The organism is Sporomusa sp. KB1, assembly GCF_007830295.1.
Lineage (GTDB): Bacteria > Bacillota > Negativicutes > Sporomusales > Sporomusaceae > Sporomusa.
On record NZ_VLKC01000002.1, the window covers coordinates 3,925,699 to 3,979,084 of the forward strand.

A 53,386-nucleotide genomic window follows, 5' to 3' on the forward strand; every position below is an offset into this window, starting at 1 on the left:
TGAAAAAAAGAAAAGGTGTAGAGGTATTAATTGAGCAACCTAAAGAAGCTTATATCCAAAGTGTTTTGGCGCGAGGCGATCGCAGGTTAGGGCAAGTACTGCTTACCGCTGCGGCTAATGGTGGTGTCAAGGGGTGGAAACAGGCTCTTAAAGTTCATAAAGTTAATGAAGAGTTCTACTTATATCGTCCAAGAGGTGAGGCTGAGGTTTTGCCATGGGATAACTTGAGCATGGGTTTCGACACAGCATATCTATTAGCTGAATATCATCAGGCGCAAGCAGAAAAATACACCCCGCCATGTAGTGCAGGGTGTAAAAGATGTGGTGTGTGTCAAGAATAAGGATTAATAAACAAAAAGCAGAGCGGTTCGCTCTGCTTTTATTACTGCTGTTGTACCAATATAATTATGTTCCTATATAATATTGTGGTGGAGGGAGGTGGATTCGAACCACCGAAGTCGAAGACGGCAGATTTACAGTCTGCTCCCTTTAGCCACTCGGGAATCCCTCCAGAGGATAACTGGCACGTTCAATAAGGCATATTTTATCATGTCTATTCAACAATTTCAAGCCCTAATGCAGCAACAATATGATAAATTGTTATGTTATGTTTTATGGCTGCCTGTCTGGTTCATCCCTGGCAGCCGTTTTTTCATTTTCATTTGCCAGAAATAAAGGTTTTTGGAAAAGAATGTAGAAATGAAATAAAATTATAGAAATAATTATTTATTGATAAGGGGATGATTTTATGATTAAGGTGCTTGGTCGTATACTATTTTTGATTATTTCAATGATCAATCCCCGTTTTGGGCACACTAAGAAAAAAGTTAAAGAAGTTGTAAATGTAAAATATCCCGTATATAAGAAAGCAGGCTAAATAGATGCTCTATCATCAGGGATGGGCGGATTTGTTTGTGTAGCCCACTCTCAGCTTCGGTTGGGGGTGGCTTTTTGTTTCTCTGCAGGACTCGAATGGCAGATGTACTTGTATTTACATATAATAATAAAGAAGGAAACATGAATAAATAATAAAACAAACCTCTTAAAATAAGAGGTTTGTAAATAGTGTTAAAATGCTTACTTTTACTTTATTGTTAGAAGTTTATTCCTATTATGCTTTTTTAGGCTTATCAAGGCTTCGGGATGCCTGATAGTACTAGATTTAACTGGTCGGGGCGACAGGATTCGAACCTGCGGCCTCTTGGTCCCGAACCAAGCGCGCTACCAAACTGCGCTACGCCCCGGCTCACATTTATTAAGTATACACACTCATAATACTGTTGTCAACAGTGGAAAAGTGTAAATTTGGTTTGTTGGAATGGTACATTATGAGTCTTAAGTCCCGCAGGAATTTTATAGAAAATGTCGAAATCGAGAAAAGATAAAATCAAAGCAAATGGAGGTATGTTTTTGAAGTTAGTCAAAATTACGCTTTTTATGGTTGTTTTTGTAGTTGCATTGCTATTAACTCCTGGCAATTCAGCCTTTGCGTCAGGCCAGGATATGCCGGTATTAAGGGTAGGAGACGCTAATGATGCTGTTTACACCTTACAGAGAGAACTTAAAAAAAGAGGTTTTTATCAGTCAGATGTGGATGGCAAATTTGGCTCAGATACTAAGGGCGCTGTTCTTGAGTTCCAACAGATGAGTGGAATTAAAGTTGATGGCATTGTTGGTTTCGAAACCTGGCAGGCGCTTCGCAGCTTTACAGGTACTGCTGAATCAAGTCGTGGTAATTATAACGGAAAACTTGGACGGCAACTTGCTACTTTTGCCCAAGGATTCCTAGGCGTGCCTTATACTTGGGGGGGGGCAGCTCCCGGTGGTTTTGATTGCTCTGGCTTTGTTTACTATGTGTATAGCCAATATGGTATCTCGTTGCCAAGGGTTGCAGATGAACAATATAATTATGGGCACAGGGTGTCAATGAACGACATTCAGCCTGGTGACTTAGTTTTCTATAGTACCTATACCCCCGGTCCTTCACATGTTGGCATATATGTGGGAAATGGGCAATTTATCCATGCTAGTTCTGGTGCTAATGAAGTAACCTTGACTGCGATGTCTAAGGACTATTACCAGACGCGATTTTTAGGAGCTTTCCGTATTGTTAGATAATATATATTCCGCTTGTCTGTTATATATAGCGGTAATAAAAATAGCCGGTTATCCGGTTATTTTTTGTTTGCCTGCTATTGAGGCGGGCATACTAGAAGACAAATATTATTTTTCACAAAAAGTGCTGTGGTTGTTTAAATTGTGCTAAAATACTAATGTTAAGTGAATCTAAATTACAATTCGAGGTATGTATGCGGATTATTACAGGAGTTGCCAAAGGAATCAAGCTTAAAGTACCAAAAGGACTTGATGTGCGTCCTACGGCTGACCGGGTTAAAGAATCTATATTTAATATTCTTGCAAACTTAGAAGTGCAAGTTGGTCGAAATGCAATTATCGGTGCAAACGTATTGGATTTATTTGCTGGAACAGGTAATTTGGGATTGGAGGCCTTAAGCCGCGGGGCAGCCCATGCGTTATTTGTAGACCATAGTATGGTAAGTCTGGCGACGACAAAAGAAAATATTAATCATGCTGATTTAAGTAAGGTGTCTGAAGTTCACCGTGGTGACTCTCTTAAAACATTGGATAAATTAGCCCAATCAAGGCGGTCATTCACGCTTATATTTGTAGACCCTCCGTATAATCAGGGACTGGTAAATGTTGTGCTGCAAAAACTTGATAATATTGATGTTGTTGAAAACGGCGGATTAATTGTTGTTGAATACTCCAAACATGAGCAACTAAATGCGGATTGGCAACACCTGAAGCTAGTTCGTAACGAACGTTATGGGGAAACATTGGTGACTTTTTTGTCCAGATGGAAGGGTTAACTTTCCCTGGATTGAACGACTAAGGCTTCTGCCGGCGTCCTAAAGGACTTGGCACAAGCCCAGTCTTAATCTTAACGCGATATTACGAAATTACTTCAGGAGGAAGTTGATATGCGGATAGGGGTTTGCCCTGGAAGTTTCGATCCGGTTACTAACGGGCATGTGGATATATTCTTGCGGGCTAGTAAAATGTTTGATTTAGTCATTGTAGCTGTTTTTCATAATCCTAACAAAAAACCACTGTTTACCATGGAAGAACGGGTGGAAATGTTAAATCTGGCAGCCAAGGATATTGCTAATATCAAGGTTGATAGTTTTTCCGGTCTTTTATATGATTATGTGCTGCAGCAAAATAGTAATTTTATTGTTCGGGGCTTACGAGCTTTGAGTGACTTTGAATATGAATTTCAACGCGCTTTGCTCATAAAAAAAATAGTTCCGGAAATAGAAACAATTTTTATGATGACAAGTAATGAGTATTCATTCGTTAGTTCAAGTGGTATTAAAGAATTGGCTAAATTTGGTGGACCAATTACTGGTTTGGTACCTGAATGCTTAGAAGAAAAAATTACAAAAAGAATTCGTGAACAAAGCTAGAATTGTTTGAAGGGGAAGGGAGAAGATTATGAGTATTGACAAGCTGTTAGATGAGATGGAAACTATACTGGTTGAGGCGACCCGCCTACCCTTTACGAATAAGCGGGTCCTTGAAGAAGATGATTTGGCAAAATTTTTAGATGACTTCCGTGAGCTGCTCCCTAAAGAGCTTGAGGAAGCAAAACGGATTATCGCTGATCGCCAGCGTATTCTTGAAGAAGCACAAAAAGAAGCACAAAATATCGTAGAACAAGCTAAAACCTATGTTATTAAGCTTACTGATGAAAATCTTATTAATAAACAGGCCCAGGAGCAAGCAAATGATCTTATGACGCAAGCTAGTTTAACTGCTAAAAACCTGCAAATTGATGCTGTCAATTATGCAGATGAAGTATTTAAGCATGTTTTGAATAACCTGGAACAAACACTAGAAGTAGTTAGGCAAGGACATCGGGATTTGCAACAAAATAAAAATAACTTAACAAAATAGAAAAGGAGCTAGGCTCCTTTTCTATTCGCATAGCGATAAATTCCCCTTAGCAAATGAACTGCAAATGACATTACAATCAGGATGCTAAGCAATATCCCGATTTGATACGTAGTCTGCTCAATTCTAGTTAACCAGAAACTTAAACTATTACTTTGGCTCATAGTCATGGAGGCGGGAATAACCATTAGTGTGGTAAAGCGTTGTCCTGATCCGAGCAGTAATACGGTGAGGATAGCTGCAAGCACGGCGTGTAGCAGTCTGCCTACCATGTAAGGCGTCATGCGAATGCCTGATTCAATAACAATGCTGGCTACCTGGCCGTGCACGCAAAGACCGCTCCAAGCAATGATGGCACTGGCAATCGCGACTTTTTCAACAAGAGGAGCCGCTACTTGACTGACTGCTAGGGTTCCTAAATCAATTTCAAGGAAACCGCTTACCAATGCCGGAGCCAGGTTGGTATTATAGTTGATCAAGCTTAGGCCTGCTGCAAATATGTCAGTCAGGGTATCGGTAATGCCAACTATCGTCATGATGCGAATAAATACGGAGAACACAATGATAAAGCCACCAATCAATATAATGGTATTCATGGATAATTTTACAGCATCACCAAGTAATTGTCCTGGTGAGCGCTTATCTTCTTGACGGGCATTATATAAGGCCCGAAAGGCACGAGTAATGATATTGCCGCTTGCTACTGGAGTATCGGGGGAATAGCTATCCCTGCTCCGGCCATGAAATCGGAAAGCAACCCCAACGAGAAAACTTGATATGTAGTGAGCCAGGGCAATGGTTGCTCCTAATTCCGGCATACCAAACATACCTACTGCTACGGCCCCAAACATGAATAGTGGATCAGCAGTGTTAGTAAAAGATAGGAGGCGCTCAGCCTCGACAGCTGTACAAAGTTGGTTTTTTCGAAAGCGGCAGGTTATTACAGCATCCATGGGGTAGCCTGATGCAAGTCCCATGGACATGGCGAAAGCACCAACGCCGGGGACATTGAAAATAGGCCTCATCAACGGTTCCAGTAAAACACCGATGAAGTGAACAACACCAATTCCCATAAGTATCTCGGACAAAATAAAAAAAGGCAGCAGAGCGGGAAAAACTACATTCCACCATAGGTTCAAGCCCATGATGGCCGAATCAAAGGTTTCTTTAGGATACGTAACCATAGTAATGGTAATAAATACAGTACAAAAGGCCATAAAATATACTAGTAGTCGTGAACGATAACGCCTGCCACTGCCCCAAGTCCGCATATATTAATCTCCTCCTCCAAGCCGTGCGGTTTGATAATATATATATTGAAAGGTCAGAGGTAATATAACTAAAATGAAGGATCAAATACACTTAGTTGTATTGGAGGAGGATAAATTGTGTTACCAAAAATAGGTTTGGCGTTAGGATCTGGCGGTTTACGGGGGATTGCGCATATTGGGGTGTTAAAGGTACTCAGAAATCATCAGATACCGATAGATTATATTGCTGGTTGTAGTATTGGCAGCTTGATTGGCGCGCTATATGCCGCAGGGCTTGACCCGGAAACTATCCTGAAATTAGCCAAAAACTTAAAAAAACGTCACTGGTTAGATTTTGTAATCCCTCAGATGGGGATTGTTGCCGGTGAACGGGCGCTAGCGACAATTCGTTTATTAACAAAACAAAAGACGTTTGCAGACTTAAAAACTCCGCTTGCAATTGTTGCAACCGAACTAAACAGTGGACAGGAAGTTGTCTTCACCGAAGGAGATGTCGCCAAGGCGGTAAGGGCTAGTATTTCTGTACCGGGAGTGTTTATTCCCTTCGCTATTGATGATGTACTTTTCATAGATGGTGCAGTTATCAATCCGACCCCTATTGATACGGTGAGGAATATGGGCGCAGATGTTGTGATTGCTGTTGATTTGGCGCATGCAGGTACGGTATGCAATATTAGCAACATGTTTGATGTAATCATTCAATCCATTGATATTATGGAACGAGAATTATGCAGGCAGCGCCAACCTCATTGTGATATTCTTATTCAGCCTGATGTGGGCAACCTGTCACCCAGTTCTTTTGATGCAATGGATGAGTGTGCTTTAGCAGGAGAATTGGCTGCTGAAGCAGTCATTCCGGAAATTAAGAAATTTTTGTCTAGCCAGGAATATAGTGCGGCGAAGTCTGATAATCCTGACCACCTGATCGCCACTGATCATTAGGTGATCCAAGTACATAGGTATCTGTTGTCACAATGTCATAAGCCAACATAGCTTGCAAAGGCGGTAAGTTGCTATGTTGCCGCTGCTTACTAGTGAGGAACTGAGATGTTTTTGTTATTATAGGCACAGTAGCTTGTTTACTGATTTCTTTTAGTAGTTTTCGCCCATTGCGGTTAAATGCCAGTACGCGAGCATAGAGTGGGCCTAACTGGTCAAATTGTGTAAGCTTATCTTTGGTTATCCCTAACAGCGCATAGATAATAATTCGTTGTAAGCGGGTTAATGTGTAGCGCTTGCTTTTGCTATAAAGTAGTAATTCTTGAACCGTTGTTGCCTTAAGGGCAGCCTCGCTTATTCTATTGTGCAGTCCTTCGGTAACCTCTGGTAAAGCAGCCAGCTCATTAAGGCTCATAGTCCTGAGTTTTGCCAAAATCATGTTGCTGAAGGCCTGTAATGTAACCGGCACTCTGCCAATCGAAACTAAATAATTAATTTGGCTGGCACACACTGGCGGCAGTGATTTCCAGGCCATACTGCCGGGAGAAAGCGTGCTGCTTTCTAAAAGGGCTGTTCTAACGGCAGTGGCACTGGCAATAGTAGCGGTAACCTGATTATCATGATAATTTGCACCCAAGCGTTGTATCGGCAGAGGTTTAAGCTGAGGAGCATAGGCTGTGATTGCCCGTAAGTATTCGATGGCTAAAAGGTTATTTGGGGTTTGCAGCAGACTTGCTGCAACACCTGATTCTGTCGATAGTGCTGCCGCCAGGCTGGCGGCATAGGTTTGACCTGTTTTCATTTGTTGGCGCATCCTGTCGATAACATCTTGGTTATTTAAACCATTGGCGACCGAAGTCAGCAGAGATAAGTCTGGCGTTTCCGTTCCAAAGCAGACATGGCTGACAACTCCCAGACGACTGAGCAGCTGAATACCTCCTGTTGCAAAGTATTGTGCGCTGCGTACAGAAAAGACGGTAGGCAGTTCGATTATCAAATCAGCACCGGCCTGAACGGCCATCGCCGCTCGTGACCATTTATCAGCTATTGCCGGTTCGCCGCGTTGTAAAAAGTTACCGCTCATAATACCAATAGCGAATTGTGCGCCGGAAATTCGTTTCGCTTCGTTCAAATGCCATAAATGCCCATTATGGAAAGGATTATACTCAACGATCATACCTACTGTGTTCATTACACTTCACCCTATGTTATTTTACCCTATATTCGCTATTTGTGAAATTTTTTATTAAATAATGTTCCTGAATGAAGGGAAAATTAGTCAGGCGTCGAAAACATAAAAATTGGTTAGTAGATCAAGAAGAAAATTGATTGCTACTATGTACCCCAAAAATAAGGAGGATTTTGCTGTGAAAGTTTTAGTTGTTAACTGTGGAAGTTCTTCGATTAAGTATCAGCTAGTTAATATGAATGATGAGTCCGTTTTGGCTAAGGGTTTAGTTGAGCGTATTGGTTTAGACGGTTCGGTATTAACTCATCAACCGGAAGGTAAAGACAAAGTAATTATTAATGCTGATATCAGCGATCATAGTATTGGTATCAAACTAGTTATTGAGGCGTTAACTGATGCTAAACATGGTGTAATTGCCAGCATGAAAGAAATTGCCGCTGTTGGTCACCGGGTTGTTCATGGTGGAGAAAAATTCGCCGATTCCGTATTAATTACGCCTGATGTTATGAAAGCTTTGGAAGAGTGTATTGAAATGGCACCGCTGCATAATCCGCCTAACATTATGGGGATAAATGCCTGCTCCAAAATTATGCCCGGTGTTCCGCAGGTGGCTGTTTTTGATACTGCTTTCCATCAAACAATGCCTAAAGAGGCGTTCCTTTACGCTATTCCCTATGAAGCGTACGAGAAATATGGCGTTAGACGGTATGGCTTCCATGGAACATCCCACAAATTTGTGTCGCAACAAGTGGCTGAGCTTATGGGCAAAAAATTATCCGATTTGCGCATAATCACTTGCCACTTGGGAAATGGTGCCAGTATTGCAGCTATTAAAAATGGTAAATGTATTGATACCAGCATGGGATTTACTCCGCTTGACGGTCTTGTAATGGGAACTCGCAGCGGTGGTCTTGATCCAGCTATTCTTCCTTTCCTGATGAAAAAAGAAAAAATGACTGCCGAGCAGATAGATAACTATCTGAATAAAAAATCGGGTGTACTTGGTGTTTCTGGTGTATCCAGCGATTTCCGTGATATTGAAGAAGCCGCTAATACAGGTAATGAACGGGCGGCTCTGGCCCTTGACATGTTTGCTTATAGAGTTCGTAAATATGTTGGTTCCTATGTTGCTGCTATGGGTGGCGTTGATGTTATTGTATTTACTGCTGGTCTTGGCGAAAACTCGATTACTATGCGCGAGAAAATTTGTAATGGTCTTGAATATTTGGGCACTAGCATCGACCCTGCCAAAAACAATATTCGGGGCAAAGCGCAAGAAATCAGTGCCGACGGTTCTGAAGTCAAAGTTTTTGTCATTCCGACCAACGAAGAACTTGTTATCGCCCGCGATACCAAGGCAATTTGCGGCAATCTTGCATAACTGCTAAAGAGTCTTCGCAGGATAGGCAGGGGACATTTCGTTCCCTGCTTTGTTTATTCCAACAAAGCATAGTTTTCTTAAAAACAGGATAAAGAAACATCGGCTTGCGCTGTCACCAAAGGCTCGGCGCAAGCCGTGTTTTCTATATTTCTTGACAAACATTCGGCGTGTCGATATAATAGATGAAGGTTGGTGGAAAATGATGAAAATTAATATAGCTCAACTCAAAAAAGAGCTTGGCAGTACCCAATCTTTTTCTTTTAGAACTTCAGCCGAAGAACTAGGTCTTGGTAAAGAGCAGCTTTTTTTGTCAGAGCCTGTAATAGTTGAAGGGCTGGTTACCAATAAAGGAATAGTTTTTGAGGTAACTGGCGAAATTAATACTCGCTTAAAGCAATGCTGTAGCCGTTGTCTGGAAGAGATGGTTACCTCACTTACTGCTATGTTTAGTGAAGAATACCGCGAAGTTGATTTCAAAGAATCAAGAGATGTTTCAGATTCGGAAATTGACTACTTTAAAGGCGATGAAATTGATATTACTGACCTTGTTCGCGAAACTCTTTTGTTGGCCGAGCCTATTAAACCGGTGTGCAGCGAGACTTGTCGCGGCTTATGCCCCAAGTGCGGAGTCAACCTAAACTTAAATACCTGCGGCTGCAACCTAGTTAAAACTGATCCAAGGCTTGCGGTTTTAGAAAAACTCTTGTCGAAGGACTGAGATATGCAGGTTAGCCAATTTTGTTAAGGAGGTGGAAACAAATGGCAGTACCTAAGCGCAAAATGTCCAAAGCCCGCCGTGATAAGCGTCGTGCTAATTGGAAACTTACTATTCCTGGATTAGTAGAATGCCCCCAATGTCACGAAAAGAAAATGCCTCACCGTGTTTGTCCTGAATGTGGTCATTATAATGGTAAAGTTGTGGTTCAAGCAGAATAAAAAAATAAGCAGTGAGCAAGATAAAAGACGATCAATTTTATCTTGCTCACTTTTTTTGCTTGCATAATTAGTAGTAACTAGCTATAATTAATGCTAGCATATGGTATTAAAACTTGTTGATAAAACTAGGTGATGTTATGGCGCGAATTCAAAAAAAAATACGTCAGGAGCATTTGCAAGAAAAGCTGATAAACACACCTTTTCTTACTGATGAGGAATTGGCTGCACATTTGAATGTTAGTGTGCAAACTATCCGGCTTGACAGGCTGGAACTTGGTATACCCGAACTTAGGGAGCGTACTAAGCTAATGGCGGAAGAAGCACGAAACAAGCTCAAGTCTATTTCCAGTGCTGATGTCGTTGGTGAACTGATTGATCTTGAACTAGGCAGATCAGGTATATCGCTAATGACAGTAACACCTGACATGGTATTTGAAAAAACAAAAGTTGCACGGGGACATTATGTTTTTGCCCAGGCCAATTCGTTAGCACTAGCAATTATTGATGCACCCATAGCTGTTACTGGGGTCGCAAATGTCAAATATAAGATTGCAGTACATGAAAGCGAAAAACTGGTAGCTAAAGCTGAAATTATAAAAAAAAGAGGCAATAAATATTTTATTTGGGTAAAAACTAGAAATGATAAACAGGAAGTATTTCGTGCCAAATTTATTATGGTATCGCTTGAAGCTGATTTGCATAAATAGCAATAAAGATTAATAGTTTGTATTTTGTCAGTTGTGTGAGGGGAGATACCGAATGAGGGTTGCCGTTGATGCTATGGGTGGAGATTATGGGCCTGACGAGATTGTTCTAGGCGCATTTCAAGCTGCTCAGGAATATGAACAAGAAGGCATTGAAATTGTTTTAGTCGGCGACCAAGCTCAAATTATTCAAGCGCTTGACCGTCATGGTAAGTGGAAAGAGAGAAATATTACTGTTCAGCATGCCAGTGAAGTTATTGATATGCACGATTCACCGGGCGCCGCTGTAAGAAAAAAAAAGGATGCCTCAGTAGTTGTTGCCACTGGATTAGTGAAACAAGGACATTGTGATGTAGTAATATCAGCTGGCAGTACTGGTGGTGCAGTGGCGGCTGCTTTATTTGGATTAGGCCGCATAAAAGGTATTGAGCGGCCGGCTATTGCGACACCGATACCTAACCTTATTGGTACAACTGTTCTTTTAGATTCAGGGGCCAATGTTGATAGCAAACCCAAGCATTTGGTGCAAAATGCTATTATGGGATCTATTTATGCTGAGTATGTACTTAACATTCCAAGGCCGAGGGTAGGTCTTTTAAATATTGGTGAAGAAGAAAGCAAAGGGAATGAACAAGCTTTTACTACATATCCACTATTAACACAGCTTAATAGTGTAAATTTCATTGGTAATGTTGAAGGGCGAGACATTCCGAAAGGAACTGTCGATGTTGTGGTTTGCGATGGGTTTGTAGGGAATATAGTCTTAAAGTTTGGTGAAGGCTTAGCTAGTGCTATCTTGCAATTGCTTAAACAATCAATCAAGTCCAGCAGCCTTTGGACAAAAATGGCTGCTATGCTTATAATGCCTACTTTGAAGGGACTAAAGAAAAAGCTTGATTATGCCGAATATGGCGGTGCGCCGCTTTTAGGTGTTAACGGTGGCTTTATTATTTGTCATGGCAGCTCGCGGGCAAAGGCGATAAAGAGTGCGATTAGAGTAGCTAAAGAATTTACCGAACAAGAAGTTGTTGCCCATATTCGCGAAACCATTGCTAAAGAGGGGATTGTGACTAATGAGTGAAAATAAAGCAGTTGGTATTATAGGTATTGGTACTTATGTACCTGATAAGATAGTAACAAATAAAGATTTAGAAAGCATTGTAGAAACTTCTGATGAATGGATTGTCGATCGAACTGGTATTCGTGAGCGGCGAATAGCTGCTGCTGATATCGCAACCTCAGATCTAGCCAGCCAGGCGGCACAAAGAGCTCTTGATGATGCTGGTGTTACTGCCGAAGAAATTGATCTTATTATTGTTGCTTCAGCTACACCGGATATGTTTTTTCCGTCTACAGCTTGTTTGGTACAGGCCAATATCAAGGCTACTAACGCTGCTGCTTTTGATTTGGCAGCAGGATGTTCCGGATTTGTATATGCAATGGTAACCGGCAGTCAATTTATTAAGACCGGTTTATATAAAAAGGTATTAGTTATTGGTGCTGAAACCCTTTCTAAAATACTGGACTGGACAGATCGCAATACCTGTGTTTTGTTTGGGGATGGCGCTGGTGCGGCCGTACTGGCTGAGACGGCACCAGGCTATGGTATTTTAGCCTCACAGCTAGGGGCTGATGGTGCAGGTGGCGATTTGTTAAAGCTTCCTGCTGGTGGTTCACGTAATCCGGCAACAGATGAAACTGTCTCACAAAGAATGCACTTTATTCATATGAGTGGTAATGAAGTATTTAAATTTGCCATTAAAATAATGGGGGAAGCTGCTACTAAGACTTTGGAGGCGGCTGGTCTTAGTACTGACGATATTGATTGTTTAATCCCCCACCAGGCCAATATTCGTATAATCCAGTCGGCGGCGAAACGGCTTAAATTGCCGATGGACAAAGTTATAGTCAATGTTGATAAATATGGCAATACCTCGGCTGCATCTATTCCCATTGCGCTGGAAGAGGCTGTACATAGTGGCAAAATCAAACAAGGTGATCATGTCGTGCTTGTTGGCTTTGGTGCTGGATTAACATGGGCATCTGCGGTTATGAAATGGGGCAAGGAGGCCAACACTAATTGTTAAATAACAAAATTTGCCAGCTGTTAAATATAAAATATCCAATCCTGCAAGGCGGAATGGCTTGGGTAGCTACAGCTGAATTGGCGGCGGCAGTGTCTAATGCCGGTGGTTTGGGGATAATTGGTGCGGGACATATGCCTCCTGACGCACTTAAAGCAGAGATTGTAAAAGCCAAAAATTTGACAAACAAGCCTTTTGGTGTCAATATTATGCTCATGTCGCCGTTTGTCAAAGAGGTAATGCAGGTTGTAATTGAGGAACGCGTTGCCGTTGTTACTACTGGGGCAGGTAATCCGGGAGAATATATCCCAGCCTTAAAGGCAGTAGGAACAAAGATAATTCCTGTTGTTGCCTCCGTAGCGCTTGCCAAACGATTAGAACGGGTAGGTATTGATGCGATTATTGCTGAAGGAATGGAAAGCGGCGGTCATGTAGGTGAAGTAACAACAATGGCATTAGTGCCATTGGTCGCTGATGCTGTTACTGTGCCGGTTATTGCTGCCGGCGGCATTGGTGATGCTCGCGGCGTAGTTGCAGCATTAGCTCTGGGAGCTCAAGGTGTTCAGATGGGGACGGTGTTTGCAGCTTCAACTGAATGTACTGCTCATCCTAATTATAAGGCGGCCATTATCAAAGCCAAAGAACGTGCTACAGTAGTTACTGGTGCCATAACAGGCCATCCTGTTAGAGTTATTGCCAATAAGTTAACCCGTGATTTCGCTGAATTAGAAAAGTGCGGTGCATCAACAGCAGAATTGGAACGTCTGGGTGCCGGAAAGCTAAAAGCAGCTGTGCGCGACGGTGATGTGGATTATGGTTCAGTAATGATTGGGCAGGTGGCTGGTATGATTACTACTATACGCCCGGTAAATGAAATTATGCAGGATATAGTTCAGCACATTCCTGAAGTAATGACTGAACTTTCACAGACAATATAGATAGATACATAGGGAGGGAAAGAAATGGGAAAACTGGCTTTCGTTTTTCCTGGACAAGGTTCTCAAACCGTAGGTATGGGGAAAGGCCTATATGAACAGTTTGAATCGGTTCGGGCCGTATTCAAGTCAGCCGATGAGGCACTTGGCTTTTCAATTACCGACATGTGTTTTGATGGTCCTGAAGAAGAACTTAAAAAGACATATAATACACAACCAGCTATTTTGACAGTTAGTGTAGCTTGCTATGAGGTACTAAAGGAACAAGGTATTAAACCGGATATTGTCGCTGGTCATAGCTTGGGAGAATACTCAGCCTTGGTGGCTGCAGGGGCGTTAGCGTTTACTGATGCTGTGAGGTTGGTAAGAAAACGCGGCCAGTTTATGCAAGAAGCAGTGCCGCTGGGAGAAGGCAGCATGGCAGCTATCCTGGGACTGGAACGCAGTAAGGTTGTTGAGATTTGTCAGCAAGTGGAAGGCGAACTTGGTGCTGTGCAAGCAGTAAACTTTAATTGCCCAGGTCAAATTGTTATCGCCGGTACGACGCAAGCTGTTGATAAAGCGAATGAGTTGTTAAAAGCTGCCGGCGCTAAACGGGCAATATCCTTACCTGTAAGTGCTCCCTTTCACAGTACACTCATGCAACCGGCAGCCAAGAAACTGGAAACCGAGCTTGCTCAAGTTAGCATTAAAGATGCACAAATTCCGGTTGTTGTAAATGTTAATGGGCAGATTGTAACTCAAGGTGGAAAATTACGGGAATTGCTAGTCAAACAGGCAGCTAGCCCAGTGCTTTGGGAAGACTGTATTGCCCAAATTGTGGATTTTGGCGCTACTACTTTTGTTGAGGTTGGTCCTGGTAAAGTTCTTACCGGTTTTACTAAGAAGATTGTTAAAGAAATGGCAACCTTGAATATGGAAGATGTGGCTTCTTGCGAAAAAGTGCTTGATTATTTCAAGGAGGTTCGCTAAAATGCATTTAGATGGACAAGTGGCAATTGTTACCGGGGCTTCAAGAGGAATTGGCCGGGCAGTAGCTATTGCTTTAGCGAAGGTCGGCGCAAAGGTTGTTATCAATTATGCGGGTAACGCTAAGGCTGCTGAAGAGGTTTGTAAAACCATTACTGATGCTGGCGGTCAAGCAATTACATTTCAGGCTGATGTTGCAGATAATGGGGCGATTGAAGCGCTTGTAAAAAAAACAATCGAAGCTTATGGAAAAATTGACATTTTGGTAAATAACGCGGGTATAACCCGAGATACACTGTTAATGCGCATGAAGGACGAAGATTGGGACGCGGTAATAAATACTAACCTTAAAGGCATATTCTATTGCACGAAGGCAGTAGCTAAGATTATGATGAAGCAAAGAAGTGGCAGAATAATCAATATGACGTCAGTTGTTGGGATTACTGGCAATGCCGGACAGGCAAACTATGCCGCTGCCAAAGCTGGAGTTATTGGTTTTACTAAATCTATGGCCAAGGAATTGGCATCACGGGGCATTACCGTTAATGCCATTGCACCAGGTTTTATTGCTACAGATATGACCAATACCTTAGCTGAACAAGTTAAGACTGATTTGATCGCCAAAATACCTCTTAATCGTTTAGGTGCTGCGGAAGATGTTGCTGCCGCTGTAGTATTTTTAGCAACAGAATCTGCAAATTATATTACCGGACAGACTTTAAATGTTGACGGTGGTATGGTAATGTAATATATGACTTTAAAAAATTAAGCTTACATGCCTTGGAAGGAGGTGAACACCATCATGACAACTTTTGACAAGGTTAAAGAAATCGTTGTTGAGCAACTTGGCGTTGATGAAGCTGATGTAGCCATCAATTCTACTTTCATTGACGATCTTGGCGCTGATTCACTGGATATTGTTGAACTGATTATGGCCTTTGAAGAGGAATTCAGTATCGAGATTCCGGATGAAATAGCTGAAAAAATCAAAACAGTAAAAGACGCTGTGGAGTACATAGACAAGGAAAAACAAGCGTAACACTGCTTTGCTGGTGTCATAATTAATGACATTACCTTATGAAAATGAAGAAAGTCCCGTGGAAACTTTTTTCGCGGGACTTTCTTAAAGGTAATGGCAGGATGTAGCTAAGGGTATGGTTATTGATTGGAGGAGTTGTTACTTGAAACTTCCGGAGCTTAAAATTGGCCAACATGTTGCTAAGATTCCTATTATCCAAGGCGGTATGGCCATAAGACTATCAACTGCGCGATTGGCAGCAGCAGTGGCTGAAGAGGGTGGGATCGGACTTATTGCGGCATCTGGCATGGGCTTTGATGAGTTGCGTTATGAAATCCGTTTGGCACGTAGCTTAACTAAGGGAATCATCGGTATAAATATTATGGTAGCAGCAAGAGAATTTGCACGTTATGTCAATACTGCTATTGATGAAGGAATTGATTTGGTAGTAGCAGGAGCTGGTTTTTCTCGCGACGTATTTCCTATGGGGAAAAAGTCTGGAACTCCAATCGTGCCTATTGTGTCAACAGTTAAAGGGGCCAAAATTTCGGAAAAACTAGGTGCTGCTGCCATCATTGTCGAAGGCAAGGAAGCTGGTGGGCACTTAGGAACAGACCAATCGCTAAGAGATATTTTACCTGATATCAAAAAATCAGTGAGTATTCCTGTTATTGGAGCTGGTGGAATAATGTTTGGCCGGGATATTGCTGAAGTAATAAAACTTGGTGCAGATGGTGTGCAAATGGGCACAAGATTTGCTGCTAGTGATGAGTCAAATGCCGCTCCAGCATTAAAGGAGTTTTATTTAAAAGCTAGACCGGAAGATGTGGTATTAATCAAAAGCCCGGTAGGATTGCCAGGGCGGGCGATAAAAAATCCTTTTGCTAAGAAAATTCTTGAATGTACTGCTGATGAACCTGAAACTTGCGGGGCCTGTCTAAAACATTGCGCAAGGAACTTTTGCATAATCAGCGCACTGATTCGGGCCCAACAGGGCGATGTTGACACCGGGCTGGTATTCACTGGCGAGTATATTCATAAAATAGATAAAATACTACCTGTTAAAGAAATTTTTGCAAGACTTCTTAAAGAAGTTGAAGAAATAAACTAGTGAGGTGACCTTTTTGAAGAACCGAGTTGTAATTACAGGCATGGGAGCCGTTACACCCGTAGGTATTGGAACAGCTGCCTTTTGGCAGTCTTTGATTGCTGGAAAATCAGGTATTGGCCGTATTACCCGTTTTGATCCTAGTGAATATACTACGCAGATTGCGGGAGAAGTAAAAGATTTTGATTCTACCCAATATATTGAGAAAAAAGAAGCAAAACGGATGGATCGATGCACTCAATTTGCTGTTTCAGCTGCTAAAATGGCGTTTGAGGACGCTGGTATTGACTTTGAAAAAGAAGACCGTAGTCGTATGGGTACGCTGATCGGTACTGGCATTGGCGGCATGGATACGCTGCATGACCAATTTAAAACTTTATTTGATAAAGGTCCTGGACGAATTAGCCCATTTTTTGTACCGATGATGATTGCCAACATGCCTGCTGGCCAAACATCAATTACTTTTGGCTTAGAGGGCCCTTGCAGTTGTGTAGTTACTGCCTGTGCCACCGGGACTAATGCGATTGGTGACGCTTTTAAAATTATTCAGCGCGGGGACGCAGACGTTATGGTCGCAGGCGGAACCGAAGCGGCAATATCGCCGGCAGCTGTAGCTGGTTTCTGTGCAATGAAAGCGATGTCTACTCGCAATGACGAGCCGCAAAAAGCTTCAAGTCCTTTTGATGTTAGCCGTGATGGCTTTGTTATGGGGGAAGGTGCGGGCATAATTGTTATGGAAGCACTTGACCATGCTGTAGCACGTGGGGCTAGAATTTATGCTGAGATTATCGGTTACGGCTCAAATGCGGATGCTTACCATATTACTGCTCCGGCTCCCGAGGGTGTTCAAGCAGCTAAGTGTATGGCTATGGCACTTAAAGATGCTGGAATTGAGCCCAGCGCAGTGGACTATATAAATGCTCATGGAACTTCGACCCCTCTTAACGACAAAAATGAGACATTGGCAATAAAATCATTGTTTGGCGAGCATGCCAAACAACTTAAGGTTAGCTCAACAAAATCAATGACAGGGCATCTTTTAGGGGCGTCTGGCGGTATTGAAGCAGTTGCAACAGTACTTGCTATTGTAAATGGAGTTATTCCACCAACGATTAACTTGGAGAATCCAGATCCTGAGTTGGACTTGGATTATGTACCAAATAAAGCACAGGAACAAGTTGTTAACGTGGCGCTTTCAAACTCATTCGGATTCGGCGGCCATAATGCAACTATCCTGGTGAAAAAATACCAGGCGTAAGCGCTTTTATGAAACACACTAAAGGAATGCTGGATGCCAATCGCCTACAGGCATTATCCGAGTTGTGCCAAACGCTAGAATTTGTGTTCAGCGATTACAAATTATTACACCAAGCCCTTATCCATACCTCTTATGCCAATGAAACCAAAGGTGCTACTATTAGGCATAATGAACGTTTGGAATTCTTAGGCGATGCTGTTTTAGATTTAATTATTAGTTCCTATTTATTTAGCCAGTGTCCACAATTACCAGAAGGCGAACTTACCAAGGCCCGGGCTCAAGTTGTATGTGAACATACATTGGCCAAACGGGCATTGGAATTAAGATTAGGAGAATACCTTCTCTTAGGTAAAGGGGAGGCTCTGTCAGGTGGTCGGGAACGGATATCAATTCTTGCCGATGCGTTTGAAGCTGTTATTGGTGCTGTATATCTTGACGGCGGCTTTAGAAGTGCTGCCAAATATGTGTTAAATCAACTTAAGTCAGAATTATTTCTTGTTGAACGCGGTGATTACTTAAAAGATTATAAAACATGGTTACAGGAAATAGTGCAAAAAAATAATGACAGCAAAATTGCGTATGAAGTGATAAGCGAACGCGGTCCGGATCATGATAAATCGTTTGAAGTAGCTGTACTAGTTAATAGTGAACGTATGGGTTCGGGTTGGGGTAAAAGTAAAAAAGAAGCTGAACAGCATGCGGCTAAGCAGGCATTAGTAAAGCTTGGAACGTTAGTACAGTGAACTTGTTTCAGCATAGCTGAAACAGCGGCGGGTTCAGGTGAGGAGCTACCCCACCTGAACAAACGCCGCCTGCAGAGGCGGGAGTCTTAACTCGCCGCAAAAGATAACAATAGATTCGGACGGCCAGCTGGCCGTCCTTTTTTGTAGAGGTTATTATGAAACATTATATTATCCCTGTATTTATTCCCCACCTAGGTTGTTTACATCAGTGCATTTTTTGTAATCAAAAAAAAATAACTGGTTGTCAAACACCGGTTACGGCTAGCCAGGTAAGTACTATGATTTATGAACGGTTGAACACCATTAACCAAAAACGCTGGATTGAAGTGGCTTTTTATGGTGGCAGTTTTACGGCTTTGCCCGAAAATATTCAAAACGAATTGCTGGCTCCAGCCAGTCAGGCCCTGCGAAATGGAGCTATTCATGCTATTCGCCTTTCCACAAGACCTGATTGTATTACTAAAGATAGTATTGCCAATTTAATTCAGCATGGAGTAACTATTGTTGAATTAGGTGTTCAATCACTGGACAATCATGTACTTACTAATGCCAGACGCGGACATGATAGTCAAACTGTGACTAATGCGGTAAAATTATTAAAAGCGTCAGGAATACATTGTGGTTTGCAGCTTATGCCAGGTTTACCAGGCGAAGATTGGGTCAGCCTAATCAAGACGGTACGTCAGGCGATTATGTTGCACCCTGAATTTGTTCGTATTTATCCGGTCATAGTTATTGCTGATACTGTGCTTGCCAGATTATATAGTCAAGGGAGCTATCAACCGTTGTCTTTGCAACAGGCAGTGGCGCGTTCGGCTTATATGAAGCTGGTATTTGAACAGCAAGGTATTGAGGTTATTCGTACAGGACTGCAGGCTTCAGCGGAACTTGATAACAATACTAATGTTATTTCCGGGCCATATCATCCTGCGTTTGGCGAACTGGTAGACTCGTATATCTTCTACTTAATGTTAGCCGGATTTATGGAACAAAAATGGGGAGCTTCAAAAGATGAGTTAATTATTCGCCATCATCCACAGGATTGTTCTAAAGTGAGAGGGCAATACAATAATAATATTAATAAGCTTACGGCTGCTTATAATATAACCAAGGCTACCCTCTATGCTGATTCTGCGGTAAAAAAAGACTGCTTGTTGCTTGAATATCATGGCCAGGTAGTTCTATATAATAAAAATTTGATAAAATGTATTTAAAAATCATGTAAAAGAAGGAATTTTTAGGAAATACGCAGAATACCTTTATAATATAGGCCCTGGAATTCAAAGGAGGAGAGCGAAAAATGGAAGTGCTTAAAGTATCTTCACAATCAAATCCCAAATCCGTAGCAGGCGCTCTGGCAGCAGTTTTGCGGGAAAAAGGAACCGCAGAAGTGCAGGCAGTAGGTGCAGGGGCGGTTAATCAGGCTATTAAGGCTATTGCGATTTCACGTGGTTTTGTCGCTCCCAATGGCATTGATTTGGTCGCCATACCCGCTTTTGCGGAAATTTCGATTGACGGGGAAGAGCGTACTGCAATTAAATTTATTGTTGAGCCCCGGTAATTAGAGGAATTTTAATGTGAAGAAGCCTGTTTGCAAATGCAGCAGGCTTTTTTATATTACTTGTATTACCCTACTGCTCGTGGTAAAATTTTGATTGACCTAAATAACGGGTAAGGGTGATTATTGTGCTATTGCGCAGACTTGAGGCCTATGGCTTCAAATCGTTTGCCGAGAAAATTGAATTGGAATTTGGACGGGGCATTACAGCCATCGTAGGCCCGAACGGCAGTGGTAAAAGCAATATTTCTGATGCTATTCGTTGGGCGCTCGGTGAGCAGAGTTTGCGTACTTTGCGGGGTACAAAAATGGAAGATGTTATCTTTGCCGGTAGTACTAAACGTAGGCCATTAGGAGTAGCCGAGGTGTCTTTGGTTTTTGATAATAGTGATGGACAATTACCGCTAGAGTTTAATGAAGTTATCATTACCAGACGTGTATTTAGATCAGGGGATAGCGAATATTATCTTAATAAGACTGCCTGCAGATTAAAGGATATTCATGAAATTCTGGCTGATACAGGATTAGGCCGCGAGTCAATGACGGTAATTGGTCAGAATAAAGTGGATGAAATATTGAGTAGCAAGCCAGAGGAGCGACGGTTGTTATTTGAAGAGGCTGCAGGTATAACAAAGTATAAGCAACGTAAACGGGATGCATTACGTAAACTCGAGGATGCGGAACAAAACCTTACCAGGGTGCAAGATATTATTGCAGAACTGCAAACCCAGCTTGAACCCTTAAAAGAAAGTGCCGCCAGGACTGTTACTTTCAATAAATTAAGTGCAGAACTAACAGCCTGTCAGGCGACTGTGCTTTTGGAACGGTTAGAAAAAGCCAACAAGATGGTTGAAAGTGCTAATCTTGAGCAAACCCATTTGACCGATCAGAGTATTGCCATTACTACCCGGCTAACCTCAGCCGATAATGGGAAAGAGTCGTTGACATTGCAAATTGCTCAAGCGGAAGAGCGACTTATCTTTAGTGACCAGGCAATAACGGCAATGACTACCGAAAGTGAACGTATAGACAGTCGAAGCGGAATACTAACAGAACGAATTGAGCAGGCTCATAAGGCTGAAGCAAGAATTATTGGTGAGGTTGACCGAATAACAAACGAACATGTGACGGCAGGTTCGAAGCTTGTTGACTTGCAAAGCGAAATAGAGGTCAAGCAGCAACAAGTTCTAAGTATTCAGGGATGGGTAGCTGAGAAGAGTATTCGTAATGATGAGCTGCTTACCAGTATTAAGCAAATGGAAAATCAATTAGAAGCCGGACAGGAGCAGACCTTCGATCATTTACAGCAGGTAGTTAATGCGCGCAATTCGTTACGTATGTTTGAACGTGATGCAGTCGCGTTGATGGGAAAACAGGATATTCTTGCTAAAGAATATAATGATTATTTAAAGCAACAGGCTGAATTTCGTACTACGGAAAGCCAACTGCAAAATGAGGCTGAATATTTGGCGACAGAGCAAAAAGAACTGCAAGGACAGACTGTACTTCTACGTAAGGATGCAACTCAGTTGGAAAACCAGCTTGCTACTATAAGCGAGAGGGAGCGGCAAATTGCCGGTATCATACAGGAACAGTCATCCAGGTTAACTGTTTTGTCAAGTATGCAGCATGAGTTAGAGGGGTTTGGCCGGGCCATTAAGGGAATACTAAAGAGCCAGTATTCTTGGAAAAGTGGTATTTGTGGTGCGATTGCTCAGTTATTCTCTGTTCCTGATAAATATGTCAATGCGATTGAAGTAGCATTAGGCGGCGCTCAACAGCATATTGTTACTGATACTGACCAAACAGCCAAACAAGCGATTACTCTTTTAAAAACACAAAATTTGGGGAGGGCAACGTTTTTACCCTTAAATACAATTAGAATAACTAAACCCAGAGATGCAGAATTGTTGGCGGCTAGCCAACCAGGCGCGTTGGGTTTTGCTGCAGAGGTAGTTAGTACTGATGAGCGGTATAAGCCTGTAGTTAACTATTTGCTGGGACGGGTAATTATTGCCCAAACCATTAATGCGGCTCTTGTAATTGCTCGTAATAGTGGCTTTTCAGTGAGAATTGTAACTTTGGATGGTGAGTTGGTGAATCCCGGCGGGTCATTGACGGGAGGAAGCAGGGGAAGAAAAGAAGCCAGTTTTATTGCTAGAACCAATGAAATAGATACACTTAAACACAGCTTAGAAAGAGTAAGCGAAAAACGGATACATTTTGAACAGGAAAAAAACGTTAGTAGTACTGCGATGACTGAAGTTAATTCCAAGCTTGGCTGCGTTGAAGCTAGACTAAAAGAAATAGAACTTCGTCAAACCGAACTTGCAATTCATATTGATAGAAATCAAGTTGATGCCAAAAAATGTGAGTTGGCACTTAAAACAATTAGCAGCGAGATAGCCGAGTGTCAGCAGCAGGCTGCTGAGTTTCAGAATAAAATTATGCAAGGTAAGTCAGCTCTTGCTCTTTTGGAAAACCAGGAAATTAGCCATAAGTCTCAGGTTGTTGACTGGCAAAACCAAGTTAAGTCGATGAAATATGAGCAGCAGGTATTGAATGCAGAGTTAACTGATGCCAAGATTAAACTGAGTGCAGCTACCCAAGAGATAACAGTTACTGATTCAGCCTGCCAGCAAGTTAAAGATACGCTAGTATCAATGACTACGCATTTGTCTCGTCTCCAAAATGAGAAAAAACAAATTCAAGCTGAGGCTGGCCAGGCGCAAACCGAGCTTGCCTCATTGGCAGAATGCAAGGAAAAGCTGCAGCGTGATAAATGTCAATTAACTGATACTCGCCAGGCACAGTATGCTGCCAAACTAGAGCTATTGTCAGGCATGCAAAAAGTAGATAAAGAAACTAAAGAGTTACGCCGTCAGAGTAATGAGCTTCAGGCACGGCTTCATGAAATAGAGCTGCTTATCGCCAAATATGGTTATGAAGCAGATAATTGCCGTGAACAACTTGCCGGACAGCTTGCTTTGTCTATTGAGGAGGCTCGTGCTTTAAAGAGAACAGACAGTATCGATGAACTGCTCAAGACAATAACTTATTTGGAAAGTCAAATTGCGGCTCTTGGTTTTGTGAATCCGGCAGCTATTAATGAATACAATAAGGTTCAAGAAAGGTATTCATTTTTACAAGCGCAGACAGGTGATTTACTGCGAGCTAAAGAGTCTCTGACATCAATAATAAGCGATATTGATACAACTATGTCCAGGCAGTTTACTATGGCATTTAAGGCCATTAGCCAATCTTTTGGTGAAGTATTTGTCCGGTTGTTTGGTGGAGGACGAGCAGAACTTGTGCTTATTGAGCCGGGTAATATTCTTAGTACAGGAATCGATATTATTGTGCAGCCGCCAGGAAAGAAGTTGCAAAACCTGGCACTTTTGTCAGGTGGCGAGCGTTCGCTTACTGTAATAGCGCTGCTATTTGCTATTTTAACGGTTCGCCCAGCTCCATTTTGTGTAGTTGATGAAATTGACGCAGCACTCGATGAGGCCAATGTAGAGCGGTTCAGCGAATTTTTGCAAGACTATGCCCAAAGTACACAATTTATTGTTGTTACCCATCGAAAGGGCACTATGGAAGCGGCAAGTGTATTACATGGTGTAACCATGGAGGAATCTGGAATATCCCGATTAGTTTCAGTGAAATTTATTGACAAAGCAGGATAAAATATACTATCAGTTTGGGGGAAATGACAATGGGGTTTTTTGATAAATTGAAAGCTGGATTAGAAAAGACGAGAAAAAGTTTTACGGAAAAAATAGAACAATTGGTTATCGGTTATGCTACCATTGAAGACGAATTACTGGATGATTTGGAAGCAGTCCTGCTTTCTGCAGATGTCGGTGTACCAACCACCACCAAATTAATGACAGAAATTCGTAATGGAATTAGAAATAAGCAGATTAATTCTCCTGATGATTTAAAACCATTTTTACAAGATAAAATTAATGCTATGTTGCTTTGCAAACACCATCCAGAACCAATAGAATATGATCCACCGACTGTTATACTGATTGTTGGTGTAAATGGAGTTGGAAAAACAACAACTATTGGTAAGCTAGCCAACTATTATCATGAATCCGGGAAAAAGGTACTTATTGCGGCCGCAGACACCTTTAGGGCAGCGGCAATTGATCAACTCGAAATCTGGGGACAACGGGCCGGTACGGAAATAATTAAGCATGCCGAAGGATCAGATCCGGCAGCAGTGGCTTTTGATGCTGTTCAGGCTGCCAAAGCCCGGAAAGTTGATATCGTAATGATTGATACTGCCGGACGTTTGCATACCAAAGCAAATTTAATGGAAGAATTGAAGAAAATCAATAGAGTAATAGCAAAAGAGATACCAGCGGCGCCGCACGAAACCCTACTTGTGCTAGATGCTACTACCGGTCAGAATGCCATTAGTCAGGCAAAGCTGTTCGGTGACGCGGTTGCCCTTACAGGTGTAGTACTAACTAAATTAGATGGTACCGCAAAGGGTGGAGTAGTAATTGCAATTAATAATGAACTTAGTCTGCCAGTCAAGTGGATAGGAGTGGGTGAAGGGGTCAATGACCTTCGGCCATTTGCTGCTGCTGAATTTGCCGCTGCTTTATTTTCCGACAAGTAATTTTACTTGACACAGCTTTTTGTTTTTGATATAATCTGCCGTGTAAAGGATTTTTACTTGCCAGGTAAGCAGGTGAATGTATGGACAGTATGTTAAATAAAGTTTTACGCGTGGGACAGTTGTACGATTTTTACAATGCCCTGTTAACAGAAAAACAGCGTGACTGTCTTAATATGCATTATCTACAGGACTTATCGCTGGCAGAAATCGCTGCAGAATTCAATGTATCAAGGCAAGCAGTACATGATATTTTACGGCGAGCTGAACAAACCTTGGAAGAATATGAACAAAAGCTAGGTTTGGCTGCTCGTTACAGGCAAGAACGAAAACTACTGGTTGAGGTAGTTGACAGCTTACAACAACTGCCATATTCTGTAAAAAAAATACCGGAATTAAATCAAGCAATCATTATGTTAAATTCGTTGCTAGAAGACACCCGGGAGGTGTGACATATATATGGTCTTTGAAAGTTTGGCTGACAAACTTCAGCAGACTTTTAAGAAGCTGCGTGGCAAGGGAAAATTATCAGAAAGTGATGTTGCAGAGGCCCTTAAAGAGGTGCGAATGGCCCTCTTAGAGGCCGACGTAAATTTTAAAGTAGTAAAAGATTTAGTTGCTAAAATCAAAGAGCGGGCTATTGGCCAGGAAGTGCTGGAAAGCCTGACACCTGCTCAGCATGTGGTAAAGATTGTAAATGAAGAGTTAACCAATCTAATGGGGGGGACCCAGAGTCGTATTGCTATTGCATCACGGCCGCCGACAGTTATTATGTTGGTTGGTTTGCAAGGGGCAGGTAAGACGACAACCGCCGGAAAGTTGGCAAATCTTCTAAAACGTCAAGGGAAACGACCGCTTATGGTAGCGGCTGACGTCTATCGTCCGGCCGCCATAAAGCAGCTGGAAGTATTAGGCGAGCAACTTGAGATTCCCGTATTTACTATGGGGCAGGACAATCCGGTCAACATTGCCAAGAAAGCTGTCGACCAGGCATTGATGATGGCTCGTGATATCGTGATTATTGATACGGCAGGCCGTCTGCATATTAATGAAGAACTTATGAATGAACTCAAATCCATTAAGCAAACAGTTAAGCCTCACGAAATACTGCTGGTAGTTGACGCTATGACTGGTCAAGACGCAGTTAATGTTGCTGAGTCCTTCAACAATGATCTGGGTATTGATGGTATTATCCTGACTAAGCTTGACGGTGACGCCCGTGGTGGTGCTGCTCTCTCAATCAAGGCCGTTACCGGCCAGCCAATCAAGTTCGCTGGTATGGGCGAAAAGCTGGATGCGTTGGAACAATTTCATCCTGATCGTATGGCCTCGCGAATTTTGGGTATGGGCGATGTTCTCAGCCTTATTGAAAAGGCTGAATCAACCATTAACTTAGAAAAAGCACAAGAAATGCAAAAGAAGCTTCGTAAAGAAGAATTTACATTAGATGATTTCTTGGAGCAAATCGAACAAGTTCGCAAATTGGGGCCACTTGATCAAATCCTGGGTATGTTGCCAGGCATGGGTAAGCTCAAAGGGCTGCAGGGATTGGATATCGATAATAAAGAAGTCAAGCATATCATCGCCATTATTCACTCTATGACAGCTAAGGAACGTCGTGACCCAGCTATTATAAATGGCAGTCGTCGCAAGCGCATTGCTGTCGGCAGCGGTACAAGGGTTCAGGATGTCAATCGCCTGCTAAAGCAATTTGTTGAGGCTAAAAAGATGATGAAACGGCTGAAAGATATGCAAAAAAGTGGCAAAAAACCAAGTTTTAAACTTCCCTTTATGCAATGATTTTTCTTAAAATAGTTAGATATTCTGTAAAGGAGGTGACTTATAATGGCAGTTAAAATTCGCTTAAAGCGTATGGGCGCAAAAAAACGTCCTTTCTATCGTGTAGTAGTATCTGACTCTCGTTCGCCGCGGGATGGAAGATTTATTGAAAATCTGGGTCATTACGACTCGACTACTGAACCAGCAGTAATCAAGATTGACGAGGAAAAAGCCATCGCATGGCTCCAAAAAGGTGCTCAACCTACTGATACTGTTAAAAATCTATTCAGCCAAACCGGCATCCTGAAAAAATGGGATGAAGTAAAGCGCTCTAAGAAAGAAGCATAGAAACGAGGCGTGATAACTACATGAAAGAATTAGTCGAAGTTATCGCCAAAGCATTAGTGAAAAACCCGGAACAAGTCAATGTTAACGAGACAAATGATAATGCAGGTACAGTCTATGAACTGCATGTGGCCCCTGAAGATATGGGAAAGATAATTGGTAAGCAGGGGCGTATCGCCAAAGCTATTCGCACTGTGGTCAAAGCTGCGGCCACCCGGGAAAACAAACGAGTAATGGTAGAAATATTATAAGTAAACTGTTAATCTGATGACCGAAGGGGTGGAGCAAATGGCTAATATCGAAAGCTTGACAATTAAGTGTCCGGTGACCATTAAAGCAAAAGTAACCGAAGATCTTAAAGCACAAGTGGCAGCTGAAATTCAGGAAGCCATTAAAAAGGCGGATCTGGAACTTCAGCAAATTGATTTTCATGCTAAACGTATGATGAGTGAACAGGCAAAGCAAGATGCTCAAGGTCTTGTTGGTCTCCGCCAGCAGATTGATGCTGAGCGGCAAAAACGCCTTGAATTTAAAAACCATATGTTGGATAAGTTGAAAGACACAGCCCAACTGGAAATCGGTGCGGAAATTGTTCAGGGTACTATGGATAGAGTCGTTACTATAAATATTGGCGATGATCTTCATAAACTGATGGCAACTGAAATTTTGCTTGAAGATGGCAAAGTCATTGCTTTTCGTAGCTAATATGCCTAAAACCGAGTTGATTACCATCGGTAAAATTGTTGCCCCGCACGGTGTGCGGGGTGACGTTCGTATAGTACCGCTGACCGATTTTCCCGACCGATTTTATGATCTTACTAAGGTGCTTGTTGATGATGTTGGTGAGCTTGCATTAGAGTCGGCCAGACAACACAAAAAGTTTATTTTACTAAAATTTGCCAAGCTTGATTCTATCAATGATATTGAGCACTTACGTGGCAAATTGATTAAAATCAGGCGTGAAGATGCAGTTAAACTGCCTGAAGGCCGCTATTATATTTTTGATATTATTGGGCTCAATGTATTTACTGAAGAAGGCCTTTTATTGGGAACGATAACTGATGTGCTGCAACCAGGCAGCAATGATGTTTATGTTGTTAAGCAACAAGACAAGAGTGAATTGTTAATCCCTGCCATTAAAGAAGTTGTTAAGAAAATTGACATTTTAGGTAAGCAAATGATAGTAAAACTGCAGGAAGAAATGGACTAAACAGAGGACAGTTATGCGTATTGACATTATTTCACTATTTCCCGAAATGTTTACAGGTCCGCTAGGTCATAGCATTTTAAAACGAGCGCAGGACAATGGACTTATCTCTATTCATGTAACAAATCCCCGGGATTTTACTTATGACAAACATCGTATTGTAGATGATGCCCCGTTTGGTGGCGGGGCAGGCATGGTCATGAAGCCTGAGCCAATATTCCGTGCCGTGGAAAGTGTAGTAAATGCCAATAACACTTTACGCAGGCGGATAATTCTTATGTGCCCAGGCGGACAGTCATTTGACCAGGCGAAAGCCCGGGAACTTGCAGGGTATGAACAGCTGATATTTCTTTGCGGCCACTATGAAGGTATTGATGCCAGGATTCGTGAACATGTGGTTGATGAAGCAATTTCCATTGGCGATTATGTACTAACAGGTGGCGAATTACCTGCTATGGTAATTACTGATGCCGTGGCTCGTATGATCCCAGGGGTTCTTGGCGCTGACGATAGTGCGCAGCACGATTCTTTTTATAATGGTTTGCTGGAATATCCGCACTATACACGACCGCGTGAATTTAACGGTTGGGAAGTACCGGAAATACTGCTTTCCGGAGATCATGCTAAAATTGAAAAATGGCGACGTAAAGAATCACTGCGGGCAACTCTGGAACGTCGGCCGGATTTAATGAATAACGTTGAGCTAAATCCTCTTGATGATAAACTTTTGCAGGAAATAAAGTCTGAACAGGCGGGAGGCTGAATATGGCAATGCCTGTATATTTAGGTTTAGTACATTATCCGATATATAATAAAAATAATGAGATAGTTACGACTGCTATTACTAATTTTGATATCCATGATATTGCCCGAACGGCTCGAACGTATAATGTGCTAAAATATTTTGTTATTCACCCCCTAGAGGCCCAAAAGGCGTTAGCTGAAGAAATTATTAGTTATTGGCAAGAGGGGTATGGGGGACAGTATAATCCTGACCGTAAAGAAGCGCTAAGCATACTGGAAGTTATTCCAGATATTGCGGCGGCAGTTGATTATATTGCAGCAAAGGAAGGAATGCCGCCCATAATAGTTACTACCGATGCTCGTAGCTATGACAATACTGTTTCCTATGCTAAACTTCGCCAGCAACTTAGTGATACCGATAGACCATTTTTACTCTTGTTTGGTACTGGTTGGGGCATTGAGAATTCAGTAATGAAGCAATTTGATTATATATTAGAACCTATTTATGGACCAGGAAATTATAATCACTTGCCTGTTCGTGCCGCTGTCGCGATCATTCTTGACCGCCTATTAGGTGAATACTGGTGGAAAAACCCGTAAATCACAGTATTTTAGTTTGAGTTGCTGGTTAATATGTGATATAATACGTTTTGTGAAATACGGACGGTCCTCTGCCTATAGTACGAACGTCTGATATAAGGAGGAAAATCAAATGAATATTATTGAAATTTTGGAACAAGAACAATTGCGTCAGGATATCCCGTCCTTTAAGCCAGGTGACACCGTGCGCGTACATGTAAAAGTTGTTGAGGGCACTCGTGAACGTATTCAGGTTTTTGAAGGCGTGGTCATTAACCGTCAGGGCTGCGGTGTACGAGAAACTTTCATTGTAAGACGCGTTTCCTATAATGTTGGTGTAGAGCGTACTTTCCCAGTACATTCTCCCCGTATTGAAAAAATTGAAGTAATGCGTCGCGGTATTGTTCGCAGAGCAAAGTTATACTATCTGCGTAATCTTACTGGTAAAGCTGCACGTATCAAAGAAAAACGCTAATTCAATGTGTCTAGGGACTGATTTCAGTCCCTTTTCTTAATTCTCCTAGTAGAAGTTTTAGATCTCCACAGAGTGACAGTGACCATACCTGTTTCAAAGGAGGAACGCTGTGAGTAACACGAATTTGGGTGAGGAAATAAAAGACTGGGTAATATCTATTCTCATAGCCGTATTGCTGGCGTTTTTTATCCGGTATTTTATTGTAGAACTATATATGGTCGAAGGACCATCGATGCGACCAACGCTGGTAGATGGCGAACGTCTTGTTGTCAATAAGTTTATTTATCGTTTTAAGACACCCGAAAGAGGCGAAGTACTGGTATTTCGCTATCCTCGCGATCCCAGCCGCGATTTTATTAAGCGGGTAATAGCAGTAGCTGGAGATACTGTCGAAATAAAAGACGGCAGAGTATTTCTTAATGGACAGCTTTTAAATGAGCCTTACATATTAGAACGGATTAAGGGGTCTTATCCTGCGGCAACTGTTCCCGAAGGGCATATCTATGTAATGGGCGATAACCGCAACAATTCAGAAGATAGTCGTTTTAAAGATGTCGGTTTTGTACCGCTAGAACTCGTAAAGGGAAAAGCAGTTACTATTTTTTGGCCTCTTGACCACATAAAAACATTGCCGTAACTATACACTATAGATAGTATATGTTTCTTAGTAAGGAGTGTGACACAATGCACATTCACTGGTTTCCCGGTCATATGACCAAAGCGCAACGTATGATTCGCGAGCAGCTGAAGCTGATTGATGTAGTAATAGAACTATTAGATGCCCGTATCCCTTTAAGCAGTGCCAATCCTATTATTGCTGAACTTGTGGCGGGTAAACCTAGAGTGGTGGCACTAAATAAAGCCGACCTTGCTGAGCCGGCACGGACAGTCGAGTGGGTTAGGCATTTTTGCAATTTGGGTTTTACAACGGTAACTCTTGATTCTGCCAGTGGTAAAGGAACCAAAGAACTGGCAAATAAAGTTGAACAAGAGGCCAGTGAAAAAATTGCTAAATTAGCTGCCAAAGGGATAAAAGGACGCGCTGTACGAGCTATGATTTTAGGTATTCCCAACGTAGGCAAATCTTCACTTATCAATCGCCTGTTAGGTACAGCAACAGCGAAAACAGGGGATAAACCCGGTGTGACACGCGGGCAGCAATGGCTGAAAATTGGTAAAAATCTTGAATTACTGGACACTCCGGGCGTACTATGGCCTAGGATGGATGATCAGGAAGTTGCCGTTAAATTAGCTGTAACTGGTGCAATTAAAGATGATATCTATGATATGGAGAAGGTTATCCTGAATTTACTCGAAATACTTAATGCGCGTTACCGTGACCGCTTATGTGAACGCTATAAACTTACCCCAGAGCAGTTAACTGAAGATACAAATGAGCTGCTTGCTTTAATCGCTGCCAAACGGGGCTGTTTACGGAGCGGCGGTGCAGTGGACTGCGAGAAAGCGAGAAGAATGATTCTTACTGATTTTCGTTCAGGAAAGCTGGGGAAATTTACACTGGATATCCCTGTAGAAAATCCTGGAACAGAGCAATGTTCTAATAAATGAAATAGTATTCTTGCAATAAGAAAAGACTTGGTTTGTGCCAAGTCTTTTTTTATACTCAATAATATACAATTAAATTATGGGCAATAACATAATTGTAAGCGGCGATAATAATGTTTCTGTTAAAGACTGCTTCGGGAGTGTTTCCATAATAGGCGCCGCCTGGCATGTTGCCGTGTGATTCATACAAACATTTTTCCGGGGAATCGCCCCAAAGCTGATCACTATTTAGCCAAACAGATCCGTCTTGGTTCCATTGATTGCTATTTTTACTAAAAGAGCATTTAAAAGTGAAAGTTTGTTTTTCAAAGTTAATTCTATTATCAAAGGTTTGACTTCTTAAGTTAGCTAAAGAATCCTTATCCGGTATACAGATTAAACTATATGTCATTTCGAAAAGCGATTCTTGCTCAGTCTTAGAAATAACTTTCGCTTTTAATGATTCTGTGTGAAGATACTTAGTAAAACCACTTTCTGTAACAGTGTATACATCTTCTGCAAAGCATACGTTGGTTACCATGACAAAAATAATTATAAGTAAAAATTTTTTCATTATACATTCCTCCTCATTAAACAATTCTTTATATTAATGTAGAATCCTTCCTGGCGGCAGCTAAGAATATGGCAGATACTGCTTGGTTTGCAGGGGCCAGCTGTAATATTGTGGAATAATATACTAAACAATAAGTCGAAAGGACGGGGATGATTTTGATACGGATCGGGGTAATTGGACAGTCAGGCGAAATACCAGCAGAAACATGTGTATTAGCTGAAGAAATAGGTAAGGAAATTGCGTTGCGCGGGGCAATTCTTTTTACTGGCGGAACGAGTGGGGTAATGGGTGCAGTATCACGGGGAGCGAAACAAGCAAATGGGCTGGTCGTGGGTATTCTTCCTGGTGATAACGTGGAAGTTGCGAATGAGTATATAGATATCCCGATTTCGACGGGACTGAGTTTCGATTATAGAAGTCTAATTTTAGTGCATTCTTCTGATGTAATAATCATGATAGCCGGAGGCAATGGTACTTTGGGCGAGTTATCTGCAGCCTATTTAAACCGTAAGCCTGTCGTAATCGTCGAAGCTTCTGGCGGGTGGGCTTCAAGAGTACGGGGGATGGCCTACGAGGGTTCCTATCTGGATGAGCGAAAGTGGGTTAAACTTGACTATGCAAATACTGCTGCAGAGGCACTTGATATTGCGATGAGCCGGATTTGTGAGAGCTGAGCAGCTGAAATTCAAAGACCTGTTTGCATATTGCCTAACTAAGCCAGGGGCCATAGAGGATTATCCTTTCGGTCCTGATATCATTATGAGTAAGCCTGGGGGCAACCACCCTCAGGCGTTTCTGTTGCTAGTACTACTTGTCCAGTTCTTTCACTCGCATAGTTAAGAATAGCAGGAAATTTATTGGGAATACTGTAAATACCTTATAAAAAGGATGTCTACTTATGCAAAAAATAGTTTCGAGAATATATAATTATTTTCGAAATGTAATTTTAAATTTCGGGGAAAACCAGATTTCCGAGCATTATAGCTCGCAAAAATACCTTTTCAATTCGGCAGAGGCAGATATGGTATACTCTGCAAAAAGTTTAGAGGCCTTACTTACTTTTGCAGAACGACTATTGGAAGTAATGCAGCGGACAGCTAATCTTTTAAAGAGTAGCCAAGTGAATACCGAAATTGAAATCATTAAGGCAGAATTAGAAGTTCTAGAGAGGCAATTTTTACGACTTTCACCGCTAGCTTTGGCATATGAAAAAAACAGTACAGGGCAAATTGAATATTCCCCCGTCTCATCCAATTTATCCCAAAATCTAGAAATCATGAAAGGTATACTCGCAAGTAGTGATATAATAATTCGTGAATTTGATTTTGGTTTAACAAAACGAAAAGGTAGTTTGATATATGTTGATGGTTTGACCGATAAAGAGATCATAAATAATAATATTCTAACCCCGCTGATGAGGAGAGAAAACCAGGATAAGTACCATCTTCCTACAATTGATATCATACAAAAAGAAGTGTTAACCGTAGGTGATATCAAAAAATCTGATCAGATGAGCGATCTAAAGAACTATCTGCTAGCTGGAGAATCTATTCTGTTCATAGACGGTATATCTGAGGCTTTAATTATTAATACTGCTAAATGGGAAACTCGCGGGGTAGAAAAACCCGATACAGACAACGTTGTTCGAGGGCCTAGAGAAGGGTTTTCTGAGAGTATTCAGATAAACTTACCTTTGTTGAGGCGCAAAATTCACAATTCATATCTTCGCTTTGAAATTATAAAAATTGGTCATCAAACCAAAACAGATGTATGTATTGCCTATTTATCAAATGTTGCAAACGATAAATTGGTTGAAGAAATAAAAATTCGTCTTAACAGGATCAATACGGATGCAATTCTTGATTCCGGGTATATTGAAGCGTTTATTGAAGATAGTCCCTATTCTATTTTTGCAACAATAGCAAATAGTGAAAAGCCAGATATCGTTGCAGCCAAATTGCTCGAAGGGCGTGCCGCTATTTTAGTTGATGGCAGTCCGATTGCTCTTACGGTACCAACACTTCTTATTGAAAGCTTTCAAAGTCCAGAGGATTATTATGTTAGACCCTATTTTGGATCACTACTACGACTGATCCGATTCCTGGCATACTTTATTAGTGTATTTTCTCCTGCCGTATATGTTGCGCTGATTACCTTCCATCAGGAGTTGATTCCAACTCCCTTATTGATTGCTTTTGCCGCAGGTAGGGGGAAAGTTCCTTTTCCTGCAGTTTTTGAAGCGCTCGCCATGGGTGCAGTTTTCGAGATTTTACGTGAAGCTGGAGTGCGACTACCGCGGCCAGTTGGTTCAGCGGTAAGTATTGTTGGAGCACTAGTTATTGGTCAGACGGCAGTAAGCGCAGGATTGATAAGCCCGATTATGGTTATCGTAGTCGGGATAACGGCAATTTCAAGTTTTGTAATACCTGCCCAAGCTGATTCAAGCGTGATTGTTCGACTTTGCTTGTTGCTCGCTGCGGGGATAGCCGGTGGTTTTGGCATACTGATGGTTACTTTGACTTTTCTCTTACATCTTGCTTCATTACGATCTTTCGGAATTCCCTTTTTATCCCCTTTTGCACCGCTATCTCTTTCAGGATTAAAGGATGCATTTTTTCGAGTTCCTTTGTGGGCCATGACCAAACGCCCTGCCATATTAAATCCATCAGATATAATACGGCAAGGTTTTCCTGCACGGTCATTCATCTCAGAAAATGATAAACACAGTCCTAGGGAGTAAGAGAGGTTGTATGAAAAGAACAGCAATTATTGGAATCTTGATTGCGGTAATAACGCTTACTGGTTGCTGGAGTGCAAAGGATTTGAATACTATGTCGTTAGTCATGGGAGTGGGTATTGATAAAACGACAGCGTTAGATCATCTAGTACTAACAGCTCAAATTGCAAAACCTGAAGCTGTGCAGGGAGCGTCGCCAGAAGGAAATAAAGGAAGTGGGGGTAAAGCATATTCAAATATATCAATGGCTGGCGAAACAGTTTTTGAGGCGATCAGAAAAACAACTCATGTTCTAGGGAAAAAACTTTTTTTTACACATAATGAAATTATCATTCTGGGTAGAAGTTTAGCAGAAGATGGCCTAGAGAATGTTATTGACTTTTTTCTGCGTGATCATGAATTACGTCCTAAACTATTGGTTGCGGTTGCAACAGGGGATGCGGCCGATATTCTTGCGGTAGATTCTGAAACAGAGAAATTACCAATTACCAATATAATCAAAACTATCAGAGCCTATCAATCTACGTCACATTTTACGGCAGTTACGCTATTTGATTTAACTGAACAGCTTATGAGTGAAACAACGACACCAGTAGTTCCTTTGCTCTCAATCACTCAGGCGGGAGGAGCCAAAGAAGTTGAAGCTTTAGGAATGGCCGTATTTAAATATGGTAAAATGGTCGGCATACTAAATGAAACCGAAACACGCGGCCTTCTCTGGGTAAAAGGGGACGTAAAGGGTGGGATTATCCTAATTGATAGCCCGGATGGCAAGGGAAAAGTGTCACTCGAGATTTCAAAAGCTGATAGTGAGATTAAGCCTGAAATTAGGAATGGACAGGTTATAATGCATATCAAGGTTTCGGAAAGTGCCGCATTAGGGGAACAGACAACGGAAAAAAACCTTGCTACTTTAGAGTTTATTAAAGAGGTAGAACGGTTGCAGGCTAATGTAATAAAACAAGAAATTCTAGCCGCATTAAATAAATCGAAACAATTCAATAGTGATATTTTTGGTTTTGGCAATATTGTATACCAAAATTTCCCTGATGAGTGGCAAATATTTCGGCATCAATGGGATAAAATGTATTCGGACATTGATTATGTTATTAATGTTGATACTAAAATACGCAGCACTGGCACTCTTTCTGAAACAGTGCAACTAAGGAAATGAGAAGTTGTGCATTATGAGTCAAGTAAGATTTCGAAAGGTGAATTGATTTATTTAATCGGCGCTTTTATTCAGGGCTCTGTAATATTTATATCCTTTATCGGCAATCTGACCAAGCATGATACATGGTTAGCTGTACTGGCAGGATTTATAATAACTTTTCCTATTATTGCTATCTATATTGAGCTTGGAAAAAAATTCGCTGGTCGAAATCTTATAGCTATTTTAGAAATTACGTTTGGAACGTTTTTGGGAAAGGTAGTTTCTATTCTTTATTTATGTTTTTTTTGGCTGTTACTTGTATTTAATTTAAAAGGGTTAGGTAATTTTCTTTTGATCTTTATGCCAGAAACACCCATGGCATTTTTTATTGTTATATTTGTTATAGTGTGTGCATATACCTTGACAGTAGGAATAGAAGTACTGGCAAGGCTCAGTTTTTTATTTGTAGTAGTCGCTTTACTTATTATTTGTAGCACATTCCTCTTTTTACTTAAAGATATGAATTTTTCCAACTTTCTACCGATATTTGTTGTTCCTTGGCAAGATTTTTTGCATGGAATACATGTTGTTACTGTAATGCCTTTTGGTGAAATTGTAGTATTTTTGATGGTGCTTCCATATATCAATAACATAAATTCGGTAGCAAAAAGCACCACTATAGGATTTATACTGGGCGGAATAAGCTTTTTGATAATTGCCATAAGAAACACAGCAATATTGGGAAGCACGGAATTTATTTGGTCTTCTCCCTCTTTGCAGGCAACGCGATTGATTAATATTGGAAATATTTTAACCAGAATGGATATTTTAATTGCAACTGGTCATACAATTTTGTTATTTGTCAAGTGCAGTATACTTTATCATGCTGTCGTAGTTTCTTTTTCCCAGTTGTTGCGTTTGCGGACGTATCTACCTGTAATAATTCCTGTTGGTGGTATTTCTGTTACATTATCCATGATTGTCTACGAATCAACGATTGATCATAATATTAGTGCTCAAAACACCTGGCCAATAGTTGCAACTCTATTTGTAGTTGTATTTCCGTCTATATTATTGCTTACTGCTGCTATGCGCAATCAACCCAAGCGTGACGTACCCCCTAAGAATGTTTTAAGTAATGATCAAACCATAAAATAGGAGTATGCTAGATGATAATTTTGCTATGTGGAATATACGCAATCATTGCTTTTGTTCAAGGAGCTATGCTAATAAGGAAAAAATACTGGCGAGAGTTTTGGATATGTTCTGTTTTACTAGTAGTTGCTTTTATGTTAAATCTTATGCAAGTTTTGAATGTAAAAATTCCAAGCCCAATGGTCGGAGTACATTACATTGTGAACGATGTATTACAGTTGAATTATTGATTGTCCTATTTTAGAAGTTGAGAAACCGGCAGATTTGCCATCTGGTTGTCCCTTTGCCATGCTCCTATGGAATTAGCTGTCAGCATAGCCTAATAGTGTAAAAATTAATGTTTTACCGGTAATGAACTACAATACTATTAAATATAATAATTTTTGCAATTCTATCTGGATTTGGCAGGAATTCTATATATGTAAGTGAAAGTTATAAATTGGAAAAGTTGGGTAAGAGGCTGATTGGGGAGAATAGGAAGAAATCATTTGCCAGGGAGATAATGTTTGCTATGGTAGTAATAGATGAGAGAGTTTGCCAAGTTATACTGGTTCAACCGGGAAATAATGAAAAAATGCAAGGAATAGTAACTTCTTGGGAAAAGCAAAAAGGAGAATGGAAACAAATATCGTCAACAATAAAAGCATCTCTGGGAAGAAATGGGATACTTTCATCTGGGGAAAAGAAAGAGGGGGATGGGTATACACCGGATGGCGTTTATGACATTAAACGTGCATTTGGTTATGACACATGTAGTACAAAACTGCCATATATTCATCTGACTCAAAATGATTATTGGGTTGATGATCCGGCTTCTGCAAACTATAATCGATTGGTCCGGCAATGTCTATCTGTGGGATCATGCGAGAAGATGAAGCGAGATGATAATTTATATAAAATAGGCTTTGTTATTGAATATAATACTGAATCAAGAGTAGCAGGCAGGGGCAGTGCTATATTCGCACATATTTGGCGGAGTCATGATAGTCCTACATTAGGCTGTGTTGCGATGAGCGAGAAGGACCTGGCTGAATTGCTGGAATGGCTGGATCCTTTAAAAAATCCCGTGATAATAATAAGTCAAGAAAAAATGGAGAGTTTCCTATAACTTAGGCCAGGCTTGTTGGACAATTAGCTTAAAAACACATAAGGAGATGCTTTTTTTTTGCACTTATTTTCGAAGAAAATGAATCGAGTAGTAACGTTAATTTTATTCTTTATCTTGGGACTGAGTTATATCGCCTTAACTTATTTTCAAGGTATACCAGTTCTAAATTATCATCAAATCAATAACGAAAGCCATAACGTATTAACGCTTAGCGATACCGAGTTTGAAGCACAAATCAAGTATTTATATCAAGAGGGGTATACCGCTATTTCACCAGAACAGCTAGCGGACTATTTACAATATGGAAAAGAGCTTCCCAATAAACCGGTTTTGATTACTTTTGATGATGGCTATGAAGATAATTATCAAGTGGCCTATCCCATTCTGCAAAAATATCATTTTAAAGCGACGATATTTTTAATTACTGATTTCGCAGGAAATAATAGCAGGTATTTAACTTGGCAGCAAATAAGGGAAATGAGTGATAACGGTATTAATTTTGAAAATCACACGTTAAGTCATATTACATTGCCCAAGGCTTCAGACGAAGAGGTTTATGCCCAATTGGTTAATTCTAAGCAAGCATTGGAATGGAGGCTTGGGAAAAAAGTTGAATACTTAGCCTATCCGGGAGGCAAATACGACCAACGAATTATTCAGTTAACAAAAGAAGCAGGGTATCGAGCCGCTTTTACTGTAAATTTTGGACGGAATAGGATGAATTCTACAATGTATACCTTAAATCGAATTCCTATTTTCGGGGGCGTGTCGCATACATTTTTTCGTTTTTGGCTGCGCCTAAAATTTACACAGGTATTTGATGCTTTGCAGGATTTTAAGGATTTTTTGCTCAACAAAGGTAATGCTTCGCTAGCTGGGTTGATTTATATCCCTTAGAAAATTAACAACATTTTCTTGTCTTCGTTATAAAAATTAAACAGAATCTGTAAATAGGTGAAATATTATTGTAATATTTAGATGGTAAAATTTTGAAAAAAGGGAGGTGATAATATGAGTGTATCATCCATAGACAGTAGTAGTATGATGGCGCTATTAAGCCAGTATTACTCTCAAAATCTAACTTCCAGCAACACGAATAGCAGTAACAGCACATCAACTGTTACTAATTTGGAAAGGGTAACAGCCATTAATTCCGATGGTGACACTTTTCAAATGTCTGGGGTGGCAGCATCGACTATGCTGTCGACAGCGGAAATGTACAGTAACATGGACACCGACAGTGACGGTTTAGTGAGTGAGTCAGAATTTTTGGCGTCACGTCCTAGTGATGTGACGGCAGAGATGGCTGCAAATCTTTATAGCAGCATTGATACGGACAGTTCGGGCTCCTTAACAGAGTCGGAATTTGAAACGGCAATGAACAATGCACTTTCCGTGAACACAGTTTCAGCAACTAGTTCCGCCAGCAGCGCGGTAGCTACTCAAAGTGCGGGTGGAGGCGGTACGGCATCAGCCAGTAATTCCTGTCCTTTGGGCAATAGTACCTGCACAGGTTGTGGGCAGTGCGGCAAAATAACGCTAAGCAGTTCCAGTTCCGCTTTTAACTCAAGTTTTAGTTCGTCCCAGAATAATACAAATTCCTCAACAAGCAAAACTATCGATTATCTTTCAGCTATTGCCACAAAGGCTTACGAGTCGAATTCTATATATTTATAGGAATATTGTTGTATACGGACTGTAGCTTGGAACGGCTATTTTCAATTTCCAAACATTTCTAAGGAAATTCTAAAAATAGAGATATATAATTCTAACTATACCATACCTATTATAAACACTTCTCCAACCCAGCAACTTAGCTGGGCTATTTTTTTTATTTACCATGGGAGGTGGGAGGTACGCAGGCAGGATTTGCAGTCTTTCTCGCAGAATAACTAAAACATCTGAACTTGGAGGTATTTTACTTTTGGATACGGCACAGATGACAGTCGCGCAAATTTCGGCGTTATTATCAGAGCAGGAGATTTCATTAGAAACAATAAACAGACTTAAAATGGATGCCCGTATTTCGGTAAAGCGTCTTATTGATAAATGGGAGACTCATCTCCGGAAGGCTCAGCGCGAGCGTGAGCGGATTGCAGCTCTATATGAATATGAACGACAGTTAAATAATGAAGGCTACAGTTTGGTGGCCGGAGTCGATGAAGCTGGCAGGGGACCATTGGCTGGCCCTGTAATGGTTGCTGCTGTTATTTTACCGCCAGATTGTTACTTGCCAGGGCTAAATGATTCCAAAAAATTAACATCGTCTCAACGTGAAAAATTGTATGAAGAAATAAAAAATATCGCGATTGCGGTAAATCGGTGTGCAGTGAGCCCTGAAATAATTGATGATATTAATATTTATCAAGCTACAATAAGAGGAATGTATACTGCGATTGCTGGTTTGTTACCAGTACCTCAGGCTGTATTAATTGATGCAGTACCATTACCTGAATTGTTTATACCATCGAAATCCATTATCAGTGGCGATCAGGTTAGTGCTTCTATTGCGGCGGCATCCATTATCGCGAAAGTTGAACGGGACCAAATCATGAATGAGCTTGACTGCCAGTATCCAAAGTATGGATTTAACCGTCATAAAGGCTACGGTACCCAAGAACATATGGAAGCGCTTGCTAAATATGGACCTTGCCCATACCATCGGCAGAGCTTTGCCCCGGTTAAGGCTGCTGCGATTGCAACTGACTGCACAGAGTAATTGTTGTACTACTGAGGAGATGAGACTATGCCAGATACAAAGCGTGACAAACTACCTAAAGCAGTTGCACTCACATATAATGAACAGGACGGTATTGCGCCTAAAGTTGTAGCAAAAGGGGCAGGTGTTGTTGCTGGGAAAATAATACATTCAGCTAAGGAGCATGGGGTTCCTATATATCAGAATAAAACATTAACAGGCATGCTGATGGCTGTTGAACTAGACAGAGAAATACCTCCGGAATTATACCAAGCGGTGGCTGAAGTATTAGCGTATATTTATCGTTTGGACCAACGTTTTGGCAACTGGCAGTTCTAGAGTTATTTGGAGGAGATAATGAACCATATAGCGACAGGGGACAAAGGCGAACAGTCTGCTGCTAGTTATCTAAGTAAACTAGGATATACAATTATTGCTACCAAATATCGTGCTAAAACTGGCGAAATAGATATCATTGCGAAAGATAAAGATTGCCTAGTGTTTGTTGAAGTAAAGACTAGACGTTCGACGATTTATGGGTTTCCGGCAGAAGCCGTTAACTTTAGGAAACAGCAGAAAATAATAAATACGGCATTATGTTTTTTTAATCAGCGTGGAATCACCGATTGTGCCTGCAGGTTTGATATTTTGGAAGTGTATCTAACAAAAGAATCAATTCAATGTAATCACATAATAAATGCGTTTGGTAAATAATGGGGGTAAGTTTTACTTTTAGCCTCTAATAAATTTAATGATTCCATCAACGCCGCCATGCGCTAATTTTGCAACTGCTCGCACTTGTTTCCCTTGCTTTCATCCATATTGGAGTATTCTTTGGCAGCCATACTTAATCCTCGTGCTAAAACAGCCGCCGGTATAACAATATGCAGTCCTGGAATCCAAACAGTAACAGCTGTGAAGGCAAGACCTGCGAGCGCTATAATTTATAATCCCTCCATAAGTGATCCATCACATAAATTCATTGTTCATACGCCTGCCATTGCAGTCGTATACTAGTCAATATAGTATCGCTAAATAATTCGCTTTTCGCTCACTTACTATTACAGTTAATTTCTCCATAATTTGAAATATGCCTTTATAACTTTTCTTACAGTCTTATAAAAAAGTAAGCTCCTCATCTTCATGAAAAGCTAATACGTATAGTGTGCAATTTATGTGCCGTCGATCTAAGCAAATGGGAAAATCCGCCTCATTCCATAATCATCGGAATAACGGTGGATCTATAGTAGGAGTTGAAAAATGAAAATTGGTGCACGCGTTATTAAAACAGGTATAGCTGTTGCAATTACAATGTTTATCTGCAAGTATCTTGGTCTGGAACCAGCTTTCTTTGGTGCTGTTTCTGCCGTGATAAATATACAACCATCAATATTTTTGACATTAAGGGCCGCACGGGATCAGATTTTGATCCATATACTGGGTGTTACGGCAGGTTTCTTTTTTGGCTATTTCCTCGGTGTGAATCCGTTATCAGCGGGTTTAATAGTAGTTTTGCTTATACCAATATATATAAAGTTTAAACTACATAGTGGCATAACCATGGGTATAGTTGCTGCTCTTTTTGTTTTAAGTTCTAGCACAGAAGAGTTTTTATTTCATGCTCTTGCCAGATCAGGAGTAATTTTTGTCGGTCTTGGTTCGGCTATGCTTATCAACGTATTGTTATGGCCGCCAAAGTATAGCAAACTACTTAAAGAGAAACTGAGAGAAAGCAATGAGGCGGCAGTTCTTTATTTTTGCCGGGCGGTACAGGATTATGTTGGCCTTGACAGTGATGAGCTTCATATAGATACAGAACAACGTAAGCGGGTTAACAAACTAAATAAGGAAGCACGAATGCTGTTGGATTTGCTTAGTAGAGAGCGCCAAGTGGTCGCTGAATCATCTGAACCCAGAGAGTGGGTTTTATTGGCTAAAAAACTACTTGATTACAACGAATCAATTACTAAGAAAGGTGACCGTATCTTTGATCTTTTGCCTACACGATTGGACCGAAGAATTAAATCTGGTAGTCCACCTATAAGTGAGGAATTTAGAGCGATTTTACAACTATTAGAAAGCGGTTGCACAATAGTTATTCGTGTCAACGGAAAAATTAGAACTGTTATTATTGATGGCGGTACCGCAATCCCGGAAGAAATCAGTGAAGAGTATTGGGAAAGTCTAACTAAGGCAATTGATCAATGGCAGCCCAGACTTTCAGGCAGCTATTATTTACATGGGTTACTTGACGTGGCTGTAACGGCAAATGAAATCAAGTGGGCTACGCGGCAAGCCAAGATATTACTCCAGGAAAGTGTAGAAAATAGGTGATATTTTCGTGGGTCCGGAGATATTTTTAAAATTATCTCCGGACCTATATTTTACTATGAGTGAATCCAATCTTATACTCTTGAAAATCGTGACCAGCATCAGCCTTGATATAAGCATTTATCTTTTGCGGCGAGTTAAGACTTCCGCCTCTGCAGGCGGCCTGAACCCGCCGATGTTTCAGCTATGCTGAAACAAGTTCACTTGACAAATTTTCCTAAAATATTATAATGTTAGTTAGTACCAACAAACAGGGGGCCCATATGCAGACAGAAAATCTATCGACCCGGGAGAAGATCCTGCAGGCGGCGACGGAGCTTATTGTGGATAAAGGATTCAAGGAGACGACGACGAAGGATATTGCAGCCTCCGCCGGTGTGAGCGAGATGTCGGTATTTCGTCATTTCGGCTCAAAAAAGGCGATCCTTGTAGCGATCATGAAGCAGTATTCCTTTGAGTATCCTATAGAAAACGGTCTTCGTGAGCAGTTGATCTGGGAATTAGAGCATGATCTGCTGCTCTTGGCGGAGATGCAATATCATTTCAATTTACGCAATGAAAAGGCTATCCTTATCCGCTTCAAGGAAAGTAAGAATTTGCTTGCCTGCGATATCGATGTAAAAAGAGATCCGAGCCTGCTCAAGGAGTTTCTCGTGTGGTATTTCGACGAGATGTATGCGCGGGGCAAGATTCTCAAGGCGAATAACGAAAAACTTGCCATTCATTTCATGAGTTTTAACTTTGGTTTGTTTTGTAATAAAATGTTGGATGTATATGGTCCGATCAGTGCTATCAGCAAAAAAGAAGAAATCATTTTTGGTGCAACATGTTTTGCACGTGGAATACAGCCGCACCATTTTTAACAATTCTGTGTTAGTTATTACTAACTAACGCTTTGATTTAGGAGGATAATGTTTATGACAGTACAAAATAAAAAGAGCCAAGTCTGGCTCACGATTTTTTTAGGATTACTTGCGGCGCTTGCACCGCTTTCGATGGATATGTATTTGCCCGCGCTGCCGCTCATGACGGATGAATTTGGCGTTGCTACATCGATGGTCCAGCTCACGCTTACCGCCACGATGGCGGGTATGGCCATCGGGCAGATTTTCGCTGGCCCGGTCAGTGACATGAAAGGCCGCCGCGGACCGCTCTATGTCGGTCTTTTTATTTTCGCGCTTTCGACGTTCATCTGCGTATTTGCGACGTCTATTTGGGTATTCCTTGCATTTCGCTTTATTCAAGGACTTGCCGGTGCAGTCGGCATTGTTATCGCACGTGCAATTGCACGTGATGTCTGCGAGGGGTCGGAACTCACAAAATTTTTCTCGATGCTCATGCTCGTGAATGGACTGGCACCGATCCTCGCGCCGGTCGTCGGCGGGCAGATTCTGCTTGTGGCCTCATGGCGGGGCATATTTGCCTTTCTCGGATGCATCGGTTTGGTGCTTACCGTCGCATCTTTTAATTTCAAGGAAACGCTGCCCGCGGAAAAGCGTATTGCCGGCATCAAGTCGAGCTTCATGAGTTTTGGCAGACTGCTGAGTGATCGGTATTTTCTTGGTCATTGCCTCATGCAGTGTTTTTCGTTTGGAGCGTTCTTTGCTTATATTTCGGGGTCATCCTTTGTGTTTCAGAATATTTATGGTGTCTCGGCGCAGGCCTATAGCGGGATTTTCGGCGGGATTGGCGTGGCCATCATGTTAGGCGGCGTGTTGAGTGGACGCCTGGCGGGACGTGTATCGGACGCAACGATGTTATGGCGGTCGCTCGTGCAGGCGTTTATGGGCAGTATTCTTCTCCTGGGCTGTTTCTGGTCCAAGGCTCCGCTGGGCATCGTGCTCATCGCGCTGCTCTTTACGATTCCAACGATATCCGTTATGGGTGCGACGAGCTTTTCGCTTGCGATGCGGGCACATGGCAAGAATGCAGGCAGTGCTTCAGCACTCATCGGTTTTTTTTCGATGATCTCGGGCGGAATCATGGCCCCGCTCGTAGGTAGCGCCGGGAGCAGCAATGCAATGCCGATGGCAATCATCATGCTGCTCGGTGAGGCAGGTGCACTGCTGTTCTTCTATTGGATGATCGCTCCGGCACATCGAAACGAGAATTGTCTGGGTCTGGTGCAAAAAAATTCCTAGGAAATAGGGATAAGTATTACTTACCACCCAATACAATATAAAGCATAAGTAAAAAACCTAAGACAATAACCCAATTCATAAAACCCGAAGATTTCGGCTGCCGCGTCCGAGTACGTGCAGCTTGGATGCGTTCGCGGGCTTTTATTCGTTCGAGTTCTTCCTCGTAGATTCTTTGTTTCTCCTTTCGTGTAAGCGGCACGGGATATCACCTCTATGCAAAAATGCTTTTTACTTTTCTGCCACCCAAACCCATCGGCTGCGCACCTCTAGGTTTTAGACGGAATTCAGTTTAGTAAGCTTATTTGTGTCTTCATCCAAAAGTGGGGTATATACCATGATTCTTAGTTCAGGTGATTCTGCAGACAATAATGTTGTAGGTTGCAATGCTAATGGGCCAACTACAGGATGATTTATTTTTTTGCATTTTCCTTGTGGAACTTGAATATCGTACAAATCCCACCATTTCCTGAAATGAGGACTAATATTTTTTAAACTATTTACGAATTTTGTGAACCATGGCTCTGCAATATATTGATCGCTACTTATCCGAAACATCGCAAGGCATCGTTTGGCCTCTTTTTCCCATTCCATTAGTATTTCTTTTTGCGAAGGATCAATAAATAAAAGCCAGATAAGATTTTTATCACGTGGAGATAGGGAGGAAAAATCGGCGAAAACCTTACATGCGCTTTTATTCCAAGCTACAATGTTCCAACGTTGATCCATAATATAGGCAGGGCAAATGCCGAATGCGTCAAGCACTTGTTGTAAGCTTGAACTAATAAAACAAGTATTCTCTGTAGCTAATTCCTGCGTGGGATAATAATCTTTGGCAAGTACAAATAGATGTTTGCGTTCTGCCCAATCAAGTTGTAAAACACGAGCAATACTATTTAAGACTTGTTCTGAAACTTGAATAGGACGTCCTTGTTCTAACCATGTATACCATGAAACGCTTACCCCAGCGAGTTGAGCTAATTCTTCACGTTTGAGTCCGGAAGTTCTGCGCCTGGAGGAAATAGGAAATCCAAAACTTTCTGGGTTTATCCGTTCTCGACGAGAACGTAAAAACTTCGATAATTCGTTTCGCCGGATTTCTTCAGGATTTCTAGTGGGAGTATTAATCATATGATAACCTCACTCCTGGCAATAGGATAAAAACTTTGCAATAATGATAACATACATTTGGTGAAATATCTACTAACTAAGGAGGCTGAAAAAATGGATGTTTTAACGGCAATTAATACTCGGCGGTCTGTTCGGAGTTACACTAACAAAATGGTAGCAAAAGATGATATTTTAGTATTAATTAATGCCGCGTCACAAGCACCAAGCGCCAGCAATTCACAACCATGGTCTTTTGTTGTTATTCAGGATGGTGCTTATCTGCGGGAGTTATCCCAACGGATTAAAGCATTTTTACTTGAACATTTAGAAGATTTTCCGTATTTTAAGCAATATCTTGGGTGGCTTCAAAATGAATCTTTAAATATTTTTTATGATGCAAGTACACTGGTTATTATTTGTGCCAAAATCGGTCAAGGTATTTATCCACTTGAAGATTGTAATTTAGCAGCAGAGAACCTCATGCTAGCAGCACACGCTAAAGGTCTCGGTGCATGCTGGATTGGTTTTGCCAGGGAATTCCTGAATTTACCGGATATGAAGCAAGAACTGGGGATTGCTGATAACTTATACGCTGTTGCTCCTATCATTATTGGATATCCCGATAAGGAGTTAGCTGTATTAAATAAAAAACAACCGGAAATTAACTGGGTTCAATTAAAATAGCGCGAAAAGGTTTACACTGTTGTAGTTCTGCCACACTGAACCACACACATGGCTTTGAACATTTTGCGTAAAGACGCCACTCCACAGTATAGGAATGGCGTTTTATTATTTTACAGGGGATAGATTGGTTGTCTTGAAAAGACGCGAAGAGATTTGTTAGGAAATGTAAGAGTGCAGCAGGACATACTGATCAATATGGAGAAATACCCATAAATTACTAGGGAAGTAGGCCAGGGAGTGAACCGTATTGATTATGCGGAAAGATTAAATGGGTGATTTTTTATGAGTCGAAAAGATTTATGGGGGATCTATGGACATCAGCATTTTGAGTGCACTAGAAAAAATAGATATTAGACACAATGATTTGGAAACACAAGAAGAATTTATTTATTCGAGCTTCATTGAATCAATTGGTGAAAAGTCTATGTTTATCTTGTCTCCATTTCGAGAAGACAAGATAATGCAATCTCGCATTGGTGAAATAATCGAAGCGAGAATTACAGCTGAGGAATGTGCCTATTTTTTAAAAGCTATCTTGCTTGGGTATAGGTGGGATGTAATTTCTTTGTGGGAGCTTTCTCTGCCAATTGATATGCAACGGACTCAAATGCGTGAATATGTAAGACTAAAGATTTGCTTAGAGGTAATACTGGAATTTCTAGATGAACATTGTCAAAGAAAAGTTATAAAAACGGTTACAAAAGATTTTAGTGCTGGTGGATTGCAGGTTGCTATGCCAGTAGCACCACCTGCAGATTCAAAGGTCATGGTTACATTATCCTTGTGGGAACAAACGACATTGAAAGTGAAAGGGGAATTTGTTCGTATTAAATACCCCAAAACAGCATCCCAGAAACATTTTGCATCAATTAAGTTTTGCGAACTAGACGATAAAATGACCAATAAATTGGCAAAATATATTTTTGATAAAGAAATTGAACGGCGGCAAAAAGAGCGAAGTCTGTTTACATGAATTTCACTTGTGATGGTTGGCCCTAATAATAGTAAGGCCGGGGTCTGTCCTGTTGCTTGGCAGACACTGTATGGGCTCAGGGTACTGCAGCCCAAGACCGTTCCGGATGGATGATAAGCGTACTTATGGTCCAGGAGTATCTGATGAATAAAGGTTTAGAATTGTAGGTCCCCCTCTGCAGTATTGCAGAGGGGGGTTTTTCCATGTGAACTTTTGAGTTCGCCAAAATTTTCAAACAAAAATTGCATATAATGCAATTTTTGATATTGAAATAATAAACTAAAGTTGAAGTTTATTAAGAAAAGGATTTGTAATGATGAAGATTATCGATATTTTGCTGGAGATTTTGCTTGTCAATATTTTTTAAGAGTAAAAGTGGATATTGGCATGTGTTTTGCATAAATAGTTAAGTGTTTAAGAAATATCGGTATGTAAAGGGGAAGACTGTAGAATAACCTTACTATAGGTATTCAACTAAAAAATTATTAGGAGGAATTTACATGAGCAAGCCAGGATTAGAAAACAAATCTACTAGTTACGAAGTGAATTTATCCACACTTAAGCTTACCGATGTAATTAATATTGATTTTTTACAAAAATTTCAGGATGATTTCGCAAAAGGAGTTGGTGTAGCTAGTGTAACAGTTGATCCTGACGGAAAGCCTGTCACCAATCCAAGTTGCTATACCCGATTCTGTATGGATTATACTCACTCCACAGAATGCGGTGATAAACGTTGTGCTGAATCACATCGCCAAGGTGGGGAAGAGGCCGTACGAACAGGCAAACCTGTCGTATATGAATGTCATGCTGGATTGATTGACTTTGCAGCGCCGATTATCGTCGAAGGTAAATTGCTTGGCACAATATTAGGTGGACAAGTTCTTACGTCAAGTTCTGATGAAAATAAATATAGAAGAATTGCAGGCGAAATAGGTGTTGATGGCGACGGATATGTCGAAGCTGCCAAGGAAGTTCGAATTCTATCAAGAGAGGGTATTGAAGCAGCAGCTAATGTTCTTTTCACGGTTGCCAATAATATGTCTAAGAATGCATTTCAGCATCTAAAATTAAAATCAGTAGCTCTGGTGTTAGACGACAGCTTGCATCAGATTTCAGCCACCATGGAGGAATTAGCTGCCTCTGCAGGTATTGTTAGCGATAATCAGAACAATTTAAACACTGAGATAAGCCAGGTAAACTCCGTCACTGGTGAAATTAACGGTGTTATGGATCTAATTAAAGAGATTGCCGACGAAACTCGCCTCTTAGGATTAAATGCAGCCATTGAGGCGGCCAGAGCAGGAGAAGCGGGCTTAGGTTTCGGAGTTGTAGCTCAAGAAATCAGAAAACTATCGGCTGATTCCAAAGCAACGGTTGGAAAAATTAAAGAGTTCACTACATTAATAAGGAATTCTGTTGATCGTACAGTTACCATGGGCAGCGAAACGGCGCTAACTGTTGAACAACAAGCAGCCGCTATTCAAGAAATAACGGCCAGTGTAGAGGAAATTACCAGTATAACCGAGCAACTTACCGCACTAGCTAATGAAACCTGATCGCACGGAAGGAGGAATAACTTATGGCAATTAGCCAGATAGTCATTTTCGAGATTGATGGTAGTGAATATGGCATTGATGCACTAGCAGTCAACGGTATAATACGCGCCCCAAAATATAACATTCAAAAGGTTCCCGGACTTCCCAGTATAATCGAGGGTATGATCAATCTTCGCGGTCAAATAAGCTATATCTATAACTTACGTAACAAATTCGGGTTAGCAGAAATGACCGATACGGAAGACAGCAAGTTTATCATGTTGAATGTGGATGAACAAGTTGTCGGCTGTATTGTTGATCAGACCCTCCGGAGTCTTCAAAACCATATGTTAAAACCTTAGAATTATTTTCAAGCATAGTGTTTTTCAAACATAATTAAAATGAATTACTCCGATAATTTAAGAAGGTAAATTAAGGGAGGTGAAACAATGTCGATTTCATCTGTTTTTTCAGCAACAAGTTTATATCAATCTCTAAATTCCGCAAATTCAAGTTCTACAGGAGCTCAGAGTAGTATATCCACTACTTCTAGTGAGGATACCGTTGAATTAAGCGCTGCAGGATTAAGTGCTAGTGCATCATCCAGTGCAGTATCCGGTGCATCATCCAGTGGGGCATCTGGTTCATCATCCAGTTCAACATCTTGTCCTCAGGGCAATGCAACTTGCGTTAATTGTGGGGTCTGTAAATCACTGTCAACTAACGCCCTTGGCGGTACAAGTAACGCAAATAGCACAAGTAGTATGAGTGGTATCAGTAGCATAAGTGACCAGAACAACTATGCAACCGATACCTCAACGTTGAATGCATTAAATGCCTATGAAAGCCAAATCAAATATTTGTAATACATAATCGGAAGAAGACTATATTTCGATTATAAAGGTTGACTAAACGTAGGTGCGGTGTTAGCCTTAGCTGGGTGTTTTTTTGGTTGCCGCCTGCCGCATCCTTCGGGGGGCGCGGTTTTTTTGTTTTATAATATTTTTTAAGGTAATTCTAAAAATAGGAATATATAATCCTGAATATGTTCATAGAAGGTAAGGTCTACCTATTGAACATAAATTCTTCACATTACCATATTCCTTATATAGGTACTCAGTGACTAATATGTTGCTGGGTATTTATATATTTTGAGGATATTTAGTCCCTGGACTAGCCCGCTCTCAGCCTGCCGGTTGGGGGATGGGTTTTTTTTATTTTTTTATACCTAATACCTATCTAAAATAACAGTTTCATGTACGGATAAAGAATAAGAGCGAGTTTAATTTATCGTGGCTACGGAATGTGAAAACTTTAAATGGGCCATGCTTGCCTACCGAGCTTGTCCTGGTGGACGGCTTTCCCATTTTTTATTTTTTCTCAAGGTACTTCTAATAAATATGATGCAAACTAAACATGGTGACGATAGTTTGCCACTATTGCCACTCTTTCAGTTAAAGCCGCATCCTTCGGGGTGCGGCTTTTGTGTTGACATAAGTCATGAAATATGAATATTCTTTTCCTTAAATTTAAAATAAATGGAAAAATTTCCAATAACATGAGAAGTGTGGTATAATAATTATTGTTGATATAAAAACTTAACGATAATGTGTGAGGTGGTGTTGGTTACAGAGCGGAAATAATGAAAAGAGGCACAAAAAATGATCAATCCACCATTAGAAGTTTTGTTAGGCAAAGTTGATAATAAATATACCCTTGTTGTTTTAGCAGCTAAACGAGCGCGAGAAATCATTCAGGGTAGTGGAAAATTAATAGATTGTAAGTCATCGAAGCCAGTTAGCATTGCTTTAGAAGAAATTGCCCAGGGGAAAATAACCTTTCAACGAACTAAGTATGGAATCAAGTAAAGAGCCTTTATTGAGAAACTACCTCAAATCCGTAGTTTGCAAGAATTGTGGACATGAATCAGAAGAAATATTAATAGGTGTTTGATGCGATGGTGCCCATCAGCCGTTTAGCTGGCTGGCGTTTTTCAGTAATATTCAAAAACCATGGAGATAAAATATATAATATCGCGGGGTAGAGCAGTTGGTAGCTCGTTGAGCCCATAATCCAAAGGTCACAGGTTCACGCCCTGTTCCCGCAACAAAAGTATTAGCCGTATCCTTCGGGGTGCGGCTTTTTTAACTAAATATTAACGAACACTTAACTGAATTACTAATATTTATGTTGTATTATAAAGTTAAGCATTTAGTAATTTCAATATTTTTATAAGGCGGTGTTGGCTATGGACAATGTATCGGATGATTTAAACATCAAATTGACTGAGGAAGAATTGCGGGAATTGTTGGATGGTTTACCCGATATTATTAGGGCCTTAAAAGAGGAAAGTGACGCCCCTGAAATAACAAATTAACGATGATTTTATCTGTCGCTCTGTTCTTTGGATGGAGCGGCTTTTTATTTTGTGTAATATTTGAAAACTAGGGCATATTACCATTAGTATTTCGCGGGATGGAGCAGTTGGTAGCTCGTCGGGCTCATAACCCGAAGGCCGCAGGTTCAAGTCCTGCTCCCGCAACCAAGTATTAGCCACATCATTCGGGGTGCGGCAACTATTTTTTTATCCAATGTTTTCTAAACAAATTCTAAATAATGGCGGTTATTATTAATCCATGGATCCAGCAACAAACAGTTAGGGAGTGAATGTTTCCATGAAAATTATAGGCAAAAAAGTTATCATATACTCAATGCTTGGTTTACTTCAAGTAGGAATGCTTTCCTCAGTAGCCGCAGCAGCCTCTGGACCATTACATAACGACGGTTCGCAGCGAATCGCATATCTTGACCGCGATGACCGCCGTGATGATGACCGCCAACGTCAGCACGATGAACGCAAGCGTCAGGAAAACGAGCGGCATGAAAGAGAAATGAAGCGCCGGCCGCATGAAGGTGAAAGGGAATGGCGTGAGCGGCAAGAACGGGAGAAAGACCGTCATGATCGGGCGTTGCGCAGCGTTGCAGCTCTTCTGATTGGGATTGCCATTGGTTCCGGCTCATCGGGTAATTGATAAAACTAAGCCACATTTTTAAAGTGCGGCTTTCCAAATTTTTATCCATACAAGTCCCCAGCAGCATGCAGTTGCTGGGGACTTGCGTTTTGACGATAGTAGCCCATTTTTCAGCCATTGGCCGGGGGATGGGCTTTTTTATTTTTTATACCTAATACCTATCTAAAATAACAGTTTCATGTACGGATAAAGAATAAGAGAGAGTTTAATTTATCGTGGCCACGGAATGTGAAACCTTTAAATGGGCCATGCTCATCTGTCAGGTTCGCCTGGTGGGCGGCTTTTTCTATTGATTGGTGCAATTTACCTACGTGATTTTAAAAAAAAATTAAAGAAAAGACTGTATTATGTAAATTGTGCATTCGATATACATATTCAAAGGAGGTTTCCAGATGAAAGGTACCTTGAAAAAACTTATGGTGTATTCCATGTTAGGACTGATGCAGGTTGGCCTATTTGCAGCTGTAGCATCAGCATCTCCCAGAGTCGAAGAACCGTCAGTAGTAGAAGAATGTTGTGGAGATCCCGTTTGCATGAAGGAGTGTGCTAAAGGTGTAACGCCTGAATGCAAGGAAAAACATCATCAAGCAGTATATCACGAAGAAAATGATGATAACAGTATAAACAGATTTTTCCAAGGAGAGTACAATCAAAGTACGTGTAACAAATAAAGAAAAGGGCGTGTCGCAAAACGTTTTTTGAAAAACGCAGAGCGACACGCCTTTTTGGGTAATTTAGGAAGGAAACTCCTAGTAGGGAGAATGAAAAAAAGAAGCCGCAGTC

General features: G+C 41.1%; 63 protein-coding genes and 4 tRNA genes (1 of these 67 cut by a window edge). 60 read left to right on the plus strand and 7 right to left on the minus strand.

The genetic code is table 11. From position 1 onward, the window contains the following. A protein-coding gene (locus SALPA_RS21865) for a TIGR03960 family B12-binding radical SAM protein (RefSeq protein ID WP_145098948.1) crosses the window boundary here: on the plus strand, positions 1 to 341 show its 3' end. 1,396 nt of this gene lie to the left of the window's left edge; only the last 341 of its 1,737 coding nucleotides appear in the window; the start codon falls outside the window, past its left edge; it ends in the stop codon at positions 339 to 341. An 85-nt stretch (positions 342 to 426) separates the two neighbouring features. On the opposite strand, the gene SALPA_RS21870 is transcribed toward SALPA_RS21865, so the two are convergent. After that, positions 427 to 511, minus strand: a tRNA-Tyr gene (locus tag SALPA_RS21870). A gap of 237 nt (positions 512 to 748) precedes the next feature. On the opposite strand from SALPA_RS21870, the gene SALPA_RS31660 reads away from it, so the two are divergent. Continuing rightward, positions 749 to 877, plus strand: a complete 129-nt coding sequence (locus SALPA_RS31660; protein WP_255451299.1) for a hypothetical protein — start codon at positions 749 to 751, stop codon at positions 875 to 877. 290 nt (positions 878 to 1,167) lie between these two features. Here SALPA_RS31660 and SALPA_RS21875 read toward each other — a convergent pair. Next, positions 1,168 to 1,244: transfer RNA gene (locus SALPA_RS21875), tRNA-Pro, on the minus strand. A gap of 166 nt (positions 1,245 to 1,410) precedes the next feature. On the opposite strand from SALPA_RS21875, the gene SALPA_RS21880 reads away from it, so the two are divergent. The 4 genes from SALPA_RS21880 (at position 1,411) to SALPA_RS21895 (ending at position 3,978) form a co-directional block, all read left to right on the plus strand. Continuing rightward, on the plus strand, positions 1,411 to 2,118 hold the full coding sequence (locus SALPA_RS21880; protein ID WP_186451173.1) for a C40 family peptidase: 708 nt from the start codon (positions 1,411 to 1,413) through the stop codon (positions 2,116 to 2,118). A gap of 155 nt (positions 2,119 to 2,273) precedes the next feature. Beyond that, on the plus strand, positions 2,274 to 2,891 hold the full coding sequence (gene rsmD / locus SALPA_RS21885; protein WP_255451300.1) for a 16S rRNA (guanine(966)-N(2))-methyltransferase RsmD: 618 nt from the start codon (positions 2,274 to 2,276) through the stop codon (positions 2,889 to 2,891). Positions 2,892 to 3,002: 111 nt separating this feature from the next. Further along, the gene (coaD, locus tag SALPA_RS21890; protein WP_145098957.1) at positions 3,003 to 3,488 is read left to right on the plus strand and encodes a pantetheine-phosphate adenylyltransferase; all 486 of its coding nucleotides are present in this window, start codon (positions 3,003 to 3,005) and stop codon (positions 3,486 to 3,488) included. Positions 3,489 to 3,516: 28 nt separating this feature from the next. Beyond that, positions 3,517 to 3,978, plus strand: a complete 462-nt coding sequence (locus tag SALPA_RS21895; RefSeq protein ID WP_145098960.1) for an ATP synthase F0 subunit B — start codon at positions 3,517 to 3,519, stop codon at positions 3,976 to 3,978. 8 nt (positions 3,979 to 3,986) lie between these two features. Here SALPA_RS21895 and ylbJ read toward each other — a convergent pair whose 3' ends face one another. Beyond that, the gene (gene ylbJ, locus SALPA_RS21900; protein WP_145098963.1) at positions 3,987 to 5,246 is read right to left on the minus strand and encodes a sporulation integral membrane protein YlbJ; all 1,260 of its coding nucleotides are present in this window, start codon (positions 5,244 to 5,246) and stop codon (positions 3,987 to 3,989) included. A gap of 117 nt (positions 5,247 to 5,363) precedes the next feature. Between ylbJ and SALPA_RS21905 the strand changes: the two genes are divergently transcribed. Continuing rightward, positions 5,364 to 6,188, plus strand: a complete 825-nt coding sequence (locus tag SALPA_RS21905; protein WP_145098966.1) for a patatin-like phospholipase family protein — start codon at positions 5,364 to 5,366, stop codon at positions 6,186 to 6,188. On the opposite strand, the gene SALPA_RS21910 is transcribed toward SALPA_RS21905, so the two are convergent. Further along, complete coding sequence (locus SALPA_RS21910; protein WP_145098969.1) at positions 6,124 to 7,377, minus strand: nucleotidyltransferase; 1,254 nt, start codon at positions 7,375 to 7,377, stop codon at positions 6,124 to 6,126. The genes SALPA_RS21905 and SALPA_RS21910 overlap by 65 nt on opposite strands. Positions 7,378 to 7,552: 175 nt before the next feature. Between SALPA_RS21910 and SALPA_RS21915 the strand changes: the two genes are divergently transcribed. The 28 genes from SALPA_RS21915 to ylqF all read left to right on the plus strand — a co-directional run bounded on the left by SALPA_RS21915 (position 7,553) and on the right by ylqF (position 31,396). Continuing rightward, positions 7,553 to 8,755 (plus strand): acetate/propionate family kinase, encoded by a 1,203-nt coding sequence (locus SALPA_RS21915; RefSeq protein WP_145098972.1) that lies wholly within the window; start codon positions 7,553 to 7,555, stop codon positions 8,753 to 8,755. 199 nt (positions 8,756 to 8,954) lie between these two features. Next, the gene (locus SALPA_RS21920; protein WP_145098975.1) at positions 8,955 to 9,473 is read left to right on the plus strand and encodes a DUF177 domain-containing protein; all 519 of its coding nucleotides are present in this window, start codon (positions 8,955 to 8,957) and stop codon (positions 9,471 to 9,473) included. Between the two features lie 41 nt (positions 9,474 to 9,514). Continuing rightward, complete coding sequence (gene rpmF, locus SALPA_RS21925; RefSeq protein WP_021167506.1) at positions 9,515 to 9,691, plus strand: 50S ribosomal protein L32; 177 nt, start codon at positions 9,515 to 9,517, stop codon at positions 9,689 to 9,691. Positions 9,692 to 9,828: 137 nt separating this feature from the next. Beyond that, on the plus strand, positions 9,829 to 10,398 hold the full coding sequence (gene fapR, locus SALPA_RS21930; RefSeq protein WP_145098978.1) for a transcription factor FapR: 570 nt from the start codon (positions 9,829 to 9,831) through the stop codon (positions 10,396 to 10,398). 52 nt (positions 10,399 to 10,450) lie between these two features. Further along, entirely contained in the window at positions 10,451 to 11,476 is a 1,026-nt protein-coding gene (plsX, locus tag SALPA_RS21935; protein WP_145098981.1) for a phosphate acyltransferase PlsX, read from the plus strand. Continuing rightward, complete coding sequence (locus tag SALPA_RS21940; RefSeq protein ID WP_145098984.1) at positions 11,469 to 12,482, plus strand: beta-ketoacyl-ACP synthase III; 1,014 nt, start codon at positions 11,469 to 11,471, stop codon at positions 12,480 to 12,482. The genes plsX and SALPA_RS21940 overlap by 8 nt, the downstream gene beginning before the upstream one ends. Continuing rightward, positions 12,476 to 13,417, plus strand: a complete 942-nt coding sequence (fabK, locus tag SALPA_RS21945) for an enoyl-[acyl-carrier-protein] reductase FabK (protein WP_145098987.1) — start codon at positions 12,476 to 12,478, stop codon at positions 13,415 to 13,417. The genes SALPA_RS21940 and fabK overlap by 7 nt, the downstream gene beginning before the upstream one ends. Positions 13,418 to 13,441: 24 nt before the next feature. Beyond that, positions 13,442 to 14,386: an ACP S-malonyltransferase gene (gene fabD / locus SALPA_RS21950; RefSeq protein ID WP_145098991.1), complete on the plus strand. Its 945-nt coding sequence runs from the start codon at positions 13,442 to 13,444 to the stop codon at positions 14,384 to 14,386. A gap of 1 nt (position 14,387) precedes the next feature. Continuing rightward, entirely contained in the window at positions 14,388 to 15,131 is a 744-nt protein-coding gene (fabG, locus tag SALPA_RS21955) for a 3-oxoacyl-[acyl-carrier-protein] reductase (protein ID WP_145098994.1), read from the plus strand. A 54-nt stretch (positions 15,132 to 15,185) separates the two neighbouring features. Beyond that, complete coding sequence (locus SALPA_RS21960; protein ID WP_021167513.1) at positions 15,186 to 15,422, plus strand: acyl carrier protein; 237 nt, start codon at positions 15,186 to 15,188, stop codon at positions 15,420 to 15,422. Positions 15,423 to 15,564: 142 nt separating this feature from the next. After that, positions 15,565 to 16,512 carry a nitronate monooxygenase family protein gene (locus SALPA_RS21965; protein WP_021167514.1) on the plus strand — a complete coding sequence of 316 codons (948 nt, stop codon included), beginning with the start codon at positions 15,565 to 15,567 and terminating at the stop codon, positions 16,510 to 16,512. A gap of 13 nt (positions 16,513 to 16,525) precedes the next feature. Further along, positions 16,526 to 17,767, plus strand: coding sequence for a beta-ketoacyl-ACP synthase II (gene fabF / locus SALPA_RS21970; RefSeq protein ID WP_145098997.1), 1,242 nt, complete (start codon positions 16,526 to 16,528; stop codon positions 17,765 to 17,767). A gap of 8 nt (positions 17,768 to 17,775) precedes the next feature. Continuing rightward, positions 17,776 to 18,510, plus strand: coding sequence for a ribonuclease III (rnc, locus tag SALPA_RS21975; protein ID WP_255451301.1), 735 nt, complete (start codon positions 17,776 to 17,778; stop codon positions 18,508 to 18,510). 155 nt (positions 18,511 to 18,665) lie between these two features. After that, positions 18,666 to 19,724 (plus strand): elongator complex protein 3, encoded by a 1,059-nt coding sequence (locus tag SALPA_RS21980; protein ID WP_145098999.1) that lies wholly within the window; start codon positions 18,666 to 18,668, stop codon positions 19,722 to 19,724. Between the two features lie 86 nt (positions 19,725 to 19,810). Continuing rightward, the gene (locus SALPA_RS21985; protein ID WP_021167518.1) at positions 19,811 to 20,071 is read left to right on the plus strand and encodes a stage V sporulation protein S; all 261 of its coding nucleotides are present in this window, start codon (positions 19,811 to 19,813) and stop codon (positions 20,069 to 20,071) included. Between the two features lie 116 nt (positions 20,072 to 20,187). Next, positions 20,188 to 23,754 carry a chromosome segregation protein SMC gene (gene smc, locus SALPA_RS21990; RefSeq protein ID WP_255451302.1) on the plus strand — a complete coding sequence of 1,189 codons (3,567 nt, stop codon included), beginning with the start codon at positions 20,188 to 20,190 and terminating at the stop codon, positions 23,752 to 23,754. 29 nt (positions 23,755 to 23,783) lie between these two features. Next, entirely contained in the window at positions 23,784 to 24,701 is a 918-nt protein-coding gene (ftsY, locus tag SALPA_RS21995; protein WP_145099004.1) for a signal recognition particle-docking protein FtsY, read from the plus strand. 80 nt (positions 24,702 to 24,781) lie between these two features. After that, positions 24,782 to 25,150, plus strand: a complete 369-nt coding sequence (ylxM, locus tag SALPA_RS22000; protein ID WP_255451303.1) for a YlxM family DNA-binding protein — start codon at positions 24,782 to 24,784, stop codon at positions 25,148 to 25,150. Positions 25,151 to 25,157: 7 nt separating this feature from the next. Then, a complete protein-coding gene (gene ffh, locus SALPA_RS22005; RefSeq protein WP_145099007.1) occupies positions 25,158 to 26,498 on the plus strand; it encodes a signal recognition particle protein in 1,341 nt (446 codons plus the stop codon). Between the two features lie 45 nt (positions 26,499 to 26,543). Further along, the gene (rpsP, locus tag SALPA_RS22010) at positions 26,544 to 26,825 is read left to right on the plus strand and encodes a 30S ribosomal protein S16 (protein WP_021167523.1); all 282 of its coding nucleotides are present in this window, start codon (positions 26,544 to 26,546) and stop codon (positions 26,823 to 26,825) included. 20 nt (positions 26,826 to 26,845) lie between these two features. Beyond that, positions 26,846 to 27,073, plus strand: a complete 228-nt coding sequence (locus tag SALPA_RS22015; RefSeq protein WP_021167524.1) for a KH domain-containing protein — start codon at positions 26,846 to 26,848, stop codon at positions 27,071 to 27,073. Between the two features lie 37 nt (positions 27,074 to 27,110). Next, positions 27,111 to 27,527 (plus strand): YlqD family protein, encoded by a 417-nt coding sequence (locus tag SALPA_RS22020; RefSeq protein WP_255451304.1) that lies wholly within the window; start codon positions 27,111 to 27,113, stop codon positions 27,525 to 27,527. After that, positions 27,499 to 28,032: a ribosome maturation factor RimM gene (gene rimM / locus SALPA_RS22025; RefSeq protein ID WP_255451441.1), complete on the plus strand. Its 534-nt coding sequence runs from the start codon at positions 27,499 to 27,501 to the stop codon at positions 28,030 to 28,032. The genes SALPA_RS22020 and rimM overlap by 29 nt, the downstream gene beginning before the upstream one ends. A 13-nt stretch (positions 28,033 to 28,045) precedes the next feature. Continuing rightward, on the plus strand, positions 28,046 to 28,792 hold the full coding sequence (gene trmD, locus SALPA_RS22030) for a tRNA (guanosine(37)-N1)-methyltransferase TrmD (protein WP_145099010.1): 747 nt from the start codon (positions 28,046 to 28,048) through the stop codon (positions 28,790 to 28,792). Between the two features lie 2 nt (positions 28,793 to 28,794). After that, entirely contained in the window at positions 28,795 to 29,373 is a 579-nt protein-coding gene (locus tag SALPA_RS22035) for an RNA methyltransferase (protein ID WP_145099014.1), read from the plus strand. 112 nt (positions 29,374 to 29,485) lie between these two features. Further along, positions 29,486 to 29,827: a 50S ribosomal protein L19 gene (rplS, locus tag SALPA_RS22040; RefSeq protein ID WP_094605484.1), complete on the plus strand. Its 342-nt coding sequence runs from the start codon at positions 29,486 to 29,488 to the stop codon at positions 29,825 to 29,827. A gap of 109 nt (positions 29,828 to 29,936) precedes the next feature. Beyond that, positions 29,937 to 30,464 (plus strand): signal peptidase I, encoded by a 528-nt coding sequence (lepB, locus tag SALPA_RS22045; protein WP_145099017.1) that lies wholly within the window; start codon positions 29,937 to 29,939, stop codon positions 30,462 to 30,464. A gap of 47 nt (positions 30,465 to 30,511) precedes the next feature. Next, positions 30,512 to 31,396: a ribosome biogenesis GTPase YlqF gene (gene ylqF, locus SALPA_RS22050; RefSeq protein ID WP_145099020.1), complete on the plus strand. Its 885-nt coding sequence runs from the start codon at positions 30,512 to 30,514 to the stop codon at positions 31,394 to 31,396. 55 nt (positions 31,397 to 31,451) lie between these two features. Here the strand turns inward: ylqF and SALPA_RS22055 are convergent, their stop codons facing one another. Then, positions 31,452 to 31,946, minus strand: coding sequence for a hypothetical protein (locus tag SALPA_RS22055; protein ID WP_145099023.1), 495 nt, complete (start codon positions 31,944 to 31,946; stop codon positions 31,452 to 31,454). 149 nt (positions 31,947 to 32,095) lie between these two features. Between SALPA_RS22055 and SALPA_RS22060 the strand changes: the two genes are divergently transcribed. The 14 genes from SALPA_RS22060 to SALPA_RS22125 all read left to right on the plus strand — a co-directional run bounded on the left by SALPA_RS22060 (position 32,096) and on the right by SALPA_RS22125 (position 45,269). Then, positions 32,096 to 32,620 carry a TIGR00725 family protein gene (locus tag SALPA_RS22060; protein WP_222428082.1) on the plus strand — a complete coding sequence of 175 codons (525 nt, stop codon included), beginning with the start codon at positions 32,096 to 32,098 and terminating at the stop codon, positions 32,618 to 32,620. A gap of 224 nt (positions 32,621 to 32,844) precedes the next feature. Beyond that, on the plus strand, positions 32,845 to 34,686 hold the full coding sequence (locus SALPA_RS22065; protein ID WP_222428083.1) for a spore germination protein: 1,842 nt from the start codon (positions 32,845 to 32,847) through the stop codon (positions 34,684 to 34,686). Positions 34,687 to 34,696: 10 nt separating this feature from the next. Further along, a complete protein-coding gene (locus SALPA_RS22070) occupies positions 34,697 to 35,857 on the plus strand; it encodes a Ger(x)C family spore germination protein (protein ID WP_186451174.1) in 1,161 nt (386 codons plus the stop codon). A 6-nt stretch (positions 35,858 to 35,863) separates the two neighbouring features. Continuing rightward, positions 35,864 to 36,994, plus strand: a complete 1,131-nt coding sequence (locus tag SALPA_RS22075; RefSeq protein WP_145099032.1) for an endospore germination permease — start codon at positions 35,864 to 35,866, stop codon at positions 36,992 to 36,994. Positions 36,995 to 37,005: 11 nt separating this feature from the next. Next, positions 37,006 to 37,221, plus strand: a complete 216-nt coding sequence (locus SALPA_RS22080) for a hypothetical protein (RefSeq protein WP_145099035.1) — start codon at positions 37,006 to 37,008, stop codon at positions 37,219 to 37,221. 209 nt (positions 37,222 to 37,430) lie between these two features. Next, positions 37,431 to 38,099 carry a L,D-transpeptidase gene (locus SALPA_RS22085; protein ID WP_145099038.1) on the plus strand — a complete coding sequence of 223 codons (669 nt, stop codon included), beginning with the start codon at positions 37,431 to 37,433 and terminating at the stop codon, positions 38,097 to 38,099. Between the two features lie 78 nt (positions 38,100 to 38,177). Further along, positions 38,178 to 38,996 carry a polysaccharide deacetylase family protein gene (locus SALPA_RS22090; protein ID WP_145102186.1) on the plus strand — a complete coding sequence of 273 codons (819 nt, stop codon included), beginning with the start codon at positions 38,178 to 38,180 and terminating at the stop codon, positions 38,994 to 38,996. A 114-nt stretch (positions 38,997 to 39,110) separates the two neighbouring features. After that, complete coding sequence (locus SALPA_RS22095; RefSeq protein WP_145099041.1) at positions 39,111 to 39,776, plus strand: EF-hand domain-containing protein; 666 nt, start codon at positions 39,111 to 39,113, stop codon at positions 39,774 to 39,776. A gap of 247 nt (positions 39,777 to 40,023) precedes the next feature. Next, complete coding sequence (locus tag SALPA_RS22100; protein ID WP_145099044.1) at positions 40,024 to 40,818, plus strand: ribonuclease HII; 795 nt, start codon at positions 40,024 to 40,026, stop codon at positions 40,816 to 40,818. A gap of 27 nt (positions 40,819 to 40,845) precedes the next feature. Further along, positions 40,846 to 41,136, plus strand: coding sequence for an EscU/YscU/HrcU family type III secretion system export apparatus switch protein (locus tag SALPA_RS22105; protein ID WP_145099047.1), 291 nt, complete (start codon positions 40,846 to 40,848; stop codon positions 41,134 to 41,136). Between the two features lie 18 nt (positions 41,137 to 41,154). Continuing rightward, a complete protein-coding gene (locus SALPA_RS22110) occupies positions 41,155 to 41,511 on the plus strand; it encodes a YraN family protein (protein ID WP_145099050.1) in 357 nt (118 codons plus the stop codon). A 546-nt stretch (positions 41,512 to 42,057) separates the two neighbouring features. After that, the gene (locus SALPA_RS22115) at positions 42,058 to 43,131 is read left to right on the plus strand and encodes an aromatic acid exporter family protein (protein WP_145099053.1); all 1,074 of its coding nucleotides are present in this window, start codon (positions 42,058 to 42,060) and stop codon (positions 43,129 to 43,131) included. 260 nt (positions 43,132 to 43,391) lie between these two features. After that, complete coding sequence (locus tag SALPA_RS22120) at positions 43,392 to 43,991, plus strand: TetR/AcrR family transcriptional regulator (RefSeq protein ID WP_186451177.1); 600 nt, start codon at positions 43,392 to 43,394, stop codon at positions 43,989 to 43,991. 54 nt (positions 43,992 to 44,045) lie between these two features. Next, the gene (locus tag SALPA_RS22125) at positions 44,046 to 45,269 is read left to right on the plus strand and encodes a multidrug effflux MFS transporter (protein ID WP_145099059.1); all 1,224 of its coding nucleotides are present in this window, start codon (positions 44,046 to 44,048) and stop codon (positions 45,267 to 45,269) included. A gap of 16 nt (positions 45,270 to 45,285) precedes the next feature. On the opposite strand, the gene SALPA_RS22130 is transcribed toward SALPA_RS22125, so the two are convergent. Both SALPA_RS22130 and SALPA_RS22135 read right to left on the minus strand, forming a co-directional pair. After that, positions 45,286 to 45,468 (minus strand): hypothetical protein, encoded by a 183-nt coding sequence (locus SALPA_RS22130; RefSeq protein ID WP_145099062.1) that lies wholly within the window; start codon positions 45,466 to 45,468, stop codon positions 45,286 to 45,288. Between the two features lie 74 nt (positions 45,469 to 45,542). Then, the gene (locus SALPA_RS22135) at positions 45,543 to 46,397 is read right to left on the minus strand and encodes a helix-turn-helix transcriptional regulator (protein ID WP_145099065.1); all 855 of its coding nucleotides are present in this window, start codon (positions 46,395 to 46,397) and stop codon (positions 45,543 to 45,545) included. Between the two features lie 93 nt (positions 46,398 to 46,490). Between SALPA_RS22135 and SALPA_RS22140 the strand changes: the two genes are divergently transcribed. The 11 genes from SALPA_RS22140 (at position 46,491) to SALPA_RS29205 (ending at position 53,274) form a co-directional block, all read left to right on the plus strand. Beyond that, on the plus strand, positions 46,491 to 47,060 hold the full coding sequence (locus tag SALPA_RS22140; protein WP_145099068.1) for a nitroreductase: 570 nt from the start codon (positions 46,491 to 46,493) through the stop codon (positions 47,058 to 47,060). A gap of 310 nt (positions 47,061 to 47,370) precedes the next feature. After that, the gene (locus SALPA_RS22145; RefSeq protein WP_145099071.1) at positions 47,371 to 48,033 is read left to right on the plus strand and encodes a flagellar brake protein; all 663 of its coding nucleotides are present in this window, start codon (positions 47,371 to 47,373) and stop codon (positions 48,031 to 48,033) included. 500 nt (positions 48,034 to 48,533) lie between these two features. Continuing rightward, the gene (locus tag SALPA_RS22150) at positions 48,534 to 49,592 is read left to right on the plus strand and encodes a PocR ligand-binding domain-containing protein (protein ID WP_145099074.1); all 1,059 of its coding nucleotides are present in this window, start codon (positions 48,534 to 48,536) and stop codon (positions 49,590 to 49,592) included. Positions 49,593 to 49,615: 23 nt separating this feature from the next. Further along, positions 49,616 to 49,933 carry a chemotaxis protein CheW gene (locus SALPA_RS22155; protein WP_145099077.1) on the plus strand — a complete coding sequence of 106 codons (318 nt, stop codon included), beginning with the start codon at positions 49,616 to 49,618 and terminating at the stop codon, positions 49,931 to 49,933. A gap of 87 nt (positions 49,934 to 50,020) precedes the next feature. Beyond that, positions 50,021 to 50,437, plus strand: a complete 417-nt coding sequence (locus tag SALPA_RS22160; RefSeq protein WP_145099080.1) for a hypothetical protein — start codon at positions 50,021 to 50,023, stop codon at positions 50,435 to 50,437. A 795-nt stretch (positions 50,438 to 51,232) separates the two neighbouring features. Next, positions 51,233 to 51,439 (plus strand): DNA-directed RNA polymerase subunit omega, encoded by a 207-nt coding sequence (rpoZ, locus tag SALPA_RS22165; protein ID WP_145099083.1) that lies wholly within the window; start codon positions 51,233 to 51,235, stop codon positions 51,437 to 51,439. Between the two features lie 166 nt (positions 51,440 to 51,605). Then, positions 51,606 to 51,678, plus strand: a tRNA-Met gene (locus tag SALPA_RS22170). Between the two features lie 141 nt (positions 51,679 to 51,819). Next, positions 51,820 to 51,948: a hypothetical protein gene (locus tag SALPA_RS31665; RefSeq protein ID WP_255451305.1), complete on the plus strand. Its 129-nt coding sequence runs from the start codon at positions 51,820 to 51,822 to the stop codon at positions 51,946 to 51,948. A gap of 92 nt (positions 51,949 to 52,040) precedes the next feature. Next, positions 52,041 to 52,116, plus strand: a tRNA-Met gene (locus SALPA_RS22175). A gap of 130 nt (positions 52,117 to 52,246) precedes the next feature. Then, positions 52,247 to 52,603, plus strand: a complete 357-nt coding sequence (locus SALPA_RS22180) for a hypothetical protein (protein ID WP_145099086.1) — start codon at positions 52,247 to 52,249, stop codon at positions 52,601 to 52,603. A gap of 392 nt (positions 52,604 to 52,995) precedes the next feature. Then, positions 52,996 to 53,274, plus strand: coding sequence for a hypothetical protein (locus SALPA_RS29205; protein ID WP_186451178.1), 279 nt, complete (start codon positions 52,996 to 52,998; stop codon positions 53,272 to 53,274). The last annotated feature ends 112 nt before the right edge of the window (positions 53,275 to 53,386 follow it).

Coding starts and splice junctions, on each gene's coding strand:
- SALPA_RS31660 (WP_255451299.1), top strand. CDS start 749: ATGATTAAGGTGCTTGGTCGTATACTATTTTTGATTATTTCAATGATC.
- rsmD (WP_255451300.1), top strand. CDS start 2,274: ATGTTAAGTGAATCTAAATTACAATTCGAGGTATGTATGCGGATTATT.
- coaD (WP_145098957.1), top strand. CDS start 3,003: ATGCGGATAGGGGTTTGCCCTGGAAGTTTCGATCCGGTTACTAACGGG.
- SALPA_RS21895 (WP_145098960.1), top strand. CDS start 3,517: ATGAGTATTGACAAGCTGTTAGATGAGATGGAAACTATACTGGTTGAG.
- ylbJ (WP_145098963.1), bottom strand. CDS start 5,246: ATGCGGACTTGGGGCAGTGGCAGGCGTTATCGTTCACGACTACTAGTA.
- SALPA_RS21910 (WP_145098969.1), bottom strand. CDS start 7,377: ATGAACACAGTAGGTATGATCGTTGAGTATAATCCTTTCCATAATGGG.
- SALPA_RS21920 (WP_145098975.1), top strand. CDS start 8,955: ATGATGAAAATTAATATAGCTCAACTCAAAAAAGAGCTTGGCAGTACC.
- rpmF (WP_021167506.1), top strand. CDS start 9,515: ATGGCAGTACCTAAGCGCAAAATGTCCAAAGCCCGCCGTGATAAGCGT.
- fapR (WP_145098978.1), top strand. CDS start 9,829: ATGGCGCGAATTCAAAAAAAAATACGTCAGGAGCATTTGCAAGAAAAG.
- plsX (WP_145098981.1), top strand. CDS start 10,451: ATGAGGGTTGCCGTTGATGCTATGGGTGGAGATTATGGGCCTGACGAG.
- SALPA_RS21940 (WP_145098984.1), top strand. CDS start 11,469: ATGAGTGAAAATAAAGCAGTTGGTATTATAGGTATTGGTACTTATGTA.
- fabD (WP_145098991.1), top strand. CDS start 13,442: ATGGGAAAACTGGCTTTCGTTTTTCCTGGACAAGGTTCTCAAACCGTA.
- fabG (WP_145098994.1), top strand. CDS start 14,388: ATGCATTTAGATGGACAAGTGGCAATTGTTACCGGGGCTTCAAGAGGA.
- SALPA_RS21960 (WP_021167513.1), top strand. CDS start 15,186: ATGACAACTTTTGACAAGGTTAAAGAAATCGTTGTTGAGCAACTTGGC.
- rnc (WP_255451301.1), top strand. CDS start 17,776: ATGAAACACACTAAAGGAATGCTGGATGCCAATCGCCTACAGGCATTA.
- SALPA_RS21980 (WP_145098999.1), top strand. CDS start 18,666: ATGAAACATTATATTATCCCTGTATTTATTCCCCACCTAGGTTGTTTA.
- SALPA_RS21985 (WP_021167518.1), top strand. CDS start 19,811: ATGGAAGTGCTTAAAGTATCTTCACAATCAAATCCCAAATCCGTAGCA.
- ftsY (WP_145099004.1), top strand. CDS start 23,784: ATGGGGTTTTTTGATAAATTGAAAGCTGGATTAGAAAAGACGAGAAAA.
- ylxM (WP_255451303.1), top strand. CDS start 24,782: ATGGACAGTATGTTAAATAAAGTTTTACGCGTGGGACAGTTGTACGAT.
- ffh (WP_145099007.1), top strand. CDS start 25,158: ATGGTCTTTGAAAGTTTGGCTGACAAACTTCAGCAGACTTTTAAGAAG.
- rpsP (WP_021167523.1), top strand. CDS start 26,544: ATGGCAGTTAAAATTCGCTTAAAGCGTATGGGCGCAAAAAAACGTCCT.
- SALPA_RS22015 (WP_021167524.1), top strand. CDS start 26,846: ATGAAAGAATTAGTCGAAGTTATCGCCAAAGCATTAGTGAAAAACCCG.
- SALPA_RS22020 (WP_255451304.1), top strand. CDS start 27,111: ATGGCTAATATCGAAAGCTTGACAATTAAGTGTCCGGTGACCATTAAA.
- rimM (WP_255451441.1), top strand. CDS start 27,499: ATGGCAAAGTCATTGCTTTTCGTAGCTAATATGCCTAAAACCGAGTTG.
- trmD (WP_145099010.1), top strand. CDS start 28,046: ATGCGTATTGACATTATTTCACTATTTCCCGAAATGTTTACAGGTCCG.
- SALPA_RS22035 (WP_145099014.1), top strand. CDS start 28,795: ATGGCAATGCCTGTATATTTAGGTTTAGTACATTATCCGATATATAAT.
- rplS (WP_094605484.1), top strand. CDS start 29,486: ATGAATATTATTGAAATTTTGGAACAAGAACAATTGCGTCAGGATATC.
- ylqF (WP_145099020.1), top strand. CDS start 30,512: ATGCACATTCACTGGTTTCCCGGTCATATGACCAAAGCGCAACGTATG.
- SALPA_RS22055 (WP_145099023.1), bottom strand. CDS start 31,946: ATGAAAAAATTTTTACTTATAATTATTTTTGTCATGGTAACCAACGTA.
- SALPA_RS22060 (WP_222428082.1), top strand. CDS start 32,096: ATGATTTTGATACGGATCGGGGTAATTGGACAGTCAGGCGAAATACCA.
- SALPA_RS22065 (WP_222428083.1), top strand. CDS start 32,845: ATGCAAAAAATAGTTTCGAGAATATATAATTATTTTCGAAATGTAATT.
- SALPA_RS22070 (WP_186451174.1), top strand. CDS start 34,697: ATGAAAAGAACAGCAATTATTGGAATCTTGATTGCGGTAATAACGCTT.
- SALPA_RS22080 (WP_145099035.1), top strand. CDS start 37,006: ATGATAATTTTGCTATGTGGAATATACGCAATCATTGCTTTTGTTCAA.
- SALPA_RS22090 (WP_145102186.1), top strand. CDS start 38,178: ATGAATCGAGTAGTAACGTTAATTTTATTCTTTATCTTGGGACTGAGT.
- SALPA_RS22095 (WP_145099041.1), top strand. CDS start 39,111: ATGAGTGTATCATCCATAGACAGTAGTAGTATGATGGCGCTATTAAGC.
- SALPA_RS22105 (WP_145099047.1), top strand. CDS start 40,846: ATGCCAGATACAAAGCGTGACAAACTACCTAAAGCAGTTGCACTCACA.
- SALPA_RS22110 (WP_145099050.1), top strand. CDS start 41,155: ATGAACCATATAGCGACAGGGGACAAAGGCGAACAGTCTGCTGCTAGT.
- SALPA_RS22115 (WP_145099053.1), top strand. CDS start 42,058: ATGAAAATTGGTGCACGCGTTATTAAAACAGGTATAGCTGTTGCAATT.
- SALPA_RS22120 (WP_186451177.1), top strand. CDS start 43,392: ATGCAGACAGAAAATCTATCGACCCGGGAGAAGATCCTGCAGGCGGCG.
- SALPA_RS22125 (WP_145099059.1), top strand. CDS start 44,046: ATGACAGTACAAAATAAAAAGAGCCAAGTCTGGCTCACGATTTTTTTA.
- SALPA_RS22135 (WP_145099065.1), bottom strand. CDS start 46,397: ATGATTAATACTCCCACTAGAAATCCTGAAGAAATCCGGCGAAACGAA.
- SALPA_RS22140 (WP_145099068.1), top strand. CDS start 46,491: ATGGATGTTTTAACGGCAATTAATACTCGGCGGTCTGTTCGGAGTTAC.
- SALPA_RS22145 (WP_145099071.1), top strand. CDS start 47,371: ATGGACATCAGCATTTTGAGTGCACTAGAAAAAATAGATATTAGACAC.
- SALPA_RS22150 (WP_145099074.1), top strand. CDS start 48,534: ATGAGCAAGCCAGGATTAGAAAACAAATCTACTAGTTACGAAGTGAAT.
- SALPA_RS22155 (WP_145099077.1), top strand. CDS start 49,616: ATGGCAATTAGCCAGATAGTCATTTTCGAGATTGATGGTAGTGAATAT.
- SALPA_RS22160 (WP_145099080.1), top strand. CDS start 50,021: ATGTCGATTTCATCTGTTTTTTCAGCAACAAGTTTATATCAATCTCTA.
- rpoZ (WP_145099083.1), top strand. CDS start 51,233: ATGATCAATCCACCATTAGAAGTTTTGTTAGGCAAAGTTGATAATAAA.
- SALPA_RS31665 (WP_255451305.1), top strand. CDS start 51,820: ATGGACAATGTATCGGATGATTTAAACATCAAATTGACTGAGGAAGAA.
- SALPA_RS22180 (WP_145099086.1), top strand. CDS start 52,247: ATGAAAATTATAGGCAAAAAAGTTATCATATACTCAATGCTTGGTTTA.
- SALPA_RS29205 (WP_186451178.1), top strand. CDS start 52,996: ATGAAAGGTACCTTGAAAAAACTTATGGTGTATTCCATGTTAGGACTG.